General features: G+C 43.7%; 38 protein-coding genes. 28 read left to right on the plus strand and 10 right to left on the minus strand.

Annotated elements, in window-relative coordinates; translation table 11 throughout:
• The 8 genes from BLU57_RS11590 to BLU57_RS11625 form a co-directional block, all read left to right on the plus strand.
• The coding region (locus BLU57_RS11590) for a type IV secretory system conjugative DNA transfer family protein (protein WP_090320961.1) at positions 1-1,716 on the plus strand (1,716 nt) is incomplete at its 5' end.
• A 29-nt stretch (positions 1,717-1,745) separates the two neighbouring features.
• Positions 1,746-2,285 (plus strand): conjugative transfer signal peptidase TraF, encoded by a 540-nt coding sequence (traF, locus tag BLU57_RS11595; protein ID WP_090320964.1) that lies wholly within the window; start codon positions 1,746-1,748, stop codon positions 2,283-2,285.
• 25 nt (positions 2,286-2,310) lie between these two features.
• Positions 2,311-2,532 (plus strand): conjugal transfer protein TraD, encoded by a 222-nt coding sequence (locus tag BLU57_RS11600; protein WP_090320967.1) that lies wholly within the window; start codon positions 2,311-2,313, stop codon positions 2,530-2,532.
• Positions 2,519-5,356 (plus strand): zincin-like metallopeptidase domain-containing protein, encoded by a 2,838-nt coding sequence (locus BLU57_RS11605; protein WP_090320970.1) that lies wholly within the window; start codon positions 2,519-2,521, stop codon positions 5,354-5,356. The genes BLU57_RS11600 and BLU57_RS11605 overlap by 14 nt, the downstream gene beginning before the upstream one ends.
• A 20-nt stretch (positions 5,357-5,376) precedes the next feature.
• Entirely contained in the window at positions 5,377-6,492 is a 1,116-nt protein-coding gene (locus BLU57_RS11610) for a JAB domain-containing protein (protein ID WP_090320973.1), read from the plus strand.
• Positions 6,493-6,570: 78 nt separating this feature from the next.
• Positions 6,571-6,873: a helix-turn-helix transcriptional regulator gene (locus tag BLU57_RS11615; protein WP_062558785.1), complete on the plus strand. Its 303-nt coding sequence runs from the start codon at positions 6,571-6,573 to the stop codon at positions 6,871-6,873.
• Positions 6,870-8,120: a type II toxin-antitoxin system HipA family toxin gene (locus BLU57_RS11620; RefSeq protein ID WP_090320976.1), complete on the plus strand. Its 1,251-nt coding sequence runs from the start codon at positions 6,870-6,872 to the stop codon at positions 8,118-8,120. Before BLU57_RS11615 ends, BLU57_RS11620 begins: the two co-directional genes overlap by 4 nt.
• Positions 8,121-8,133: 13 nt before the next feature.
• A complete protein-coding gene (locus BLU57_RS11625; RefSeq protein WP_090320979.1) occupies positions 8,134-8,547 on the plus strand; it encodes a hypothetical protein in 414 nt (137 codons plus the stop codon).
• A 117-nt stretch (positions 8,548-8,664) separates the two neighbouring features.
• Here the strand turns inward: BLU57_RS11625 and BLU57_RS11630 are convergent, their stop codons facing one another.
• Entirely contained in the window at positions 8,665-8,997 is a 333-nt protein-coding gene (locus BLU57_RS11630; protein WP_090320982.1) for an HU family DNA-binding protein, read from the minus strand.
• Between the two features lie 440 nt (positions 8,998-9,437).
• Here BLU57_RS11630 and BLU57_RS11635 point away from each other — a divergent pair, with 440 nt between their 5' ends.
• The 6 genes from BLU57_RS11635 to BLU57_RS11660 all read left to right on the plus strand — a co-directional run bounded on the left by BLU57_RS11635 (position 9,438) and on the right by BLU57_RS11660 (position 20,294).
• Positions 9,438-10,922 carry a type I restriction-modification system subunit M gene (locus tag BLU57_RS11635; RefSeq protein ID WP_090320984.1) on the plus strand — a complete coding sequence of 495 codons (1,485 nt, stop codon included), beginning with the start codon at positions 9,438-9,440 and terminating at the stop codon, positions 10,920-10,922.
• Positions 10,919-12,793, plus strand: a complete 1,875-nt coding sequence (locus BLU57_RS11640) for a DUF262 domain-containing protein (RefSeq protein ID WP_090320987.1) — start codon at positions 10,919-10,921, stop codon at positions 12,791-12,793. Before BLU57_RS11635 ends, BLU57_RS11640 begins: the two co-directional genes overlap by 4 nt.
• Entirely contained in the window at positions 12,790-14,247 is a 1,458-nt protein-coding gene (locus tag BLU57_RS11645; RefSeq protein WP_090320990.1) for a type I restriction-modification system subunit M, read from the plus strand. The genes BLU57_RS11640 and BLU57_RS11645 overlap by 4 nt, the downstream gene beginning before the upstream one ends.
• 1 nt (position 14,248) lies before the next feature.
• The gene (locus tag BLU57_RS11650) at positions 14,249-15,391 is read left to right on the plus strand and encodes a restriction endonuclease subunit S (RefSeq protein ID WP_090320993.1); all 1,143 of its coding nucleotides are present in this window, start codon (positions 14,249-14,251) and stop codon (positions 15,389-15,391) included.
• Positions 15,392-15,393: 2 nt separating this feature from the next.
• Positions 15,394-18,360, plus strand: coding sequence for a type I restriction endonuclease subunit R (locus BLU57_RS11655; protein ID WP_090320996.1), 2,967 nt, complete (start codon positions 15,394-15,396; stop codon positions 18,358-18,360).
• A gap of 524 nt (positions 18,361-18,884) precedes the next feature.
• Positions 18,885-20,294: a HEAT repeat domain-containing protein gene (locus tag BLU57_RS11660; protein WP_090320999.1), complete on the plus strand. Its 1,410-nt coding sequence runs from the start codon at positions 18,885-18,887 to the stop codon at positions 20,292-20,294.
• Here BLU57_RS11660 and BLU57_RS11665 read toward each other — a convergent pair.
• From BLU57_RS11665 to BLU57_RS11690, 7 genes are all read right to left on the minus strand, one after another.
• Positions 20,281-21,129 (minus strand): aKG-HExxH-type peptide beta-hydroxylase, encoded by an 849-nt coding sequence (locus BLU57_RS11665; RefSeq protein WP_090321002.1) that lies wholly within the window; start codon positions 21,127-21,129, stop codon positions 20,281-20,283. The two genes, BLU57_RS11660 and BLU57_RS11665, sit on opposite strands and share 14 nt — an antisense overlap.
• A complete protein-coding gene (gene yhhC / locus BLU57_RS11670; protein WP_090321005.1) occupies positions 21,126-21,725 on the minus strand; it encodes a cyclophane-containing peptide 2OG-Fe(II) oxygenase YhhC in 600 nt (199 codons plus the stop codon). Before yhhC ends, BLU57_RS11665 begins: the two co-directional genes overlap by 4 nt.
• Complete coding sequence (yhhB, locus tag BLU57_RS11675; RefSeq protein WP_218131663.1) at positions 21,679-22,839, minus strand: cyclophane-forming radical SAM/SPASM peptide maturase YhhB; 1,161 nt, start codon at positions 22,837-22,839, stop codon at positions 21,679-21,681. Before yhhB ends, yhhC begins: the two co-directional genes overlap by 47 nt.
• A 7-nt stretch (positions 22,840-22,846) precedes the next feature.
• Positions 22,847-23,038: a YhhA family cyclophane-containing RiPP gene (yhhA, locus tag BLU57_RS16890; protein ID WP_371113165.1), complete on the minus strand. Its 192-nt coding sequence runs from the start codon at positions 23,036-23,038 to the stop codon at positions 22,847-22,849.
• A 1,156-nt stretch (positions 23,039-24,194) separates the two neighbouring features.
• Positions 24,195-29,300, minus strand: a complete 5,106-nt coding sequence (locus BLU57_RS11680; RefSeq protein ID WP_090321008.1) for an SIR2 family protein — start codon at positions 29,298-29,300, stop codon at positions 24,195-24,197.
• A 140-nt stretch (positions 29,301-29,440) separates the two neighbouring features.
• Positions 29,441-29,812, minus strand: a complete 372-nt coding sequence (locus BLU57_RS11685) for a KfrB domain-containing protein (protein ID WP_090321011.1) — start codon at positions 29,810-29,812, stop codon at positions 29,441-29,443.
• Between the two features lie 39 nt (positions 29,813-29,851).
• Positions 29,852-31,015 carry a ParB/RepB/Spo0J family partition protein gene (locus BLU57_RS11690; RefSeq protein WP_256206267.1) on the minus strand — a complete coding sequence of 388 codons (1,164 nt, stop codon included), beginning with the start codon at positions 31,013-31,015 and terminating at the stop codon, positions 29,852-29,854.
• Positions 31,016-31,436: 421 nt separating this feature from the next.
• Between BLU57_RS11690 and BLU57_RS11695 the strand changes: the two genes are divergently transcribed.
• The 13 genes from BLU57_RS11695 to BLU57_RS11755 all read left to right on the plus strand — a co-directional run bounded on the left by BLU57_RS11695 (position 31,437) and on the right by BLU57_RS11755 (position 42,386).
• Positions 31,437-31,808 carry a helix-turn-helix domain-containing protein gene (locus BLU57_RS11695; protein WP_090321015.1) on the plus strand — a complete coding sequence of 124 codons (372 nt, stop codon included), beginning with the start codon at positions 31,437-31,439 and terminating at the stop codon, positions 31,806-31,808.
• Between the two features lie 90 nt (positions 31,809-31,898).
• The gene (gene trbB, locus BLU57_RS11700; RefSeq protein WP_090321019.1) at positions 31,899-32,864 is read left to right on the plus strand and encodes a P-type conjugative transfer ATPase TrbB; all 966 of its coding nucleotides are present in this window, start codon (positions 31,899-31,901) and stop codon (positions 32,862-32,864) included.
• Positions 32,865-32,885: 21 nt separating this feature from the next.
• Positions 32,886-33,281, plus strand: coding sequence for a TrbC/VirB2 family protein (locus BLU57_RS11705; RefSeq protein WP_090321021.1), 396 nt, complete (start codon positions 32,886-32,888; stop codon positions 33,279-33,281).
• Positions 33,282-33,300: 19 nt separating this feature from the next.
• Entirely contained in the window at positions 33,301-33,612 is a 312-nt protein-coding gene (locus tag BLU57_RS11710; protein WP_090321023.1) for a conjugal transfer protein TrbD, read from the plus strand.
• A complete protein-coding gene (locus BLU57_RS11715) occupies positions 33,609-36,146 on the plus strand; it encodes a VirB4 family type IV secretion/conjugal transfer ATPase (RefSeq protein ID WP_090321026.1) in 2,538 nt (845 codons plus the stop codon). The genes BLU57_RS11710 and BLU57_RS11715 overlap by 4 nt, the downstream gene beginning before the upstream one ends.
• Positions 36,143-36,907 (plus strand): VirB8/TrbF family protein, encoded by a 765-nt coding sequence (locus BLU57_RS11720; protein ID WP_090321029.1) that lies wholly within the window; start codon positions 36,143-36,145, stop codon positions 36,905-36,907. Before BLU57_RS11715 ends, BLU57_RS11720 begins: the two co-directional genes overlap by 4 nt.
• 14 nt (positions 36,908-36,921) lie before the next feature.
• A complete protein-coding gene (gene trbG / locus BLU57_RS11725) occupies positions 36,922-37,830 on the plus strand; it encodes a P-type conjugative transfer protein TrbG (protein WP_090321032.1) in 909 nt (302 codons plus the stop codon).
• Positions 37,830-38,315 (plus strand): conjugal transfer protein TrbH, encoded by a 486-nt coding sequence (locus BLU57_RS11730; RefSeq protein ID WP_256206270.1) that lies wholly within the window; start codon positions 37,830-37,832, stop codon positions 38,313-38,315. The genes trbG and BLU57_RS11730 overlap by 1 nt, the downstream gene beginning before the upstream one ends.
• 13 nt (positions 38,316-38,328) lie before the next feature.
• Positions 38,329-39,738 carry a TrbI/VirB10 family protein gene (locus tag BLU57_RS11735; protein WP_090321035.1) on the plus strand — a complete coding sequence of 470 codons (1,410 nt, stop codon included), beginning with the start codon at positions 38,329-38,331 and terminating at the stop codon, positions 39,736-39,738.
• A gap of 18 nt (positions 39,739-39,756) precedes the next feature.
• Positions 39,757-40,557, plus strand: coding sequence for a P-type conjugative transfer protein TrbJ (trbJ, locus tag BLU57_RS11740; protein ID WP_090321037.1), 801 nt, complete (start codon positions 39,757-39,759; stop codon positions 40,555-40,557).
• Positions 40,558-40,580: 23 nt separating this feature from the next.
• Positions 40,581-40,784, plus strand: a complete 204-nt coding sequence (locus tag BLU57_RS11745; protein WP_090321040.1) for a hypothetical protein — start codon at positions 40,581-40,583, stop codon at positions 40,782-40,784.
• Positions 40,785-40,825: 41 nt separating this feature from the next.
• Entirely contained in the window at positions 40,826-41,914 is a 1,089-nt protein-coding gene (trbL, locus tag BLU57_RS11750; RefSeq protein ID WP_090321042.1) for a P-type conjugative transfer protein TrbL, read from the plus strand.
• Positions 41,915-41,942: 28 nt separating this feature from the next.
• Positions 41,943-42,386, plus strand: a complete 444-nt coding sequence (locus BLU57_RS11755; protein ID WP_090321045.1) for a lysozyme family protein — start codon at positions 41,943-41,945, stop codon at positions 42,384-42,386.
• Between the two features lie 553 nt (positions 42,387-42,939).
• Here BLU57_RS11755 and BLU57_RS11760 read toward each other — a convergent pair.
• Together BLU57_RS11760 and BLU57_RS11765 are read right to left on the minus strand one after the other, a co-directional pair.
• Positions 42,940-43,299 (minus strand): hypothetical protein, encoded by a 360-nt coding sequence (locus BLU57_RS11760; protein WP_090321048.1) that lies wholly within the window; start codon positions 43,297-43,299, stop codon positions 42,940-42,942.
• Positions 43,300-43,395: 96 nt separating this feature from the next.
• Positions 43,396-43,815, minus strand: a complete 420-nt coding sequence (locus tag BLU57_RS11765; RefSeq protein ID WP_256206272.1) for a Crp/Fnr family transcriptional regulator — start codon at positions 43,813-43,815, stop codon at positions 43,396-43,398.
• Positions 43,816-43,953: 138 nt separating this feature from the next.
• On the opposite strand from BLU57_RS11765, the gene BLU57_RS11770 reads away from it, so the two are divergent.
• Positions 43,954-44,306: helix-turn-helix domain-containing protein (locus BLU57_RS11770; protein ID WP_176776438.1), on the plus strand; the 353-nt coding region annotated here is incomplete at its 3' end.

A 44,306-nucleotide genomic window follows, 5' to 3' on the forward strand; every position in this document is an offset into this window, starting at 1 on the left:
TTCAATTACCAGCCGCAATTAGGCGCGCACTTTTTTAACATTTATGAATCCTGGGCAATTCTGCTATGGGCAAATAAATGGTATGGCGAGTATTCAGGCATCTTCGATCTGGCAGCAGGTTTCGGCATTTTATTTTCCAGCATTGGTTTGATACTGGTTCTGGTCATTAAAATGGTGCTGGCTAATTCATCCAGAACTAATCAGGGGTTACATGGATCAGCCAGATGGGCAGATAAGCAGGACATTGTAGCCGCAGGACTGCTTTCAACAGGCAAGAATAGTAAAAGTAACCAGAGCGACGCCGTTTATGTCGGCGGCTGGCGGGATAATTCCGGCAAAACCCACTATCTGAAACACAGCGGCCCGGAACATGTGTTGTGTTATGCCCCGACCCGCTCAGGCAAGGGGGTGAGTCTGGTTATACCCACCCTGCTTTCTTGGACTCAGAGCGCAGTCATTACTGATCTCAAAGGTGAATTATGGGCACTCACTTCCGGTTGGAGAAAGCATCATGCCAAAAACAAGGTGCTGCGCTTTGATCCGGCATCAACCAGTAGCGCGCATTGGAATCCTCTGGATGAAATCCAGATTGGCAGCGGCATGGAAGTCGCTGATGTGCAAAACCTGACCACCTTAATCGTCGATCCAGATGGCAAGGGATTACAAACGCATTGGCAGAAAACCAGCCAGGCATTGCTGGTAGGTGTTATTTTGCATGTTTTGTATAAATCAGAGCGAGAAGGATCCCCTGCCACATTATCGACTGTCGACTCAATGCTGTCTGATCCAGATCGCGATATCAGGGAGCTGTGGATGGAAATGGCCATGCAGGATTATCTGGTTGGCAAAAGTCATCCGGTTATTGCAGCCAGTGCGCGTGACATGCTGGATCGCCCTGAAGAAGAAGCCGGTTCCGTGTTGTCGACGGCCAAATCGTATTTGTCCTTGTACCGCGATCCGATCGTCGCCAACAATATTAGTGCATCGGATTTTGCAATCCGTGATTTGATGCACCATGAGAGTCCCGTCAGTTTGTATATTGTGTCGCATCCCAATGACAAATCGCGGTTGCGTCCTTTAATCCGCATTCTGATCAATATGATCATCAGAAAGCTGGCCGATAGAATCACGTTTAAAGACGGTCAACCAGCCGCGCATTACCAACACAAGTTGCTATTGATGCTGGACGAATTCCCAAGCTTAGGAAAACTTGAAATATTTCAGGAATCACTCGCGTTTATCGCAGGCTACGGCATGAAAGCCTATCTAATTTGCCAAGACTTAAATCAACTCAAAAGTCGCGAGACCGGCTACGGGCATGATGAAGCGATTACTTCCAACTGTCACATTCAGACCGCGTTTGCACCCAACCGGATTGAAACAGCGGAACATTTATCCAAACTGACCGGACAGACCACGGTTATCAAAGAGCAGATTACCACCAGCGGCCGCAGGTCATCGATGATGCATGGACATGTTACCCGTACCCTGCAGGAGACGCAGCGCGCGTTATTAACACCGGATGAATGTATGCGACTGCCCGGCCCGATGAAAGATGCGGAAGGCAAGATTACCAAACCGGGTGACATGATTATTTATGTGGCCGGTTTCCCGGCCATTTATGGCACGCAGCCATTGTATTTCCAGGATGAAACCTTTACGGCACGGGCGAAAGTCAATCCCCCGAGTTTCAGCGATAAATTAACCGGATTGTGAAAAACCTGGCACGCATGAGAATCAACTTCATGAAAAAACCCATCAAAATCCTGATTGTTTTGATTCTGACCATGAGCGCTAGCCTATTTGTACTGAGTATTGGTGCACGGATCAGCGGGATTTATATCAATACCACACCCAGCTTGCCAGTGGGTTTTTACAAAGTCGTTGATGAACCGATTGTAAACGGCGCTTATGTCGCTTTCTGTCCACCGCAAATTGAGGTTTTTGATATGGCTAAGGATAGATCCTACATCAATCAAGGTAATTGCCCTGGTGGCTATGGTTTGTTGCTCAAACGTGTGTTTGCACAATCCGGAGATCGAGTTTTGATCGCTCAGGCTGGCATCTATGTGAATGGTGAACATTTGCCGAATAGCGCCCAGCTAACAGCCGATGCTGAGGATCAACCATTGCCGCAATATCGGCTTCAAACTGTGCTGGATGATTCTGAATACCTACTGCTATCCGATGTGAACCCCCAATCCTTTGATGCGCGCTATTTCGGATTGATTGCGCGTGATCAGATTAAGCAAGTTGTTCGTCCAGTTTTTACCTGGAGTCATTAATCAAAAATTAATAGGAGTCAAAGCCATGCATAGACCACCGATTGATGCTGAAACAAACAATCCTGACATTCAAGAGCAGGTGATACAGGAAAAGCTACTTGATGCAGAAATACCGGGCTTCCAAGCTGAATTTGATCCCTTGGAGGCAGAAAGGCTGGGCGCATTCAAGGAAGATGCCTTAACCGAACAGGATGCACTGGATAGCACGATTGATCATGCGACGGAGGTTGAAGATGAAAGAGGCTAAGAAGGCTTTTCATGAACAAGTCGCCGAAAATCTGATTGAGCAACTTAAAAAAGGCGTAGCCCCCTGGCAAAAGCCGTGGAAACCAGGTGACCTGCTGGCCACATTGCCTGTCAATCCAACAACTGGTAAGCGCTACCGGGGCATTAATAGCCTGAACCTGATGAGTCTTGCGTATACGGATCCGCGTTGGTTGACGTACAAGCAAGCAATAAACATTGGCGTACAGGTGCGCAAAGGTGAAAAAAGCACGCTCGTGCAATACTGGAAATTTGCTGAGGAGCACATCAAAAAAGATGATAACGGGAATCCTGTTTTAAATAGTGAAGGCAATCCCATTAAAGAACAGGTCAGACTTGAGCGCCCCAGAGTGTTTTATGCCGCCGTATTTAATGCGCAGCAGATGGATAATCTGCCCGAACTTGACATTAAAGCCCCTGACTGGAATCCACTGGAGCGTGCTGAGCACATATTACAAGCATCCAATGCCGTGATCCGTCATGGCGAAGCTGATCGCGCATTTTACCGGTCATCAACTGACAGTATCCACTTGCCACACAAACACCAGTTTCCGACACCCGATCGTTACTACGCAACAGCACTGCATGAACTGGGCCACTGGACTGGCCATGAATTGCGCTTAAACCGTGATCTTGCGCATCCATTCGGAAGCGAAGGCTACGCCAAAGAAGAATTGCGTGCCGAGATTGCCAGCATGCTACTCAGCGGTGAACTGGGTATTGGGCATGATCCGGGGCAGCATGTGGCTTATGTGAGTTCATGGATCAAAGCGCTACAGGAAGATCCGACAGAAATATTTCGTGCCGCTGCTGATGCTGAAAAAATCCAGGATTATGTACTGGCATTCTCACAACAACAGGAAATTGGAAAAGAAATTGATACGCAGGAGGCAATCAGAATGGATCAAATCAAGCAAAACACCGCCACTTATTTACTGAATCTCTCACCTGATCTGGCCACCATCGCATCCCACAATATCAAACGGTTTAATGATCTGACGCAAGGTATGCCCATCAAGGATCAAGATGCCATCATTTTGGTTGCCGATGCACTCAAATTTACGAGGGGCGGCGGCATTGATAACCTGGAGTTTGAAGAGGTGGCAGAAGTCAAGCTGGGCTTTAGCATTCCTGCTGACTGGAATGGACAGTTGCAGATTCAGGGTAACGTCATTCAAACCGATAAATATGGTATTGAGTCTATAGTATCCGTTGATTCAATAAACACGGAGCCACAATTTTGGGGCGTGACTATGCAGCGTGATGATCAGACTTTCCAATGGGTAAAAGACTGTGATTCTGTGCAAGAAGCGCGAGATTTAACCAATCTGCTTGCACTCATTGATGTCGCTGCCGAAAAGAATGAACATGAAAAGGCCGTTAAGCTTGCCAACATCCATGAAAACCGCATTCGAAATGATCCAATTAGTACTGAAGTATTGATATCAGGAGCCAAGACCGAGCAAAACGATGACAATGCTGGTCAATATTTGATTGTTCCTTATACGGAAAAAGATTTGGCAAAGGCCGCTGGGGCTCGTTGGGATAAAGCCGCCCGTGCCTGGTATGTAGGGCCAGAAGCAGATATTCAAACATTACAACGTTGGCTGCCGGAGAATGTTTCCAGACAGCAGGAACCGGCTATCGATCCTCACGTGGAATTTGCTGAATTGCTGCGCGCTCAAGGTTGCCGAGTTGATGGCAATCATCCGGTGATGGATGGCAGCAAACACAGAATTAAAGTTGAGGGTGATAAGTCGGGTGAGAAATCAGGTTTTTATGTGGCACATCTGGATGGTCATCCTGCCGGATATTTCAAGAACAATCGAACCGGTATTGAAATTCGCTGGAAGGCTAAGGGGTATTCGTTAACGGATGAGCAGAAAGCCGAGCTGATCGCCCAAGCCGCTATCAAGCAGCAGAACAGAAAAGCCGAACAACATGCGCAGCAAATTAAAGTTGCTGATGCAATTCAACAATTGCTGACTATCGCACCTGCTGCCGATTCCGAACATCCTTATCTGAAAGAGAAGCATGCTCGGCCAGGCGATTTGAGAATCGTGCCGCAGAATGCGCATGATTTGCCAACCGATTCAATCATCAAAATTGGTCAGAACTGGCAGGAAGTCAGGCTACTACGTGAGGAAAATCCAGACAGTATTGTACTGACTGCCGGTGATTTATTGCTGGCTGTACAAGATATTCATGGTCAGATCTGGAGTGTGCAAACGATACAACCCAGTGGTGCAAAGCTTTTTGCAGCGGGTAGCAGAAAGGAGAATAACTTTCATGTTGTTGGTAGCGAGAGTCAGGGACTTACAGCACTGGATGCTGCACCTGCCATTGTGATTGCTGAAGGTTATGCCACGGCAGACACGCTATCCCAAGCACTGGGTTATTCTGTCATCGCCGCATTTGATTCGGGTAACTTACCCAAAGTAGCTAAGGATTTGCATGAAAAGTATCCGCATAAGCCAATCGTCATCGCAGGCGACGATGATCATCACCTGGAATTTACCCTTGGCAAAAACCCCGGCAAGGAAAAAGCGCTTGAAGCAGCGGCATTGGTAAATGGTGTAGCGGTATTTCCGGTTTTTGCGTCGAGTGAGCTGGACTCAAAGAAATTAAATGATTTTAATGATCTCGCCAATAAAAGTGCGTTGGGTATTGAGGCAGTCAAACGACAAGTTGGATCGGTTGTTGAAAAAGTATCGCAGCAGGCTAAACAGGACAGCTTATTGAAGTTACAAGGCCCTATTGAACCTAAGCAGCAGGAAATCAAGCAAAAACGGGCATTGGCCAGGTAATCTTTTAAGGAGACTACAAGATGCGCGATAATATGCTGAAGATTCCAGGAATCCCATCCAATCCTGATGAAGGTGATTTTTATGAAAACATTGAGACTCGTCCCGGTACTACCGAAAAGCAAAAAGAAGCAGGGCGAAGTGCCTATACAGAACTGCTCGAAGCTCATGCTCGATGGGCAGGTGGCACCTTACTGGGTTGCGATTTCCCCAAAAATTTCAGAGAAGAAAGAGGAACCACCTTCCTAAATCAGCCCATTAAGTCAGGTCATGATCTGGCAATAATGGCGCAAATACTACGCGACCCGCGCTATGAGACGCTGAGAATATTTTATACCCGTATGAATCGCATCGTTCATCATACTGCTGTGAGTTCCAGATTACCGGGTGCAGTCTATCTGGAAAAGATTGGATATGCCAAACATGATCTGGGTGCTTTGGTAGAAAAGACCAGACGACATGTTAAAGCAGATGGTTACTGGTTATTACACAACCATCCATCGGGTAATGCTACGCCATCGAGTCAGGATGTCAGGCTCACAGAAATACTTGCATCAACTGTTCCGAGTTTCAAAGGTCATGTCGTTATCAATACCAGTCAATACAGTGTCATTGATAAAGACGGTCATGTCGATTTAGTGAATTGGATGGGTGATCAGGCAGGAGGTTATCAGAATAATCATTATAAAAGTCATGAACTGCTCCTGGAGAAAATAGCCTCACCGGAGGATCTTGCAAAGATAGGCCATGCTTTAAAAAAACGGGATCAGTTTTTTAACTTGATAGGACTCAGTGCAACAGGTTTTGTATTGTCGTTAAGTGAGTTACCCATATCGGCACTTGATCGTCCTAAAAATCTGCTACTGGCGCGACTACAAAATTTTGCACGCAATTCTGGCGTCAATACGGTATTTGCCATCACGAATGCTAATGATTACAGGCACCCGGTATTATCCAAAGCCTGTGAAGTTGGCATACTAAAAGATGTGCTAACCGTTGAGGGCTCTGATTATCGCTCATTGCGAGAAGAAGGGCTATTTGCGTCAATGCCCGGTGAAATAAGTGCCATTTTTAGGAAGCCGAGAGCCTTTGTGAAGGAAGATGGCGGATTGGGCAAACGCAAAAGTCGTACACGCTGATAGTTATTCGGTATTTAATACTTATATAGTATATTATGATGATCTTTATATCATTGCATGTATTCTATAGTATTCATTATGTCTGTCAGATCATTTCGTGTTGAACAAGTCCTGAAGAAACTCGGTGGTGACATTCGTGACGCAAGAAAGCGCCGGGGAATTACTGTGCAATTGATGGCTGAGCGCATGGGCGTTACACGGGTAACAGTTGCAAAAATTGAACGCGGCGAACCCAATACCAGTATGGGCAATTACGCGATGGCGTTATACATCCTTGGTAAAGCCGATGAACTCGAAATGCTCATGGATCGTACCCATGATTCCCTCGGTCTGGATCTGATGGATGAAAAACTACCCAAACGGGTCAGGGTTTCTAAATGAGTGATACGCACCTGCTTGTCTCATTAGATTGGCAAGGACAATTGCATCGCATTGGTCACCTGGAAATTCATAAAAGCCGTGGTAGAGAAAACTACCGCTTTATCTATGAGCGCACCTGGATCAAGCATCCGAATCGCTTTGCCATTGACCCGGAACTCCCTTTACTGATTGATATGCCGTATTTGAACAACCGGCTTTGGGGTGCTTTCCAGGATATTTCACCAGATCGTTGGGGCAGACTGATTCAGACACGCACAACTGGTATCTTTTTAAGTGACAGTGACTATATGTTGGGTGTTAGTGATTACATGCGCATGGGTGGACTTCGTTTAAGTCACAGTAATACGCCCGACGTGTTTCTTGCAGAACATACAAATATCCCCAAGTTGATTCATATGCGACAACTTGAAACCGCGGCCAGACATTTTGAGAGCGGTACTGAGACCGCCGCTGATCTTGCCATGCTTGCGCAGCCTGGTTCATCGCTTGGCGGAGCGCGCCCTAAAGCAGCGATTGAAGATGCAGGTGAACTCTGGATTGCCAAGTTTTCTTCACAGAACGATACGGAGCGAGTCAGTTTATGGGAAGCCGTTATGCTGGATCTTGCACAACAAGCCGGAATTGAGATAACAGCATTCAGGGTTTTAAATGCAAAGAGTGATTCGCCGGTTCTGCTGGTCAAACGATTTGATCGTGAGAAAACACTGCGTACCCCTTTTATGTCCGCCATGACGCTATTAGGACGCAATGAAGATAATAAGGAAGGCGCGAGTTATCTGGAAATAGCTGATGCCATTAATCGTGAATCTGCACAGCCTGCACAAGACCGTCTGGAATTATGGCGGCGCATGACATTCAACGCCATGACTGGCAATATTGATGATCATCTACGCAATCATGGTTTTTTGCGTGTTTCCCAGGGATGGCGACTGGCACCTGCTTATGATTTAAACCCAACCCCCCAGACTTTTACCCAACGAGTGCATCAACTGGCATTTAACCAAAGCGTTAAGCCATCATTAGATACTTGTCTGGAACTGGCAGACTACTTTGCATTAAATCAATCAGTAACCGATCTTGCATTAAAAAAGATCGGGAGAAGTCTAGGTAATTGGCAGCTGACCGCAAAACGCCATCAATTACGCAGTGACGAAATTAAACGCATGGCGCCATCCTTTGAGCATGAAGATAGTCAACGGCTAATTGCAATAGCCACAAAAACAATTTCACGCTCACGCAACAGCTAATGGCCGGGTTATTATGTACGGCGAAATTGAATATCAGGGTGAAAAGATATATTTCCCGCAACCGGGTGCGCGGTTGCCGGTGCGTTTGCGAGATGGCGGTGTAACTTGGGTAACCTGGGGTAGGCGCAAGGATGAAGCCACCGGTAAATTTCCGAATGGCGGCTGGGCACGACTGAATTCCATCAAAAGCGGTAAATGGAAGCCCTGGCATCCAAGGCCGGTTTTAATTGCCGCTGACCAGTTCATGGAAAAAGACCATGACAATCAATCCCACTGGATAGAACTGGATAAACGGATGGTGATTCAGGGATTATTGGCAGAAAGAGACAAAGAAACTCGGGTTTATGTGGTGACTATCAACACGCCACCTGAATATGCCTGGATACATGACCGCTGGCCGAGGTTGGTTCGACTGAAGGATCAATAGTCGTTCAGGTTTTATTTGATCGGTTACAGTATGATTTTATTCATAAACCTTCCCCAGGAAACTCTTCTCCCCCTAATGATTCCCTAGGTTTTTGCAATCAAAACGCACCCAATCGTATTATTTCTTTTTATCTGTTTGTTTTGGCATTGTTGATTTGGCTGCATTGGTTTTCTTAACAGAGACCGCAGCATCAGATAAAGTTTTACTTGGCTTGAATTTAACGACCTTCTTGGCAGGAATTGTCATGGTTACACCAGTCGCTGGATTGCGGCCTTCACGACTTGCACGTTCTGTCACTGAGAAAGTACCAAACCCCACAAGCTGAACATCGTTGCCACTAGCCATGGTTTCCTGAATAACTTCAAGCAATCCGTTCAGCATGGCGGTTGTTTGGGCTTTGGTAGTATTAGAGCGCGTAGCAATGGCTTCAATCAATTCGGCCTTGTTCATGGGGATGCCTTATTAGTGGTTTAAGAAGTGGTTGGTAATCTATCAGGATTTAATGCTATAACTCAACAACTTTGAAGAATTATATGTATTTACCGCCTGAAAACTTATTTCATTCGCAAATATAGGACAGAGTGCAGGATTAATAAAAGATTCGCTATCAGTATGTACATTGCATTTCCTATTTAGACGGGATTATGTGGCTATAGTTTTCCTCCATTTCTTAAAACCACTTTTGACAGTAGTCAATTTTCGCAACAGAACCGCCAGTTTCATAAGCTTGTTGACGCTACTCTAAAAATGACCAGCTAACTGTCTTTTGTGTTAATAGAATTTTTACCAAGTGGAGTTGGTTAAAAGATGCATTATCTCGCATTGACAGTTAAAGAACAGAATAAATTGAATTTATGCGAGAGTTAGTTCATATCGCTATAATCAACCAAATGAACGAAAATAAACTAACCCTCTCCCAATTAGAACAATACCTCTCCAAAGCCGCATGGATCTTAAAAGGTCCGGTCGACGCCTCAGATTTCAAAGTCTACATATTTCCTTTGTTATTTTTTAAGCGGATATCGGATGTTTATGATGAAGAATTTCGTGTCGCACTAGAAGAATCCAATGGTGATCAGGAATATGCGGCCTTACCTGAATTTCATCGCTTCGAAATCCCTGAAAGATGTCATTGGAATGATGTACGGGAAACATCAACCAATGTCGGTTTAGCCATAGAAAAAGCTTTAAGAGGTATAGAGCAAGCCAACCAGGAATTCTTGTATGGCATTTTCGGTGATGCGCAGTGGAGCAACAAAAACAAACTCACTGACAGCCTGCTGATCAATTTGATCGAACACTTTTCTCAATACGCACTGGGTAATGAAAAAATCAATCCCGATATGCTTGGTCAAGCCTACGAATATCTGATCAAGCATTTTGCCGATCTTACCAATAAAAAAGCCGGAGAGTTTTATACCCCCCGTTCTGTCGTGCATTTATTGGGATTAATCCTCGATCCGCACGAAGGCGAAAGTATTTATGACCCAGCGTGCGGTACTGGCGGCATGTTGCTCGAATGTGTCGATCACCTTAAACATAACAAAGAAGATTTCCGCACACTAAAACTCTACGGTCAAGAAAAAAACCTGACTTCCAGCTCAATTGCCCGAATGAACATGTTTCTTCATGGGATAGAAGATTTTGAGATCCTCCGGGGCGACACGTTACGCAACCCAGCTTTTTTTGAAGCCGATGGGTTAAAAACATTTGATTGCGTGATCGCCAATCCACCTTTTTCCTTAGATAATTGGGGGGCAGGAAACTGGGTGAATGATCCCTTTGGTCGAAATATTGGCGGGGTTCCACCGAAAAGTAATGGCGACATGGCTTGGGTGCAACATATGGTTAAATCCATGAACAGCACCGGCAGAATGACTGTCGTGCTACCGCATGGTGCATTATTCCGCAAAGGGGCTGAAGGCACTATCCGGCAAGTGTTGATAGAGCAGGACTTGCTGGAAGTCGTAATTGGTTTGGGTCCCAACATTTTCTATGGAGCGCAACTGGCCGCTTGTGTGATGGTATTCAAGCAGAACAAAGCATCCGAGAAAAAACACAAAGTCCTTTTTATCGATGCTTCCGATCAAATCAGGGTCGGTAGAGCACAAAATTACCTCGAGCCGAAGCATGTCAAACAGATTCATGACTGGTATCAAGCTTTTCGTGATGTCGAGAACTACGTCAAAGTGGCCACAATCAACGATCTCAAAGAAAACGATTACAACCTGAACATACCGCTCTACGTGGAAAAAATCATTGAGGATAACTTACCCAGTGTGGAAGAGGCGCTGAGCGATTTGAAGGCCGCTTGGCAAGCCAGTTTAGAAGCAGAAGAAAAATTCAAAACCATATTAAATGGATTTCTCAAATGAAAATGCCATCCAGTTCAGCTCAGGATAGACAAGTCCAAGTTTGGTTCCAACGCATCCAAAATGGAGAAATTAAACTGCCGCGCTTCCAGCGCCACCAGGCATGGGATAAAAACCGCATTTGCAGCTTGTTAGATACGGTAACCAAAAATTTACCGCTAGGCGTTACGCTCCTGCTAAATGTTAATGAAGAGCAATTCGTCTCACGATACTTGGCAACTGCACCGGAAACCAGTGTTCGCGTTACCGAGCACTTGTTAGACGGGCAACAGCGTCTCACTGCTCTTTGGAGAACTTTGCACAATAACTACCAAGACGCAACCTACTTTCTTTACTTGCCTCTGTTTGATCAAAATAAAGAAACATCACAAGAATCAGACGAATCCGAAATTTGGCATGTCAGCCGTTGGGTCAATAAAAACAACGCCAAAATGCCACTGTGGGCTGATATTCCTCAAAATTGCCTAAGCCGTGGACTCATTCCTATGCAGTTATTTAGGCCAGGAGATATCGCATCAGAAATCGATGCCTGGGTTGATTCCGCACTGGCTGTGTCCAAACCAAAACCAAGCGCTGAAGAATTTGAGGCGTTGCTTACCCAATGGATGGAACAGAAGAATCAGGTAAAAACAACAATCCGCGACTTTAGGGAAACCATCGCGCACTTCAATCTACCGTATCTCGCCTTACCAGCACAGACTTCAAAAGACACTGCGTTGCAGGTATTCATCAACATGAATACCAATAGCAAGCCCTTATCCCAATACGACATCATTCGTGCAGAAATAGAAGGCGTCAAAGGTGTTTCACTGGATGACTATCAGCATCAGTTGAACGCAACTCACCCCAATATTCAGTATTACTACGAATTACCTTTTTTGATCCTGGCTACTTCGGCACTTATCCAAAACAAGCTACCAAACCAAAAGGGCATGTGGGATATGAGCAAGGATGAGATGGTAAACAACTGGGATAAGATGACCGATGGATTATCCAAAATGGCATTACTCTTGGAATCCCAAGGTATTCCTGATCGGGATCGATTGCCAACTAATGCTGTGTTAGCCGTGATTGCCGCTTTGTATGTCTATATTCCGGAAACTCTCGATCAAAGAGGCAAATTTGAAACATTGCTAAAAAAGTATCTTTGGTCCAGCTTTTTTACCAACCGTTATGAAAATGCAGCGGCAACCCATGCCTATAGCGATTTTGTTGCTCTCAAAAACATCATAGAAGGTAAGCAGAAAAAAGATGGCGTTCCATGGGATGAATCCGATGTACCTGTGCTCAATAGAGAGCTACATCCACTTGCTACCGAGGATGAACTCCTGCGTGTAGGTTGGCCTAAGCGGGAAAATATCCGTGGTAGGGCAATACTAGCTATTTTCAGCAAACTTGGAGCTTATGATTTTGCGGATGGGGCGCAACTTACCCGCGCTCAGTTACTCAGTGGTAAACGGCATTACCATCACGTGTTTCCGGAAGCGCTTCTAACCGAGTTCGGTATTGATAGTTGGCTGGCATTAAATTGCGCGTTGATTACCGATAAAACCAACCTAAATATCAGTAATAAAGATCCTCTGAGCTACCTCAAAGAGCGATACAACTGGACCAGCGAAGATATTGTTAATGACCGATTGAAGTCGCACCTGATCCCGATTCAAGAGCTGAGAAGCGGCGGCTACGATGGTTTAACCGAGAATGAGAAACAAGAAAAGGTAAAGCAAGATTTCAAAAACTTTATTCAGAAACGGGTTGCTTATGTTATTAAGGCGGTGGAACTATTGGTAGAAGGTAGAGATATTCACGCCTCCGATATCATCAATACGGTCGAGAACGCCCAAAGTACAAACATGGATAGTACCTCCATATGACCCAGCAAGAACTCGAAAAATACCTCTGGGGCGCAGCCACGGCGTTACGTGGAACCATTGATGCCGGGGATTATAAGCAGTATATCTTTCCCTTGCTGTTCTTCAAGCGCATTTCCGATGTGTATGACGAAGAGTTTGCCAACGCCTTAGCAGAAAGTAATGGCGATCTGGAATATGCCGCGTTTGCCGAGAACCATCATTTCCAGATTTCAGGCGGCGCGCACTGGAACGACGTGCGGGAGAAAACCGTCAACATTGGCGCAGCATTGCAGGAAGCGATGCGGGCGATTGAACAAGCCAATCCGGATACCTTGTTTGGCATTTTTGGCGATGCCAGTTGGACCAATAAAGACCGATTATCCGACGCTATCTTAACCGATCTGATCGAGCATTTCTCCCAGCACAAGCTCAACATCAGCAACGTGCCCGATGATCAACTGGGCAATGCTTACGAGTACCTGATTAAGGAATTTGCAGACGACAGTGGCCATACTGCCGCCGAGTTTTACACCAACCGCACCGTGGTCAAGCTGATGACGCTCATCATGAACCCACAACCTGGCGAAAGCGTCTATGACCCAACTTGCGGTTCCGGTGGCTTGTTGCTGAATTGTGCGTTGCATTTAAAAGAGGAACGCAAGGAATACCGCACCTTGAAACTCTACGGGCAGGAAATCAACCTGCTTACTTCCGCCATAGCCCGCATGAACATGTTTATGCACGGCATCGAAGAATTCAGCATTGTGCGCGGCGATACTCTGACGAATCCAGCCTTTCTGGAGAACGATCAGCTCAAAACCTTTAATGTCATTCTCGCCAATCCGCCATACTCGATCAAAGCCTGGGATCGCAAATCGTTTGAGAGCGATCCGTACGGACGTAATCTTTGGGGCACGCCGCCGCAAGGCTGTGCCGATTATGCGTTTCAGCAGCATATTCATAAAAGTCTGGATAAAGACAATGGCCGTTTTGCCATTCTTTGGCCCCACGGCATTTTATTCAGGGATTCGGAAGCAGAAATGCGCAGAAAAATGGTCGCCTCAGATCAAATTGAAGCGGTCATTGGCTTAGGTCCCAACCTATTCTACAACTCACCGATGGAAGCCATGATTTTGGTAGGCAATACCAATAAGCCAGCAGCAAGAAAAGGCAAAGTGTTATTCGTAAATGGCAAAGATGACGTGGTCGAGAATAAGGGACAATCCTACTTAACAAACGCACATATCAACAAGTTATACCAGGCATTCGTCGATTTCACTGACATACCGCACTACTCCAAGGTTGCGACTATAGAAGAAATACTAGCGTTAAACGGCAACATGAATATTAATTTCTATGTCAAAAAGGATAATTCTGGCAGCAGTGTCAGCTTTAGCGAAGCATTCAAAAACTGGCAGAAAGCCGGTAATGAATTAAAGAAATCCATGCAAACCCTATTTAACGAGCTGAATTAAGATGGATGATTTTGTAATGGGCCAAGTAACCGAGCTTCAACTGGATCGAAGCGATTGGCAGTTGGTTAAATTCGGCGATGTCGCGATTCAGCAAAAAGAATCCGTTGACAGAGAAAACACTGAGCTGACCCGATATGTTAAAGGTGAACATATGGGATCGGAAGACTTGCATCTAAGAGAATGGGGTGAGTTAACCGATGAATATTTAGGCCCGGCATTTATTCGGAAGTTTGAACAAGGTGATATTCTCTATGGCTCAAGGCGGACTTATTTAAGAAAAGTGGCGATTGCTCATTTTGACGGCATTACTTCCAATACAACCTTTGTGATTAAGGCTAATGAAGCCAAGCTTGATAAGCGGCTTTTGCCCTTTGTCATGCTGTCGGAAGGTTTTGCTGAGCATTCTATCCGCAACTCTAAAGGCTCGGTGAATCCCTATATCAATTGGAAGGATATTGCCGACTATGAATTTCTGCTGCCACCCAAACACCAACAAGCGAAATTGGCTGAATTGCTTTGGGCTATGGATGAGGTGGTTGAAAATGAATTATTTCTTTTGAATATACTGAAACGGTCAACTCAGAATTTCTTTGAAAACCGAGTTTGTGAGGCGCACGGTGAAAAGGTATTTCTTTCCGAAGTATTGATTCCAAAAAATGAGAAAAGCGCAGTACCTCATATGAGAGATCGATATATAGGATTGGAGAATGTCGAGTCAGGTGCATTTTTTTGTACTGATTTTTCTGATTCAAGTTCCGCAGAGGCTCAATGTAATTGTATAGATGAAGGTGATTTATGCTATAGCAAGTTGAGACCTTACCTTGATAAAGCATTTATTGCTACTTTTGACGCTGTTTCATCAACTGAATTATTGGTATACAAAACAAGGCACGTATCAAAAGCATATGTTTTGCATATCTTTCATAGCAAATCTTTCATCAACTATATTTCAGGAAAAGGATTTGGCACAAAGATGCCAAGGGTCAATCATAAAATTATTGGTGAGTTTTCAATCAAAATTATTCCAGACGAATCTGATTTACTTAAAGAAATGGCCAGATTTCAGGATTTAGAATTCAAATTAAATGTAAAACTACGAAATTCGAAATCCCTCCAAAAAAGCCTAATCAACCAAATCTTCTAGCTATGACCTTCACCGAATTGAACAGTGTTGAGCATTACATCATTCACCAAATCAGCGGCGTGAATCTGAACGCGAACAAGGTGGCAGATCCTAAAGCGAGTTATGGAGCACATTGGGTTTATCAGTCGGCAGATGAGTTAGCGCGCGGTGTTAATGAAGTGCTGGTGGAAAGCGAACTCAAAGCTGCTTTACTGCGCTTGAATCCGGAGATTGCGCAACGCCCGGAATTGGCCGATGAAGTGATCTACAAATTGCGCGCGATTTTGATTTCGGTGAATCAAATCGGTCTGGTCAAAGCCAATGAAGAGTTTTTCAAATGGCTAAGCGGTGAAAAGACTATGCCGTTTGGCGACAATAACCGCCATGTGCCGATTCGCCTGCTGGATTTTGATGACTTGACCAATAACCGCTATGTTGTGACCAATCAATTCCGCATTCATCACCGTGAAACCAAAATACCCGATGTGGTGTTGCTGATCAACGGTATTCCGGTGGTGGTCGGTGAAGTGAAAACACCGATACGCCCTTCGGTCAGTTGGCTGGATGGCGCGCATGAAATTCATACCGTCTACGAAAACGCAGTGCCGCAACTGTTTGTACCGAATATTCTGTCGTTTGCCACCGAAGGCAAAGAGTTGTTTTATGGCGCAATCCGCTGCCCACTGGAATTCTGGGCACCGTGGCGGCTGGAATCGGATAGCGGCGACATTGCCAAGAGTCTCGGTTTAGCGGAAATCGGCAAGGAATTGACCGATTTACTCAAGCCAGCGCGTTTGTTGGATATTCTGCTTAACTTTTCTTTATTTACTACCAACAAGAAGAAACAGCGCAGCAAAGTGATTCCGCGTTTCCAGCAATATGACGGCGCGAATAAAATCGTGCAACGGGTGATCGAGGGGCGAATTAAAAAAGGTTTGATCTGGCATTTTCAGGGTTCCGGTAAGTCGCTGCTCATGGTGTTCGCAGCACAAAAGTTACGCCGAGCAACGGAATTGAAAAGCCCAACGGTGATTGTATTGGTGGATCGAACTGATTTGGATACACAAATCAGTGGCACCTTTAATGCGGCAGATGTGCCGAATGTGGAAACCACCGACAGCATCAGCGAATTGCAAACTTTATTGGAACGGGACACACGCAAGATTATTATTTCGATGATTCATAAATTCCGCGATGCCAAGCCGAATATGAATATGCGCGACAATATCATTGTCTTGGTCGATGAGGCGCATCGTACGCAAGAAGGCGATCTGGGTCGGCAAATGCGCGCCGCATTGCCAAATGCATTTTTATTTGGATTGACCGGCACCCCAGTAAATCGGGCCGATAAAAACACTTTCTGGGCCTTTGGCGCGGAAGAAGATCAAGGTGGCTACCTGTCACGTTATACCTTTCATGATTCGATTCGCGATGAAGCGACCTTACCGCTACATTTCGAGCCACGCTTGGTGGATGTGCATGTCGATAAGGAGTCGATTGATCGGGCTTTTGCCGAGTTTACTGAGGGCGCGGCGCTGACCGATGAAGAAGCCGATGCGTTAAATCAGAGATCGGCAAAAATGGCGTCGTTTTTAAAATCGCCCGAACGGGTGGCTAAAATCGTAGCCGATATTGCTGTGCATTTTAAGGAAAAAGTGGATCCGCAAGGCTTTAAAGCAATGATTGTGACACCTGATCGTTATGCCTGCGTGCAATACAAAGAAGAACTGGATAAACATTTTCCTGCTGAAGCCAGTCGGGTGGTGATTTCCACTTCAGCCAATGATGCATTTGAATTTAAACAAAAATGGGCGGTGGATAAATCGGCACAGGAAAAAATTATCGATGAGTTTAACGATGCCCATTCCGATTTAAAATTTATTATCGTCACAGCCAAACTACTGACCGGCTTTGATGCGCCAATACTGCAAACGCTGTATTTGGATAAATCGTTAAAAGATCACACGCTACTGCAAGCAATTTGCCGAACTAATCGTTTATATCCTCATAAAACATTCGGCAGAATCGTGGATTATTTCGGCGTGTTTGATGATGCTGCCAAAGCACTGGAATTTGACGAAGAAAGCGTTAAACAGGTGATTACGAATATTTCGGAGTTAAGAGGAAAGTTACCGCAGGCGATGCGCGACACCTTAGCCCATTTTGCCGGTGTCGATAGAACGCAGCAAGGGTTTGAAGGTTTAGAAGCGGCGCAGAATGCTATTAACAGCAATGAGAAGAAAGATGCCTTCGCACTTGATTTTAAGTACCTGGCGAAATTATGGGAGTCGTTATCACCCGACAATATCCTGGAACTTTATAACCAGGATTACAAATGGTTGGCGCAAGTTTATGAATCGGTGAAACCTGCTTCTGACAATATCGGCAAGCTGCTGTGGTTATCCTTGGGTGCCCAGACTACGCAGCTTATCCATGAAAACATTCATGTCGGCGACGTGCATGTTCTGGAAGAGTATGTGCTGGATGCCGATGTGATTGAGGATATTTTCAACCACCCTGATCCCAAAAAAATCAAACAACTGGAAAAACTGCTGATCAAACGGTTTCAGATACATGCTGATTATCCAGTTTTTAAAAAGCTTAGCGAACGCCTGGAAGAGCTGCGTGATAAAGCCGAAAAAGGTCTGATCAGCTCGATTGAATTCGTTAAAGAATTGTGCAAAATTGCCAAGGAAACGGTTCAGGCAGAGAAAGAATTAGCAGAAGCCTTACAGGATAAAACCCCGCAAGCAGCATTGACTGAATTATTTTTAGAACTGAAAACCGATCAAACACCGGCTGTCGTGGAACGGATTGTTGCGGATATTGATGCGATTGTGCGTGTAGTACGCTTTCCCGGTTGGCAGCATTCCACTTCTGGCGAGCGCGAAGTGCAGAAGTCGTTACGCAAAGCGTTGTTGAAATATCAGTTGCATAAAGATCAGGTGTTATTTGATCGGGCTTATGCTTATATTAAGGAATATTATTGAAAAAATTCCAGTTAACCGCCACTTTGCAGTTGCTGGTTCTGGAAACAACCAGATCCGATAATAAGGAGTTTATGAATAGTTATCCTGGATCACCATAATCTCAAGCATCAAGAGAAGAATGCTATACAGATTGTTCGCGGGAACACTACTAATGCAAACAGCGGGCAGTGTTGAAGCGCGGTGCGAGGCGATTACTAGTCGATCCTGGATGATGATATGACCAAATGAAGCTGAGTTAGTACTGTTAAAGTTATATAGAAAAAATGCCCATAATTAACTGTTTGTAAATAATTTGAAATTTATGCTTTCAGTAATCGTTTCCCAGTCTACAAATAAAATACTGTGAAAAAAACGATGCTACAACAATTCTCACTAGTCAAATCGTATGCTGCTTGACAGTTTTTGGGGATTGGAAAGTATCAAATATTTATCTCTATACCGGAAATCTAGTCGAGTATTCTCAGCAAAATAAAATGTAAATGTCTGTTATAGTGGAGTTTATCTAAGATATGCTAAATTGATAAATGAACTGTACTTATTTCTACCAGTTTTTTGATTCATCGTGTAAATCAAAACAGTTAAGTGCCAATAGTATTTTTTATGAAAGAATAACTCATATGTTGAAACACTTAGTTGTAATGTGGATTGCAATTTTTTTCAACATGAATTTAGTTTTTGGGGAAATTACGAATTCACCCCTCTCTGATCCAAATAAAAGCGAGAGTGTTACAGCTAGAAATTTACATATTGATAATATTACTATTCAAGCTGCGATGGATTCAAAAGAATTTAGTTTGAGTGACGAAGATCGAAAGAGACTCATCTATGAAATTTCTCGGGATTCAAAAAAGGAAGTTATTGATTGGCATAAAGACCAATATTTATGGTTAGGTATTGCATTTTTACTAGGTGGAGGTGCTTTCATTAGATATACCGTTACTTCTGTAGTAAAAAATCAAGTGTCGAGGATGGATGAAGTCAGAGATAAGGCTATTGAAAGTACTCGACTTGCAACCGTTGAAGTAGATGAATCAAGAAAAGTTCTTGACGAGTTTAAGGACTTAAAAAGGACTATAAAGGAGGAAATTTCCAGCAATTCAAAACTTCTCAAAGAGCTACAAGATAAAGCCAAAGAACTAGATAAAACTATGTATGGTGTTTATGATGATTTAAGGGACGATTTTAGAGGTGACAAAGAATATTTAATAACTAGACTCAAAGCTCATGATAAATGGCTAAAAGCTATAGATATATCTGCAGCAGCTGCAAATAAAGTTACCGATACGCTAATTGATGATCTAAAAGGTAATGATATTGATGCGAAAATTGAGGCTGTTGAGCTTTTGCCATATTTCGCACATGATAAAGAAAAAATAGTCGGCGTACTTAAAGAAATTCTTGAAAATGAAAGTCAGAACCAATTCGGGGTGATAATTTTAAGCAAATTAGGAGAGTTTGATGCAGACGATCAGGTGTTTGATATTTTAACAAAATACTGTAACGATTTAACTAAACCTAATGTCGCTGCAGTAATCGGGGCGCTTGGCAAGCTTCAAGAAAATAGAAAAGATGATCCTGAGTTTATTAAAAAAATTGTCAGTAAACTCATAAATTTGCTTGAGTCTTTAATTAATAAGGGACAAAGTAAAAATGAGAATGAGGATGAAATTGCCAACATTAAAAACGCTATTGCATTAGCACTTAGCTATTCTGGGGAGCGAGGAGTAGAAGCGGTTCCACTCCTTATTCAATTGGTAGAGGATTCTAGTGAAAATGAGTATCGTATGTCAGCCGCAATTGCTTTAGGCAATATCGGCGAAAAAGCCATACATAGTATTCCTGCTTTGACGCTATTGTCAGATGATCCACGTTTGGAAGTGACTTCCGCAGCACAAGATGCGATTGATAAAATAAGAAAAGTTAAGTCAACCTGAGAAGTGCCATAGTTAGCAGGCTTCCTTGCTTCGTTAATGCTTCAGATTTATCAAAATCACATAATGATATTAATTGGCTTTCGATCTCTTCCTTTCGTTTTTTCAGGAATTTTTGATTAGATTGATTAATGTCTGTCATTAATATCTTTTTAATAAACTCTCTGATAGTTTTAAATACATAGAGTGCATGGATAATGCCACGTGCATTTCTGTATTCATTCTTCCATGGTGAGAAATATTTTTGGTTTGATTGATTAACTAGCGGCATTTCCTCTTCGATTAACGTGAGTTGAAGATGCATAGTTTCATGCAATATAGCCTCAGCAACTCTCAAACTATCATTGTTTATTCGCTGCGAAGGTATTGAAACAAAAATTGAAAAAGGTATATTAGGTAAGCTGTAGCTGACATCGTATTCATTATCTTCAAGTTTAAGTAAATGAATATTTCTAACCAAAGCTCTTATAGTATCAATGATGGAGTTTTCAAATTTCAGCCATTCGAAAGCATCATCAAGACACTCCTGAATGGGTAATGCCTGTAGTTCATTTGCATTATAAGAACCGATATTATTTTTCTCATTGTTTAAGGCTAATTCAAACGGCACTGGAAACACTGGAATTTGATTTTGTAATACATGAGCCAAAGGGTACAAATCTGCAATCTTTTTATTTATAAGGCAAGCTTCTGTTGAATAATTATCTTTATTAAGCCCCGTTTGTTTTTCTAAAGTTTTCCATTTTTCTTTTGCAAGCTTCTGACCTAGACAAGGAAACCATGGTGATGAGTCTGCATTGTTAAAATGTTGCAGGATGAGTGCCGTAAGTTCATTCACTCCTTACTCCTATAAAAAGAATAAACAAGAGTAAAACGTTCCCCTTCTTTAATTGTTGAAACTGCGTGGTTTGATTTGGCAGATATTTCAAATGCAAATGCGCTATTGTGTATTGGCCTGTATATCTTCCCAAGGTCATTCGGGTCAGTACTATTGAATAACATAAGCATACCGCCATTCTCATCAATCCATCCTCGATTGAGTTGTATTAGAAGCCTGTGAGTTTCCATGTCAGGAATAAAATCGTTGTGTATCCTAATTCTTTGCCCCGGGATAAGTTTGTGAGCAGTACAATCAATCTTGTCATCAAGTGTTATAGCAAATACATTTTCCATAAATATCTTAATTTGATTAAGATATTCATAGTCGCTTAGAGATACAAGGTTTGAAGGCAGGTTAATATCATAAAAACTAAATTCATATTGCTCGTAAAAGTCAGTCTCGGTCAATGACCAAGGAGCTGATTTTTCAAGCCATGACAATAGTTCCATACTAAATTCAACATTAAATGCATTTGGAGAAAACGCATGAGGAAATGGAACCTCTGATTTAGTTACAGGACCTATTCTTAGATAGGGATTCGTTGATATTCTCATTTAGGATATGTTGAAGCTTCGCTCTGATATGATTGATAATGTGTAATTGATCTCGGCAATAAACTGATGGATTATTGTATTCTGAATTGGCACTCCAACGATGAAGTGGCATACCCCCGCCGCACACATAAAGCTCTTGACAGGTTTTGCATTTTTCTGAAGTGGGGCGTTGAAGCATGTGTGATAGGGCAAATTCTTCGGACTTAAAAACATCTACAAGTTCATGCGTTTTTATATTCAATTGTTCTGAGAATCGATCAGCTCTACTGAAGTTACTTTTTAAGGTATCATTTTTAGTAATTGTTCCATCTGTATCAATCACGACAATACCAAAATCTGTGATTCCTGTACCTTCCTTAATACTTCTGCCACCCAGAATCAAGCGAATATAGTCATCCAGAATTCTAATTTTGATAGGATTTTTATCTTTTAAATATATATCAACCAGGCCCTGAAGCCATGTGCCATATTCACTCGAATCAAACGAAGCTTTACCATAGGGAAGCTTGTCATGGTTTCCATCACGATATAGAAAATCTACATTCTTAGTGCCAGTTGATTTAAAAAAGTTATAAATTTCCACTGGATTAGATTTTGGTTCAATTACTGCCAATAGTCCTGCAAAAAGAAAAGATGAATCTGAGTGTGATTTTAGTTTTTTCAGACCGGCAATAACTCGACTAAAAGTACCTTCTCCTTTATGACCAACCCTATTTGCGTTATTAATGTTTTCCGGGCCATCCAAGCTAACAGATATTGAGACACGGTATTGGGAACATAAATCAAGTATGGCTTCGTTAATTAGCATTCCATTGGACTGGATACTGATGCAGTATTTATCTGGAATTACAGAACGAAGTCGCTGCAGAAGATATTTGAGTCTTTGAAAACCCAAAAGCAATGGTTCACCACCATGTAAAACGACAGCAAAGGGTTTAGTTTGCGAGATTCTTACTTTTTCTAGGTTAGCAGCGATTGCTGAAATCGTTTCTCTAGAGATAAAGTTGGGCATATCTTCCCAACTATCATCTCCCATATTATATACATAACAGTAGCTGCAATTAATATTGCATCGGCTGGAAACCTTAATTAATACGGTATCAATCTGAATCACTTAGGATTCAACGGTTGTGACGATTGTGCACTCGATCATAGTTATAAATAGTTGACTCGCTATCATTCCTAACTTCTTCGATTAGACGGGAAAGAACGGGGCTGTCTATCTCATCAATATCAATCTCTACAAGTTGTTCATTGGGTATAGTCGTATCAAAACGGAAGTGTGGGGAGGATTGAATCATAGTAGAGTCCATTTAAAAAATTACTTTCTTTATAATATTTTTTATGTATTATTTTAAATCCAAATTTATTATAAATTTTAATCTAATATTCAATTAATTGCATTAATTTCTTTGGCGAGTCTATGGAGAATATAATTCTATTATTTTTGTGGAGAATAACATTCTGTTTTTTAAAAGAAAATATTGGTATATTTTTTCTATTTTTTATCATTCATGCAAGATCTTTATCAACAGATTACACCGCTCTTCTCCTTCCATACACCAGAAGGGATCATAGCTCAGGCATCTACCCCCTGGTTAAATTTCAACCACAATGGGTGGTCAATTTTAGACCGGTTTAACAGCTTTATTGAGTCTGCCAAATAATTGTTAGTTTTCGTCAGAGGCATCGGTACATAACACCTTCCCTTATTCTAAAATATGACTCCAACCAGCAATTGAGGCTACAGTGGATATACACAGAGTACTGGAACATTCTCAGCGCAACATAATATTACTAATTATTATTACGCTTGCAGCTCTGATGTTTCATATAGACCATAAAGCAAATAAAGCTGAAGTTAATTCAAACAGCGTTTCCTTTAACACACTTTTATTGAAAGGTGCAATCAATGGCCGTTAGGGAGGTGGAGGCAGACAGAGCGATTACATCGCGTCGTGGACGGATTCTTGCTAATCAAGGGCGGGTAGGTTCTTTGGGCATGCCACTAAAGAATCGAGCTGATACGCCAAAAACCTATGTGTTACCGGAGTAAGGAGAAAAGTTATTCCCACGCTCCCAGTAGCTACAGGCTATTCTTCCAGCCTATTTATTTGTTTCTATGGAAACAATGGGGCTACTTCACTTCCTAATGCCAAGCACGAAGATCTCGCAGAGTGCTTAAGTCCCAAGGGCCCGCTAGTACTTATCGAACTTGGCTATATTGCTAATGATGGGAATAGAGAAGCATTAGTGAATCCAAAAAAGCGCGAAGTAATTTGTGTGGCTATCGCCAGAAGTTAGGATAGCCCATTTAACCTAACTAGAAAAGTTTTGATGCGTTAACGACTACAATTTATGTTTTCGTATTGACTATTGATCCGATCACCTGAAGTTTGTGAATTCACCTAACCATAATGAATGTAATACATTCCATTATTTTATAATAGTAAGTAATGGTTCTAAACCTCACCTTGCCGGATCATTAGGATTATCTTTACCTCTTCTAATGTTCCACATTAAGTTTAAGTTTTGGTTGTTCGAAATCTTGCTGCAAATATCGAGAATTGCTAAACGAAGTGGTGCGGCGGAAAATGTCATAAACGATTCACCTTCTGTTTGTCGATAGACGTCATCTATGGCGTTCCTAATTAATTGGTGTAAGTTAAGTTGTTCGGCGAATTTGTTGAAGCGAAGTGATTTGGACCACATTTGCCAAGTTATTTCGCCTTGTCCTGGCCCTGGCTTACCACTGACTTGCGTAATCACGTAATCAACTGTTTTTGCTCTATTTTGAGTGTTTATGTAACCAATTGCATTTACATCATTATTGGATATATCCATCTGGTGCCCTATTCGCAATACCTCCCAATAAAATCGTGATATGACATATAAGTGCAACCATATTGCATATATTTTTCTTTCATTCTCAACGGATGGGCAATGCTCGACTAGTGATTCGTGAATATTGCTCCATTTTTCAGTGATGAATGGAAGTAAATCGAGTGCGCTACGCAGGTGTCGCAAGCCGTTAAGTACAGATTGCTCGAGCTCACCCGACAATTTCGCAAAAGTATTTCCCTCGATTTTAACTTTACTTCGAATGAGCTTCTCAAGATCAAATAGCAACCGTTCGAACGTGATTTGAGCTGCACCCATATGTACGCGTAAAGACCAGATTGTTTGATGTCGAGCATGATCTAAAAGCGATCCTGCTCTTTGTACTTCTGATTCAGCACGACGAATCTTATTTGTTTCTTTTGCTAATTCATTGATTTCGTCCTCAAGTGGACAAAAAGATCCATCAGGACTTTGTTCCAAGTCACTGACATGTAAGTCTAAACGAAATTTTTCGTCATACTGCGTAAGGTGTAAATGTGAGCTGTGTACCAGAAGTTCGGCCCTTGCAAGGTGGATTGCAGCATGACTAATAGCATGCTCAACATTGGCTGCAGAGCTTCCGCATGCCGCCAAATCCAAATATCGATGTGCTGTTCGAAATCGACCTTGCAAATACAATACCCTTGCGCGCAGTACATAAGCACTCGAGCGATGCCTCGTATCTTCGAATGTGTCTCGTGAGGTTTCTCGCAACATTGTTTCGTAACGTACTGCAAGATTTTCAATTGGGTTCAGTTCCGGCGATCCATTATGTGGCCATGGTTTGAATAAACCATGCCAAGGCAAACATTCTTTCCCCAATCGTGCTTTTACTTCTAACTCTGTGAAATCGCGAAGGATTCTGCGAACTCGAATTCTTCTCTTGCTGTCATTTTCTGTTGCAGAAGTTACCTTAAGTGCATTTTCAGCCCATTTGCATACGACTATGACAAGATCATACCAACCCAAGTGCGACAGAGCTCTCGCAGGATATAGCCATTGTCGAACATCCTTTTCAGGTACTTCGCTTGTGTCAGTGTTTTTGATTTGACTGTTCAACTCAGCGAATATGTTGGTGATTAATCCATGAAGTTTCTGTGCTCGATCAGGGAAATTTGTGTTGACTAGATCCTTAATATTAAGATTTCTCCTTCTCAATTCTGTTTCTAAAACCGACAGAAAATCCATCTTGACAAAGTACGATTCTCCTGCAATTCGATTGAAGAATTCGACTATAGTTTTCATCGCTTGCAATGCTTCTTCAGGCAACATCAATTCTTTGAGTGCCGCCCCTATACAATCATTGGCCCCAAATTCCCCTGGCATTGCATTGTGAGCGATCTCGAATACCTCACCAGTAATGTCACTTTCCTCACGCTGATTGAATTGGTGGGCCCAGCCGATCAATGTGTCAGGCGATGCATCAGATCGGAGCAAACGTTCGGATCTTCCGATCGCAAGCGACAATGTCTGGAGTGCGTGTAGGCGTAGTTTCTGAACGTAACTTGCAAGATCAAAGCAAGCACTCTGCTCGTCATTCGGATTCACCACACTCGTTAGTCCAATACTGTTTAAGAACCACTGAAGAACGTCAGGATATTCGGAACTATCCGAGCTGGCTTGCGAAGGGTTATTTAATCGATTGTAGATTCTTGTCAGTATTACACATACTTCGTCGTTGACCGCTATATGTGATGTTTCTCGCCCCTCTATTATTGGTAAACGCAATATTGCGCACATTACCATCAGAATTCTTAGCACTGCCACACGATGGTACAGATATTCATAAAATGCTTGAACATCTTGTGTTAACAGGAAAACGTCAACATACATTGTTCTAGCTGCTGCAAAATGCAGTGAAGCGGATAGTGCTCCTTGAATAATTACGCGAGCACGCCGACAAGCATCGTTTGCATAGCGTTCTTTCCATTTCAGAATCACGTTGCCAACATGGAGATCAGAAGTAAGTCCTCCATAGAATAGTTCGTGAATACTTTTCTCAAGTCGGATTCGTCCGCCTTGGTGGATTACAATATTATGGTTTTTCTGAAGTGATCTTAGTAACTTGTCTACGTAGTTATGTGCATCTTGGATAGTTCCACTTGGATTAGGAATTGAAGTAGATGCGATAAATGATTCCGTTTCTGGCAAAAACCAGCGCTCCGTTAGAGATCGCACGACAGGGATGGAGAGAGGACGGCGAAAAACAGATAATACAGCTACAAGTGCAGCAGATTTCAGTTCATCAATTGGATTTGAATCTTTCTCAGAATGCTTTGCATACCTTGAAATGGCTTGCTTTAGAAGTAGTATCGAAGCGACTCTTTCTTCTAGTCCTTTCGCAGTTTGAGTGGCCGTTCTGACATCCCAGACTTTGTTAAGGGCAAGCGGGGGATTCCCAGCTTTGACTAGAGTCTTATGTACGTGCAAGCATGAATTGGAAGTCAAATAACTTAATGATTCTCTGATGTTTTTCATAACGCCAAGTGTCGGACAGTCGCCAAGCTCTGTGCTTAATTGCCTCGGCTGTTCTTTATTAACTGCGAGAACAATATATGAGTCACGAAAAAAGCGCATTATTTCATCATTATTTGTGGATGGAGTGTTCATCGTACTGGGGCATAAGAGTTTTACTAAAAATCTATGCAGTGCGTTGACTCGAGTGCGAAACTCCTCGACGAGCGTGTCATGTCGTGTGCTATCAACTTTTTGGAGTAACTCATAAGTTGGGATTCCGTGGTGCATCATCTGCGTGCGGCCAAATGATTCTAGAGCGTCAAACACGATTACATAACGTCCTCGCCCAAGCATTTCACCGATCCTGTCGACTGTCTTCTGTAGAATGTCATCAGGTACATCACCTTCTACAGAATCTACGATTGCGATTCGTGATGCATCAGGATCATAAGTACGGAAATAATCAAATAGTTCTGAGACGACGCCAGATACAGTATGATGCGATTCAAGATCAATCCATATTGGATGATACTGATAGCCCAAATATGCCACAAAATCCCCCGCGGCGAGAGTTGTGCAACTTGATGCCAGTTGATTTTGTTCATCCGTAATGTCGTGGATAAATAGTTGTATCGGTTTTCGTAATTCGCATCGAAGCTCGGTCTGATGAAATTCTACAGAACGTGCCAATTCGCCGGTGTCGGAGCGAATAGGCAGCCCTCCTAGCGCTGTGTAACTAACGGGAGATGATTGGTAACCTTGAGAGTATGCAAAGTACCAATCCTGAAGAAATGCTCCGGCATCGTCGATTTCGCAAATATATACAGACTGATGACATTCATGAAGCATTTGTCTGAGTGTGACACTGATCGTGCCGGGTCCCTTCAGCCACAGAATGCGGCGTAGATTCGGAATGGCACTTGATGTTGCGATTGCCTGCAACAACTGCATGATTCGGCGCTCCGAGCCAGAGAATCCTAAAACCACAATCAGCGCATTTTCAGGCAAGTATCGAAGTACATCTGCTTGAGCGTCTTGCTCAAGTGGATTTCTGAGCCCTTCTCCGAGACGGAGTCCATAGGATGATCCGTGCAGTTTTAGAAGAGAGAAACTCCGCCGGACGAGTTCAGCATCAGGAAGATCAGCATCTCGGTGAATGTCAAATACCTTTGGTACTATGCCGCTGTCCCGAAATGCTTGTTCGAGAAGGTTATCAAAGTTTGTCGTAAGAATTAAGGGGATGTCGACAGAACTACGCAAAAAAGTGAGATAACGATGTGCTGTTGTGGGAGAACGAGCTTCCCCAAATGATGTAAATAAAGAGTCAACCAAATCGAAATCGCCTTCACAAAGGCGGTCTAGGAGCGATTCCCAATCACCGTAGAGCAATTCTGGTTGAGTGTCAGGCGCGTCTTGAATTGCAGCATACCACTTCTTCCATAGGAGCCATTCTCTCAAGGCTGCTTTCGAGGTTCCTTTTTCGCGAAGCCGAAGGTCTTTCCGGAGTCCCCATTGAACAATCGCACGTAAATGATCTCTCAAGTCGAGAATAGCTGTCGTCTTGCTTTCTGCTGCAACTACTGGGGTGATGATGAACTTGGTAATTTCATTTTGGGAAGTATTAGTAGGGGGAATGGTTCGAAAGCGGTAGTAACTAGGAAGGATGTCTCTAGAAAGGAGATCAAGTAGTTCTGGCCTGGAAGATTCAAGCAAAATACGTGATGCAATTTGCCTGCTCCGATACTGCTCCTGATCACTTATGAGTTGTGCATCGCGAATTAGAAGGCGCTTGAGGCCAATTCCAAGAGTAGCATTGTCATCGCACTCGACAATCAACTCTATCTTTCCCTTAGCGTGTTTCAGAAGAGCATCAGAATTAACCAGCGAATTCGGTTTAGAATCAGGAATACGATCCAACCATTCCCAAAGATCGGAATCAAGCTGTCCAATTCTGGGCCATCCGAAGTCGCGAAGGAATCTGCTTGGATGTGCTTGGTACTCTCTGGCAACTTCATTCTTTGGAGTCTCGATACCAGGGTATCGATGCGAATATACCGCATGCTGAATTGCGAAATCTACCTTCGATAAGTATTCAACAATAGCGCTGATTGAAGGATATCCGGAAGGCAGCGATATTCCTGCGCCTAGGAATGGTACGATTGGACGAACTCTACATTGCTTTTTGAGCAAATCGATTGCGTCTAGATACTCAATGTTTTGATCTTGCAGGTCAGCCATTTTAAGGGTATATGCAAAAAATACTTTGTTGAGTGTGAAAAATACGTAAAAGCTAGAATGTAGTCAAACTCACTATTGAACGCAACAATTGTTAATCAACACCCAAAATCTACTACTTGTCAACATCGACTCCATACCAGTCAAATTTTCAGCGTTCTTTTATTCTTAAGTGCATCTATTAGGGTTAATGTAGCTTTTTCCCCATCATATGTAATGGCTACATCTTTGCCAGCAATAGGTTTGCCATCAACAGCCTTTAATTGATGCACAATAAAATCCTTTTTGATCTGTTGATAGAACACAGCATTGTCTTTATCAACATGAATAATTTGCCCTTCATACCGATTCTTTTCAACAGGTATTTTAGCTAAATAAATATTGTAGACACCCGGCTTGATACCTTCCTCAACCTTCTTGATGGTACCCATTGTTTCCCATTCATTATTATTCTGAGTTTGTAGAATCTTTTGTCCATTCATTACAATCATTCGTAGCTTTGCGGGTGTCGTCATTTCAAATTAGTTGTAAGTAGGATTACTAGCAAGACTAAATTATCCTGCTTCCTGTTGTCCGGCAATTTCTTCCAGTATTTTCATGAGATCGAAAGACTCCGATCTTTCCATACCATGCAAAAAAGCGATCAGTTGTAGTGCACCGCTTCCCTTGGCTGAGAAGCTGCCATCTTGCAGTGCTTTGATGGTGAATTGAACGATATTTGGACAATTTCTGCCTTGCTCAAAATAATCACTAATCTTGGTTTTTAGTAACTCTTTATTATCGCTAGACAGATCACGCATTAAATCCTGTGGCTTGCGCTTGTCTTTCTTAATCAGATTGTAAATAGAGTCTAACAATGAATTCGGGGTGGATTGTTTCTGATCGTTGTTGTTATCTGGGGCCGTATTCGATTTGCCTTCAGCATTGGATACTCGATCATCCGCAGAATTAGATTGGGGCGTTTTTTTCAGCCTTAAGAATTGACTGAATTGGTATACATCCAATCGAGATATTTCTTCTTGCGTACTGAGTGCCAGCCAAGTGATTACTTCCTCTTTATTGGCTTTATAGAGCCTTGTTAAATCATAGAGTGCTGTGACATCGGTGCAGCGGCCTGACCGGTACACTTCACCTAAAGGATCAGGCAAATCAAGAAGTGAGGCATGCATGGTGATATAAGGATTGGTTTTGCCAATCAGCCTGGCAATTTCAGACTTGGTTTTGCCGCCTGCAAGTTGTCGCCCAATAAAGTCAGCAATCTCTCTGGAGGTTAAATCATCTCTTTGCAGATTCTCGATTACCTGATCTGCTTCACTGTAATCGGTGTCAATGAATGCTGGAATCTTTGTTAATCCGGCATTAATGCTGGCACGATAACGTCTTGCGCCATGATTAATAATGTAGGTTCCCGGTTTATCCGGATTTGGGCGTACCGATATCGGTGATTTTACTCCACGTAATTTAATCGTCTCCGTTAATTCTCGTAACGTTTCCTGATTAAATTCCTTCCGGGGTTGATGGATATCTTCGCTGATCAGCGTGATGTCAATTTCTGTTGCACCGATAGGTGCAGCAAGCCCTTTTTTATTTTCCTTTTTTCTTTCTGTCATTTTATCTTGGCCTAACTTGCGCTCGTTATACCAGGCAGAAATATTTATTTGGATTAAATAATTCCACCAATCTATGATTAGAAAGCCAAGAACTATGGATGCAATCATTAAAAAATAAAACCGCGCAAAAAGTCGTCTTTGCACTTTCTGTGTTTTTGTTCTTCTTGTTCAGTTTATTATTGAATGCTTAATCTCTCGTATCAGAAAACCGCAGACGTTTTCAGATTCTCCAGATGTTCCATCAGTTACTCATCCATCCTCTATTCATATTATTCTAAGCTAGCTATTAAAATTAAGTATATTGATATAAAAATCAATAATTTGATAAATTTAAAGTTTAAATTTCTATTTTAAGCCTACTATTAATAATTATCTATAGAATATGTATATAACGAAACTATTATTTAGCCCTCCATTGAATTAATGAATTTATGTTTTTATTTTGAATTAAAATAGCAGCAATATTACTGCAAAACAATGGTGCTGATTAGTTAAGCTGCTTAAACCCTAAAAATGGCAGGGCTATTATATGTACAATTTAATCTTAATCACAAATATTTTGCGTATCCTTGATGAAAGGGATATGACCAAATCAGAATTGGCAGAGAGGGCGGGAGTTTCCATTTCTTTTTTTACTGATCTGACCAATGATAAAGCCAATCCATCACTCAGAATTATAGAGGCAATCGCAGAAGCACTTGAGACTCCACTACCAATGCTATTGGATAGTTCGGATATGAGCTCGGCTGATCTTGAAGCATTAACCAATCGAAAGCTAAAGCATTTGCCTAAAGGCTTCGTCTGGAAAGGGGGCGTTCTGAGTGAATTTGAGGCGTATCAGGTTGAGCAATGGGATAAAAAGAACAGGGCGTTTTTATTAAAAAATAAAAGTAAGAAATAAACAAAGTAATAAAAAGCAGTGAAAAAAGTATTGCGCAAAATATAATTACGTTATATTGTAATGTCATGTGTAAGTTGTTGGAGTATTCGCATGACGCTGCAAGATCAATTACCTCACATCACAACAGTTAAAGATCGCGCTAAGAGCAAGCTGGAGCGCGATGCAAGAGAAATACTGTCTGCATTGCAAGATCCTGAGACGCTTGAAATCATGGTCAATGCCGATGGTCGTATCTGGCAGGAGAAGCTGGGTCAAAAGATCCAATATATCGGAAATATCCAGTCTGCCCAGGTCGAAGCGGTCATCAAAACAGTTGCAGGCTTCCACGGCAAGGAAGTCAATCGATTCAACCCGATGATTGAAGGTGAGTTCCCGCTCGATAATTCGCGCTTTGCCGGTCAGCTACCCCCCATTGTTTCATCCCCCACATTTGCCATCCGTAAAAAAGCCATCAAGATTTTTACCCTTGAGCAGTATGTAGAAACTGGTGTGCTATCGTGCAGACACTCTGATGTCATAAAAGATGCCGTACTCCAGCACCGCAACATTTTGGTCATAGGTGGCACCGGATCAGGCAAGACCACTTTGATTAACGCTATCATCAATGAAATGGTTCGCAGTGACCCGGATGAGCGCATCTTTATATTAGAAGATACCGGCGAGATTCAATGCGCTGCGCAGAATTTTGTTCAGTATCACACCACACTCGATGTCGACATGACGCAATTGTTAAAAACAACCTTGCGTATGCGTCCGGATCGCATTCTGCTAGGGGAGGTCAGGGGCCCTGAAGCGTTAGACCTGCTAGATGCCTGGAACACCGGCCATGAGGGTGGGGCTGCAACTTTGCACGCCAATGATGCGCTATCAGGACTCACCCGTCTGGAATCCCTGATTTCACGCAATCCTTCAGCGCCGAAAGAAATTATGCCATTGATCGCGGAGGCGGTTGATATGGTCGTGCATATCACGCGCACACCCCACGGTAGGAAGATTCAGCAGATTATCGAAGTACAAGGTTTTAAAAGAGGAAGTTACCAAATCAAAAAGTTGTAAATCATCCATAGGAGCCAGTCTATGAAACTGATTCATATCAAGGATATCTCTCCATTCTTTTGTTTCTTCTCAATCGTTTTTTTGTTTGCGCTGTTGTTTTCAACCGATAACGCACAGGCCGCTGTTGGCGCAGGTGGTGCGCTTCCCTATGAAACCTGGCTGGTTAATCTCAGAAATTCCGTTACCGGCCCGGTTGCTTTTACCCTATCTATCGTCGGCATTGTGGTTGCAGGTGGTATTCTGATCTTTGGCGGTGAGCTCAATGCCTTTTTCCGTACCTTGATTTTTATCGTGCTGGTTATGGCATTACTCGTGGGGGCCAACAATATCATGACCAATTTGTTCCAGGGTGCGGTTATTCCGGCTGAAGCACTCCATACAATCTTTGAGTCAGAAGAAACTATCCCTCAAAGTTAGCCAAACAGGAGGCAAACTCATGGCGCTTCGAACCATACCTATCCGTCAATCGGGTAACCGTCCTAACCTGTTTATGGGTGGCGACCGGGAGCTGGTTATGTTTTCTATCCTGATTGCAGCCACTTCAATTTTTGTGGCTATGGAAATTAAGGCCACACTTTTCGGCATAGCACTGTGGATCTTTGCACTGTTTGCGTTACGACTGATGGCTAAAAATGATCCGCAACTGCGCCATGTGTACCTGCGCCAAACGCAATACAAAAAATACTATCCGGCGCGCAGCACTCCTTTTTATGACAATACCCGCCAGCAGGAGAAACAGCACTCATGATTTCCGCCATCGCAATTCTTATCGCAATGTGTGGTGCTGTGCTGCTTCTGATACTGTTTATCCGTATCCGTGATGCTGGCAAAGAACTAAGACTGGATCAACATCGATCCAAAGAAATGGGCTTTGCTGATCTGCTGGTGTATGCGGCGGTGGTTGAAGATGGTGTGATTGTGGGCAAGAACGGTTCATTGATGGCCGCCTGGATATTTTGCGGCGATGATACGGCGAGCAGTACCGAGATTGAGCGTGAGCGGGTGTCGTTTAGGATTAACCAGGCTTTATCCCGTCTGGGCAACGGCTGGATGATTCATGTCGATGCCATCAGAAAACCGGCACAAGGTTATTCAGAGAAAGCGTACTCCAATTATCCCGATCCTGTTACCGCTGCCATTGATCAGGAGCGGCGCAATCTGTTCGAGCGTATTGGCACCATGTATGAGAGTTGCTTTATCGTATCACTGACATACTTGCCACCGATGTTGGCACAGCGCAAATTCGTAGAACTCATGTTTGACGATGAAGCCCAAGCACCGGATCAAAAAGCCAGAACACAAGGATTGCTGGAATATTTCCAGCGCGAATGTGCCAACTTTGAATCCCGATTATCCGGCGTATTTCATCTGTCGCGTTTAAAAAGCCGCAAGCTGGTCAATGAAGACAGTACAACCATCACGCAGGATGATTTCTTACAGTGGTTGCAATTATGTGTGACCAGCCTGGATCATCCGATGGTGTTACCTGCCAATCCCATGTATCTGGATACCTTGCTCGGTGGTCAGGAAATGTGGGGCGGGGTTGTGCCCAAGATTGGCCGCAACTTTGTTCAAGTGGTATCGATTGAGGGTTTCCCGCTCGAATCCTCACCCGGCATGTTAAATCTATTGTCAGAGTTGCCAGGAGTATACCGCTGGTCATCACGATTTATCTTCATGGATACGCATGAAGCGGTGAATCATCTGGAAAAATTCCGCAGACGCTGGAAACAAAAGATCCGTGGATTCTTTGATCAAGTGTTTAATCTGCAAAGCAGTAATATCGATGAAGACGCACTGAATATGACGGAAGATGCGCAATCCGCGATTGCTGAGACCAATAGCGGCTTTGTCGGCCAAGGGTACTATACCAGCGTGGTGGTGCTGATGATGGAAGACCGCGCGGCGTTGGAAGAAGCCGGGCGCAGAGTTGAGAAAGCAATCAATCATTTAGGATTTGTTGCACGAGTTGAGACGATTAACACGATGGATGCCTATCTGGGTAGCCTGCCTGGTCATGGTGTTGAAAATGTGCGCAGACCCCTCATCAATACCATGAATCTGGCTGATCTGTTGCCGGTTAATACCATCTGGACAGGTAAACCCATAGCACCCTGTCCGATGTATCCACCCAATTCACCACCACTGATGCAATGTGTGACACAGGGTGCAACGCCATTCCGGCTGAATCTGCATGTGCGCGATTTAGGTCACACCTTCATGTTCGGCCCCACCGGAGCCGGTAAATCCACGCACCTGGCATTGATTGCCGCGCAATTGCGGCGTTATCCAGGTATGTCGATTTATTGCTTTGATAAGGGACTATCGATGTACCCGTTGACCAAAGCCGTGGGTGGACAGCATTTCACGGTAGCGGGCGATGATGAGTCGCTGTCTTTTTGTCCCTTGCAGTTCTTGCAGTCCAAGGGGGATCGTGCCTGGGCGCTGGAATGGATTTGTATGATGGTAGAACTTAACGGCATCACAGTCACGCCTTTACAGCGTAACGAAATCAGTCAGGCCATTACTAGCATGCATCAAAGCGGCTCAAAAACCTTATCGGATTTGTCAGTGACGATCCAGGATGAAACTATACGCGAGTGTCTTCGGCAATACACCATCGATGGCATGATGGGGCATTTACTCGATGCTGAAGCCGATGGATTGAATCTCTCGACCTTCACCACATTCGAGATCGAGGAATTGATGAATCTTGGTGATAAATATGCACTGCCCACATTGTTGTATCTGTTTCGGCGCATCGAGCGCAGCCTGCATGGGCAACCTTCCGCCATAATTCTGGACGAAGCCTGGCTGATGCTGGGTCATCCGGTATTTCGCGCCAAGATCCGCGAATGGCTCAAGGTTATGCGTAAAAACAATTGCTTGGTATTGATGGCAACCCAAAGCCTGTCGGATGCGGCCAGCAGCGGGATTCTCGATGTGATTGTCGAATCCACGGCCACCAAGATATTTCTACCCAACGTATTTGCGCGTGATGAAGAGGCATCAGCACTCTATCGGCGCATGGGCCTCAACACTCGTCAGATTGAGATCTTGGCTTCAGCTATTCCCAAACAGCAATATTACACCGTGTCCGAGAACGGCAGACGACTCTACGACCTGGCACTCGGGCCATTGGCGCTGGCTTTTGTGGGATCTACGGATAAGGAATCGATTGCAACCATCAAAAACCTGCATGAGAAGCATGGAGACAAATGGGTTCAAGAATGGCTGGCAATCAAGGGGTTAACGTTATCTGATTATGGAGTGGCCGCATGAATATGATCCACGAACTATTCAAGTTAAAGCCGGATGCGGATGAGACTATGCGCGCCAATGACGACAGGATGGAAGGCGGTCGCCGCTGCGGTGAAAATGAAAACCCCTATCTATCAGCACGGCGCACTTGGAATGATCATATGCGCGCAGTGCAAGCATCACGCAATATGTGGCAAATGTTGGCCATACTTTGCTTATTGATTGCGCTGGCAGGGGTGGGTGGTGTGATTGCTATCGGCAGCCAATCCAAATTCATCCCTTATGTCGTGCAAGTCAATAAACTGGGTGAAGCCATCGCAGTTTCCCGTGCGGATATTGCAGCTGTGGCCGATCAGCGCGTAGTGCATGCATCGGTGGCATCGTTTATTAATGATTTGCGCATGGTCACACCGGATGTCGCCTTGCAGCGGCGTGCTATCTTTCGTGCGTATGCCATGTTATCCAATAACGATCCCGCAACAGTAAAAGCGAACGAATGGTTCAATAGTAGTGAAACCAGCAGTCCTTTCAGACGCGCTGAAACACAAACGGTTAATGTTGAAATCATATCAGTGATTCCCCAATCGCCAGAGACCTGGCAGGTCGATTGGCTGGAGAAAGTCTATGACCGGCAAGGGCACTTAACCGAGCCGCCTTTCAAAATGCGTGCATTATTGAGAATCTATAACAAGCCGACCACACAAAGCACGACGGAAGAACAGATCAGAAATAACCCGCTGGGTATTTATATCCAGGATTTCTCCTGGTCGAAACAAACATAAAGGGGTCACTCATCATGAAACCGTTATTCGCTTTAAGTATCCTGAGCACATTTATTTTGTCCATCGGATTCGTTGCCCCAAGCTATGCTAACGGCTTGTCTGAAGCGTATTTCACCGATAAGAATCCTCAACTCACTCCACAGGAACGTGCCGCCATTGATCTGGCCAAGAAGTGGCAGGCAGTCAATCCTAGCGGTACAAAGCCGGTTGCAGGGCCGGATGGATCCATCCGCTTTCTGTTTGGCTCACAGCAACCCAGCATCGTCTGTGCGGTATTGCAGGTATGCGATATTGAATTACAGCCGGGTGAGCAGGTTAATTCCATCCACCTGGGCGATCAGGCTCGCTGGCTGATTGAACCGGCAGTAACCGGTCAGGGATCTGCTGAAGTGCAACATTTGATTGTAAAGCCACTGGATGTTGGTCTGGAAACATCACTAGTCGTTACGACCAACCGGCGCACGTATCACATGCGTCTGCGATCTCACCGGGGCGATTTTATGCCGAGAGTCAGTTTTACTTATCCGGAAGATGCGCTGATTAAATGGGATGCGATTAGAGATAAAGAAAGCCATGCAATGGGAATCAGGAAATCACGCACTCTTCCTGAAACCGGAGAATATCTGGGCAATCTGGATTTTGCGTATGCAGTGTCTGGCGATGCTGCCTGGAAGCCACTGCGGGTCTATAACGACGGTCAGAAAACCATCATACAAATGCCTGCCATCATGGCGCAGACAGAAGCACCGACTTTGTTACTGCTGAATAAGGAGGGCGGCATTTTTAGCGATGATGAAACGGTCATAGTGAATTACCGTTTGCAGGGCGATCGCTATATTGTGGATACCGTATTTGACAAGGCGATTCTGATTGCGGGAGTGGGTGGCAATCAAAGCCGGGTGACGATTACGCGGGGGAATTGATGATGAATAAAATGATCACCGCATCCAATGCTGTTTTTATTCTCATGCTGGTTTTATCGCTATTGAATGGCTGTGCTACGCAACCGTATGGCAATTTTATTCAAAATCCTTCAACTACATACAGCAAAGTCATGGCGGATGACGTGACAGCCCAAATAGTGCGGCTGTATCCGGCTGCCAATACGCAGTTTAATTTGCGCCATGAGGTTAATGATCCATTTGGTAAAGCTTTGATTGAAAACCTGCGTCTTGAAGGGTTTGCGGTTCAGGAAACGATTCAACAATCAATTCAGCAGCAAATCTTTGCTGCGCCGAATCAGCCTGATACTGAGTCGCAAAAAGGCCTGGCCTTGAGTTACATCATTGACCAATCGGGTGATTTGTATCATGTCAAACTCATGATTGACGATATGCGATTGTCGCGCGCATTCAGTGTGCAGGCCGACAGTATCCATCCTGCCGGTTTTTGGGTCAGAAAGGAATAAGGAGCTAAGGGTGATGTCAACCAATTCTAAACTCCTGTCGCCCGATTCATCCCCGGATGTAGTTACCACAAGTGTCGGGGTGCGGCGCGTCAATAACCTGCCAATTGTTATCTTTGGCGCGATCATGCTGATATTCATGTTGCTTATGATGATCGTCGCCATGAATCGTGCAGCTGAGCGCGGTCAATACGATTTTGATGGTAATCATGACACGCAGTCGAGCAATTCCTTTGCCTCACTGATTGCCAAAGACTATATCGGCGGCATTATCGAACCCAAAAATCAGACTAAAACTCCTGATTTAACCGAAAAAGCACCCCTACATGGAATCATCATTGAGCGACCATCAGATCTAGATCGGCCGCCTTTGCCGCCATCAGCTAATGCACCGGATCCATCGCTTCACGCTGATATTGCCCATATTCGGATGCTGAAACGTCAGCAACTGGAAGAAGCGATCAAGGCTAAAACCAATGTGAATGTCGTTGCACCCAGAAGTACCGGATCATCCCCGGATTTAGCCAACACCAGTGCACCTAAAACACGTGATGAAATGTTGGCTAAATTGGCATCGGTGCGTCAACAGATCGATGCAAACCTGCGTGAAGATCCAACGGCCGCCTATCATGCGCGTCTGGCGCAGTTGCGGCAGGATAGGGGAACGGGCGTGGCGGGAGGAATGGGAGCGCGTAGGGGTGATGAATTCATGGACGATGGCGCTCCTCGATTGCTCGATGATGATGTGAACAGACAGGCTCAAGATTATTCGCGCTTTGATTCAGCAGAAGGAGAAGCGCGCTGGAAATTGAATAACGAAATCCAAAAACCAGCATCGCCTTATGTCTTGCAAACCGGGTTTGTCATACCGGCAACTTTGATATCCGGAATTAATTCCAGCCTGCCTGGGCAGATCATGGCGCAGGTGAGCCAGCATATTTATGATTCACCCATCGGTAAATGGCGTTTGATTCCGCAAGGATCCAGGCTAGTGGGTACTTATTCCAGCGAAGTGGAATTCGGTCAGGCGCGTGTGCTGGTTGCTTGGCAGCGCATTATCTTTCCGGATGGTAAAACGATGGACATCGGTGCTATGCCGGGTGCTGATGGGGTGGGTTATGCCGGATTTAGCGATCTGGTGAATAACCATTACCTGCGCATCTTTGGTTCAGCCCTGATCATGTCGGCGATTGTTGCCGGTGCCACATACAGTCAACGTGATGCGGGTGGTGCGTTCGGGCGGCAAAATGCCGGTAGCATTATGAGTCAATCGCTCGGTCAGCAATTGGGGTTGGTAACCGCCAATCTCATTCGGAAAAACCTGAATATTTCCCCAACGCTTGAAATCAGACCGGGGTATCGCTTCAACATCATTGTGACCAAAGACATGAGATTTTCTAAGCCATATCAATCATTTGATTATTAATGTAAGGAGTGCTTGAACATGACAAACAGTAAAAATCGAGCCGCCCAGTTGATCATAATGCTGCTCGTACTCGGTAATGCCGGTTATTCATCGGTTATCAAAGCTGGCGGCCTTGCTGTCATTGATATAGCGAACATCAAACAAACCACAACGACTGCTATTGAGAATGTGGCGCAGACACTGAAGCAGATCGAGCAGTATCAGACGCAATTGCAGCAATATGAAAACATGATCCGCAACACGCTGGCTCCACCGGCCTATGTCTGGGCGCAAGCGCAATATACGATGAACCGGTTGCTCTATCTGACCAATACCATACGCTATTATGAGCAACAGTATGGCGGGCTGGATGGTTATATGCAGCGGTTTCGCAATGTTGAATATTATCGAGGCTCGCCTTGCTTTAATTTGCAGGAAAAATGCAACGACTCCGCCTGGAAACTGTTAAAAGACGGACAAAATACCAGTACCGATGCGCAAAAAAACGCTAATGATTCGCTCTTGCGTGGTTTGAATGAACATCAAAACCAGATTCCACTGGATGCCGCTCACTTGCAAGTCTTACAACAAAGAACCGAGTCTGCCCAAGGACAAATGGAAGCCCTGCAATATGCGAATCAATTGGCCGCGTACCAGGCAAATCAGCTGCTGCAAATGCGCCAGATGCTGATCGCGCAGCATAATGCCGCCAATACGCAAAGTCAGGTTGAGGTAGATCAAAAAGCCATGCAACAAGCCGCGCGTGAGGCAGCAACCAAGAGATTGAGTCCTGAAATACTGCCAGTTGGTAGAAACTGGTCTGTAAGAGATGCCTTTTGAAACACTTACTCTAGGAGATACCAATGAAAAAAAGTCATTTGTTTGTTGCAGTGATCTGTTCATTATCTTTGTTGCTGTTGTCAGGGTGTTATAAGGATGGCGATGGCAAGCTTGAATTGAAGGAGCCTAAGAAAGAATTAAGTGAAATGCCACCTGGAATTAGATGGACTATTAACGGGCCAGTAGATGAAACGGGTAATCCAATTGAATTAGAAAAACTAAAATAGTTGTCGCCTAGAATTGAGAGAAGAATCAGGAGATCAAACGTATGTATAAACTATTATGTGTCTTATTAAGTACCTTGCTTCTGATATTTCTTTCTACAAAGGCATCTGCTGAGTTGGCCTACATTGATCCAGCAACCAATCAGAGCGTGCTGGATCAAGTTGTCCAAAAGTTTTGGACAAAGGTTAAGAGCTGGCAAAATGTTGTTCAAGCCGCGGCCGAGCGATTGTTCTGGACGTTGGTGCTCATTTCGATGGTGTGGACATTTGGAATGATGCTGTTGCGCAAAGCCGATATCGCGGATTTCTTTGCCGAATTCACCCGTTTTATTATTTTTACGGGGTTTTACTTCTGGCTACTGACTAATGCCGTATCAGGACACAATATTGCAGGCACTATCATAGATTCGATGCAGCAATTAGGTGGAACTGCCGCCGGTTTGCCGAGTGGTGCCAGTCATGCAAGTATCATGCACACAGGTGTTTTAATCTGGAACCAGGCGACGAATAGCCTTACATTCATGCAGCCCATGGATAGTCTCATAGGTTTTGTCATTTCGTTAATTATTTTAATTATTCTGACAGTAATTGCGGTTAACATGCTGCTTTTGCTGATATCAGGATGGGTGCTCATGTATGCGGGTATCTTCTTTTTGGGATTTGGCGGCGCACGCTGGACATCCGATATTGCCATCAACTACTTTAAAACAGTTCTGGGTGTCGGTATTCAGCTATTTGTAATGCTTTTGATTGTTGGTATTGGCAGTGATCTGTTATCCAGTTTTTACGCCAAAATGGGTAAGAATGTTCTGAATTATGAAGAGCTAGCAGTCATGCTGATTTTTACGATTGCATTTTTTGTATTGATTTCCAGATTGCCGTTGTTGCTCGCTGGCATTGTAACAGGCAGTAGTATAGGTTCGGCTGTCGGAATTGGCAGTTATAGCGCCGGTGGTTTTATGGCAGCAGCCGGTACAGTGGCGGCTGTTGCATCTTATGGCGGAACACTGGCAGCCGGTCGGCTGACAGCGGCAAGAAGCGTGGGGACGGATGCTTTGCGTAGCGCTATTGAAAAAGGGCAAGCCCAGGAATCAGCGAGTATGAACAATATTTCGCAAGGAAGGGGTAAATAATGAATAAGGCATTTAAGCGATTCGCTCGATGATGGATTTGCCTCTGGATCTGCAAGAAAGAGTGGTGTGCTCAATTACAGCAGCCATCAAGTATGAAATACCAGCCAATATTTTGCTGGCGATAGCCGAAAAAGAGGGCGGTAAACCGGGTCAATGGGTGCGTAACAGTAACGGTACTCATGATGTCGGCTCAATGCAATTTAATACCGCATATCTTCAAGATTTATCCAAATATGGCATCACTCCTGATCATGTAGCAAATACGGGTTGTTATGCCTATGATCTGGCCGCATGGCGTGTGCGGTTACATATCAATAATGATAAAGGCGACATCTGGACAAAAGCAGCCAATTATCATTCGCGTACGCCAAAATATAATGCAAAGTATCGCGCTGATTTGATTGTCAGGGCGGTGAAGTGGGCGGACTGGTTGGAAGATCGATCCCTTTCGTCAAATACCCATAATCAGTAAGAATTCTTTTCCACAAAATCTTTGGATAAAGCTGTAGATGAATGCGCTAATGAGTCGGTCCTGCAAAACACTTGGAAACCGAATAAATGTTCGAATTCATGCGAATTAGCAAACGCCGAAATCCCTGAGAATTTATACTATTCTTATCAAAACCTGAGGGAATGAGGGGAAACTTAAATGTCGGCTGATGACTTTTTTCATGCTCGTCTAGACCAGATGATTGATCTGCACCACCCCTTGGTGGTATTGACAAATCGACTGCTGTAGCCTCAGATCAAAGAAGCGCTTGCACCAGCTTTTGAACGTAAGAACCGTCAATGCATGCATCAAAAGCTGAATACGTGAAGAATGAATTTCAATTCATTCGTCCCGATGCTTCAAAATAACTGTCCGCTGTCAATGTAAGATCGCGCGTTATGCACTGACTTATAAGTAAAAAAACAGGAGCGATAGCTCCTGATTATTCGGTTGTACAATAAGCCCCAAGCGATTATACGATTATATTTTTAATAATTAACATCTTATTACTACTTAAAATATTATTTTTTCTATTCTAGAATGAGCGGTTATCACCTTGATAATTAGTGAAAAATCCTACAGCAATAATAATAACTCCCATTGCAATAAAAAAGTTGCTAGCTAAAATCTCGTCGGAGAAACTAAGGGCAAAAGGTGCAATAATTAATGCTGGCCCAACAACGCGCTCAATCCAACCTTGTACAATAAATGGTATAAGCTTAAAAGCGGCAGTGGGAAACCCGGAAATTAGCGTCACAACAAGATGAGCTGCTGCTAATCCGTAAGACAATATAGCAGGCACCTTGCTCAAATCCAGTAATGTTGGAGCTAGCGCGAATATAACAACTGTAAGAAAATCTAAGTACCCATGACTACGAGGTGAAATTATCTTCATTAGAGCATTCCTTTTATTAAAGATGATGATATGTGGTACTTTAATAGAATGCTTCACTTAAGTCTGTTATTTAGAAAACACCTTCCATGAAAAAAGTCACGACTCAGATGAAAGCTCAATTGATATTAAAGCTGGATCATTAATACAAATTTGTTCTCTCGTATAATTCAATACCCCCTGATTTCTAAAATTATTCATAATAGTGCTTACAACAGAGCGACTTGCACCTACTAGATCTGCCAGCTCTTGTTGGGTAAGAAAAATTTCCAGCGCATATCCATGTAGACATCGTGTTCCAAATAATTGAGCAAGTTCAAAAAGCATTTTGATAACCCTTTGCTTGACTGGCTGAGTATGAGTAGCAATCAATTTGCGTTCGATCTGTTGCTTGCGAGCATAGATTGATGTTAAAACTGACCAGGATAAATCGCTTCGCAAAGTTATTAATTGCTTGAAGTCATTACATTCAATGCGATAAATATCAACCTTCCCGAGTGCCTGAGCGTTTTCTTCCATAACATGATCAGCATTCACTATATCCAGACATCCGACTATATCTCCTTTACTTAGGAGCGCAAAAGTAAGCTCATTTCCTTGTGCAGTTAGATGTAAGAATTCCTAGTGTTGTTTACAGTATTCAGGAGAATACTGTAGATGAACATACACAAACGCACTCGCTTAACATTATTGGATCGTCAGGAAATCTGGCGGCTATATCAAACCCGGTTGTGGAAGGTAGTTCAGCTGGCAGAACACTTCCACGTCAGCCGCCCAACGATTTATGACGTACTGAAACGAGCCAGGCTACAGGAATTTACTCCGCGTGACAGTACCAACCAACGGTTCAAGACGTTGCAGTATGGCCTTAAACGTCTGGCCAAGGTCGAGCAAGCCATCCAGGAACGTCTCAAGCGTGAAGCGAAACGCTATAACAAATCTTACCCGGGCGAGCTCGTTCATTTCGATACCAAGCGGCTTCCCTTCTTGAAAGGACAATCTGCCAATGA

Source organism: Nitrosomonas oligotropha (genome assembly GCF_900106555.1).
GTDB classification, from domain to species: domain Bacteria; phylum Pseudomonadota; class Gammaproteobacteria; order Burkholderiales; family Nitrosomonadaceae; genus Nitrosomonas; species Nitrosomonas oligotropha_A.

Coding starts and splice junctions, on each gene's coding strand:
- BLU57_RS11690 (WP_256206267.1), bottom strand. CDS start 31,015: ATGATTGCATCCATAGTTCTTGGCTTTCTAATCATAGATTGGTGGAAT.
- trbG (WP_090321032.1), top strand. CDS start 36,922: ATGAAACCGTTATTCGCTTTAAGTATCCTGAGCACATTTATTTTGTCC.
- BLU57_RS11655 (WP_090320996.1), top strand. CDS start 15,394: ATGACCTTCACCGAATTGAACAGTGTTGAGCATTACATCATTCACCAA.
- BLU57_RS11640 (WP_090320987.1), top strand. CDS start 10,919: ATGAAAATGCCATCCAGTTCAGCTCAGGATAGACAAGTCCAAGTTTGG.
- BLU57_RS11645 (WP_090320990.1), top strand. CDS start 12,790: ATGACCCAGCAAGAACTCGAAAAATACCTCTGGGGCGCAGCCACGGCG.
- yhhA (WP_371113165.1), bottom strand. CDS start 23,038: ATGGACTCTACTATGATTCAATCCTCCCCACACTTCCGTTTTGATACG.
- BLU57_RS11710 (WP_090321023.1), top strand. CDS start 33,301: ATGGCGCTTCGAACCATACCTATCCGTCAATCGGGTAACCGTCCTAAC.
- trbL (WP_090321042.1), top strand. CDS start 40,826: ATGTATAAACTATTATGTGTCTTATTAAGTACCTTGCTTCTGATATTT.
- BLU57_RS11705 (WP_090321021.1), top strand. CDS start 32,886: ATGAAACTGATTCATATCAAGGATATCTCTCCATTCTTTTGTTTCTTC.
- BLU57_RS11735 (WP_090321035.1), top strand. CDS start 38,329: ATGTCAACCAATTCTAAACTCCTGTCGCCCGATTCATCCCCGGATGTA.
- BLU57_RS11730 (WP_256206270.1), top strand. CDS start 37,830: ATGATGAATAAAATGATCACCGCATCCAATGCTGTTTTTATTCTCATG.
- BLU57_RS11605 (WP_090320970.1), top strand. CDS start 2,519: ATGAAAGAGGCTAAGAAGGCTTTTCATGAACAAGTCGCCGAAAATCTG.
- BLU57_RS11610 (WP_090320973.1), top strand. CDS start 5,377: ATGCGCGATAATATGCTGAAGATTCCAGGAATCCCATCCAATCCTGAT.
- BLU57_RS11635 (WP_090320984.1), top strand. CDS start 9,438: ATGAACGAAAATAAACTAACCCTCTCCCAATTAGAACAATACCTCTCC.
- trbB (WP_090321019.1), top strand. CDS start 31,899: ATGACGCTGCAAGATCAATTACCTCACATCACAACAGTTAAAGATCGC.
- BLU57_RS11760 (WP_090321048.1), bottom strand. CDS start 43,299: ATGAAGATAATTTCACCTCGTAGTCATGGGTACTTAGATTTTCTTACA.
- BLU57_RS11630 (WP_090320982.1), bottom strand. CDS start 8,997: ATGAACAAGGCCGAATTGATTGAAGCCATTGCTACGCGCTCTAATACT.
- trbJ (WP_090321037.1), top strand. CDS start 39,757: ATGACAAACAGTAAAAATCGAGCCGCCCAGTTGATCATAATGCTGCTC.
- yhhC (WP_090321005.1), bottom strand. CDS start 21,725: ATGAGAATATCAACGAATCCCTATCTAAGAATAGGTCCTGTAACTAAA.
- BLU57_RS11720 (WP_090321029.1), top strand. CDS start 36,143: ATGAATATGATCCACGAACTATTCAAGTTAAAGCCGGATGCGGATGAG.
- BLU57_RS11660 (WP_090320999.1), top strand. CDS start 18,885: ATGAACTGTACTTATTTCTACCAGTTTTTTGATTCATCGTGTAAATCA.
- BLU57_RS11745 (WP_090321040.1), top strand. CDS start 40,581: ATGAAAAAAAGTCATTTGTTTGTTGCAGTGATCTGTTCATTATCTTTG.
- BLU57_RS11715 (WP_090321026.1), top strand. CDS start 33,609: ATGATTTCCGCCATCGCAATTCTTATCGCAATGTGTGGTGCTGTGCTG.
- BLU57_RS11765 (WP_256206272.1), bottom strand. CDS start 43,815: ATGGAAGAAAACGCTCAGGCACTCGGGAAGGTTGATATTTATCGCATT.
- BLU57_RS11685 (WP_090321011.1), bottom strand. CDS start 29,812: ATGACGACACCCGCAAAGCTACGAATGATTGTAATGAATGGACAAAAG.
- BLU57_RS11625 (WP_090320979.1), top strand. CDS start 8,134: ATGTACGGCGAAATTGAATATCAGGGTGAAAAGATATATTTCCCGCAA.
- BLU57_RS11650 (WP_090320993.1), top strand. CDS start 14,249: ATGGATGATTTTGTAATGGGCCAAGTAACCGAGCTTCAACTGGATCGA.
- BLU57_RS11695 (WP_090321015.1), top strand. CDS start 31,437: ATGTACAATTTAATCTTAATCACAAATATTTTGCGTATCCTTGATGAA.
- BLU57_RS11600 (WP_090320967.1), top strand. CDS start 2,311: ATGCATAGACCACCGATTGATGCTGAAACAAACAATCCTGACATTCAA.
- BLU57_RS11680 (WP_090321008.1), bottom strand. CDS start 29,300: ATGGCTGACCTGCAAGATCAAAACATTGAGTATCTAGACGCAATCGAT.
- BLU57_RS11620 (WP_090320976.1), top strand. CDS start 6,870: ATGAGTGATACGCACCTGCTTGTCTCATTAGATTGGCAAGGACAATTG.
- BLU57_RS11755 (WP_090321045.1), top strand. CDS start 41,943: ATGATGGATTTGCCTCTGGATCTGCAAGAAAGAGTGGTGTGCTCAATT.
- BLU57_RS11615 (WP_062558785.1), top strand. CDS start 6,571: ATGTCTGTCAGATCATTTCGTGTTGAACAAGTCCTGAAGAAACTCGGT.
- traF (WP_090320964.1), top strand. CDS start 1,746: ATGAAAAAACCCATCAAAATCCTGATTGTTTTGATTCTGACCATGAGC.